Source organism: Halomonas sp. ISL-56, from assembly GCF_018612805.1.
In the GTDB taxonomy this organism is placed as follows: Bacteria; Pseudomonadota; Gammaproteobacteria; order Pseudomonadales; family Halomonadaceae; genus Vreelandella.
Window position 1 is genome coordinate 1 of record NZ_JAGGRO010000024.1, and the last position, 55,230, is coordinate 55,230.

Consider the following 55,230-nt stretch of genomic DNA (forward strand, 5'->3'; position numbering starts at 1 on the left):
TGCAGTACCGGAATCAGGCCTTGGCCGCTTAGTTGTTCACTGTCCAAGTTTATGGGGTCAGTTCAACAGGGTCAGCGGGCTTTTGCTAGATTCTTAAGTTCGTCGTTTGGTGGCTACGCCCTGATTTGAACAGGGGACCCCATCATTATGAGTGATGTGCTCTAACCAGCTGAGCTACGTAGCCTTTCAACGGGGGCGAATGATACTGATAACCCCGCCCTCCGTCAATATTTTATTACTACTTGTATGCAAGTTGGCGCTTATACATTAAAGCGGAAGTGCACTACATCGCCATCTTTAACAATGTATTCTTTGCCTTCTAGACGCCACTTTCCGGCATCTTTAGCGCCTTGCTCGCCATTTAATGATACAAAATCGTCATAGGCAACAACTTCGGCACGGATAAAGCCTTTTTGGAAGTCGGTGTGAATCACGCCAGCGGCTTCTGGGGCAGTTGCACCCTCTTTCACTGTCCAGGCACGTACTTCTTTAACGCCGGCGGTGAAGTAGGTTTGCAGGCCCAGCAGGGAGTAGCCCGCGCGAATGACGCGATCAAGGCCTGGTTCGTCCATGCCCATTTCGCTCAAAAACATCGAACGCTCTTCGTCATCCAACTCAGCGATCTCAGCTTCCAACTGATTGCACACGGGCACCACCAGTGCGCCTTCCTCGGCGGCGATTTCATTAACAATATCCAGATACGGATTGTTCTCGAAACCGTCTTCATTAACATTGGCAATATACATAGTCGGCTTTAGGGTCAAAAAGCCAAAGCTCTTCACCTGGCGCTGCTCTTCTTCGCTTAGGCCAAAGCTACGCAGCGGCAAGCCTTCAGCCACGTGGGGCTGGATACGGTCAAGAATCGCCTTGGTTGCCATAGCGTCTTTGTCGCCGCCTTTGACCGAGCGAACCAGGCGCTGGCTAGCTTTTTCGACGGTATCCAGGTCGGCCAATGCCAGTTCTAAATTGATTGTTTCGATATCGGCGCGGGGGTCGACTTGGTTAGCTACGTGGATAACGTTGTCGTTATCGAAGCAGCGCACCACATGGGCAATCGCTTGGGTTTCACGAATATTGGCTAGGAATTTATTGCCTAAGCCTTCGCCTTTGGATGCCCCGGCGACGAGGCCAGCAATGTCGACGAACTCCATGGTCGTCGGCAGTACTTTTTGCGGCTTGACGATTTCGGCGAGCTTATCTAGGCGCGGATCCGGCATCGGAACGATACCCACGTTCGGCTCAATGGTGCAGAAGGGGAAGTTCTCTGCATCGATGCCTGACTTCGTCAGTGCATTGAATAGTGTGGACTTGCCGACGTTAGGCAGGCCGACGATGCCGCAATTGAAACCCATAAAATGTTCCTGAGAATAAGGTGGTAGGGCGTGAAATAATCGCCATTCTACGAGATGTGCTAGCCGTCAGCTACTGGCGTCACTCGCCAGTTGTCGACGGAGGCTATTCTGGTTTAAGGCTGTGTAACTGGTTCATCGCTTTGGCCCAGTCGCCCGCTAGCGCTAAGGGTAGCGTGGCAACGCACTCATCAAGGGCACGAACGATGGCTTCTTGCTCGCTCTTGCCGGGTCGCCCCAGTACATAATTAGTCACTTGGCGCGCTTCGCCGGGGTGGCCAATACCGATCCGTAGACGGTGAAACTGTTTTTGATCGCCTAATGCACTGATGATGTCGCGCAGGCCATTATGGCCGCCGTGACCGCCGCCGGTTTTATAGCGTGCGTGGCCGGGGGGGAGGTCAAGTTCATCGTGGGCAACCAGTAAATTTTCGGGCGTCAGCTTGAAGAACTGAGCGAGGGCTGCCACTGCGGCGCCACTGCGGTTCATAAAGGTGGCGGGGTTGAGTAGGTGCAGCTCATGGTCGCCTAGTCGAACCTTAGCGTAGTGGCCGAAAAACTTCTTTTCCGGGCGCAGCTCTGCATGGGCGCTCTGCGCAATAGCATCAACCAACCAGAAGCCGGCATTATGGCGCGTGGCATCATACTCCGCTCCGGGGTTCCCTAATCCGATAATGGCTGTTACCTGGCTCATCTTCCCACCTCATACAGAATATCCAGAAGACGGGTGACGCCGCGCCAGCGACGGCCCTAAAAAAAATCAAGCGCCGAGGCGCTTGATTCTAACATCATGTCAGCGTTACGAGGGCCATGCAGACATGGCCCAAGGGAGGCTGGGGAGTTTACTCGGCGCTGGTGTCTTCTTCGCCTTCGCTTTCACCTTCTTCATCTTCTTCAGCACGTACTTTTACTTTAGTGATGCTAAGTACCGCATTGTCGTGCTCTTCACCGTGGGACAGGTCAACTGAGGTGACGCCAGCCGGTAGGGTAAGGTCAGACAGGTGCAGCGTAGTGCCTAGCTCAACGTCAGCGATGTCGACTTCAAGGTAGTCAGGCAGGTCTTTCGGCAGGCAGCTGATCGCAACTTCGTTGGCCAGTACGTGCAGTTCACCACCTTGATCTTTGATACCGACACACTTCTCTTCGCCCGTCACGTGCAGCGGCACGTTCATGGTGATTTCGTGAGTCGCATCAACGCGCAGGAAGTCGGCGTGGGTCAGCAGCGGCTTGAAGGGGTGACGCTGCAGGTCACGAACAACGACTTGCTCTTCTTTGCCTTCAATCATCAGTTTGATGACCGAGGAGAAGAAAGACTCGTCTTCAATCGCTTTGTAGAACGCGGTTTTTTCGACAGAGATAGACTGCGCGCCTTTTTCGCCACCGTATACAACGGCCGGCACTTGCTGGTTCGCACGACGCAGGCGGCGGCTCGCACCTTTCCCCAGGTCGTTACGAACGCTGGCTTTCAGGATAAAATCAGACATGGAATTGCCTCTTAGTTTAAGTAAGGAAGACGTCGCCGACCGCGACCAGACGACGACGTTTCCGTGGCCCCAAAAGGGGGCTGTATCGTCAGCGAATTAGTGGAACATCGCGCTGACAGATTCTTCATTGCTGACCCGGCGAATCGCTTCCGCAATCAGGCCTGCAACGCTCAACTGGCGAATTTTGCCGCTACGACGGGCAACGTCAGATAGCGGGATGGTGTCGGTCACCACCACTTCATCCAGTACGGAGTTGGTAATGTTATCTACCGCGGGGCCGGATAAAATCGGGTGTGTCGCATAGGCCACTACGCGCTTGGCACCGTGCTCTTTTAGCGCTTCACCGGCTTTGCACAGAGTGCCTGCAGTATCAATCATATCGTCGACAACGACACAGGTACGCCCTTCAATCTCGCCGATGATGTGCATCACCTGGGCTTGATTAGCCTGAGGACGACGCTTATCGATAATGGCGAGATCGGCATTCAACTGTTTGGCGATAGCACGGGCGCGAACAACGCCGCCTACATCAGGAGACACGACGACCAGGTCGCTGTAATTCTGACGTTCGATATCATCCAGCAAAATGGGGGAGCCGTAGACGTTGTCGACCGGGACATCAAAGAAGCCTTGGATCTGATCAGCGTGTAGATCCATGGTCATCACGCGATCAACGCCTGCTTTAACCATCATATCCGCCACTACTTTGGCGGAAATCGGTACCCGTGCGGAGCGCACGCGGCGATCCTGGCGGGCATAGCCAAAGTAGGGCAGTACTGCCGTAATGCGAGTTGCTGAGGCACGACGCAGGGCGTCAACCATCAGAATCAACTCCATCAAATTGTCATTCGTCGGTGCACAGGTGGATTGCAGGATGAAAACATCCTTACCGCGCACGTTCTCATTGATCTCGACTGCGATTTCGCCATCGCTGAATTGACCCACCGTAGCGTTACCCATACGGCTGTCTAAGCTCTCGGCAATTTTTTGAGCGAGTGCGGGATTGGCATTCCCGGCGAAAACCATCAATTTTGACACGCGCAGCCACCTTTGCAGTGTTGGGGATCAGGGAAGAAAACGCAGATCATACTTAGGGCATAGTTGAAAATTAAATTGGCTGGGGTACCAGGATTCGAACCTGGGAATGCCGATACCAAAAACCGGTGCCTTACCACTTGGCGATACCCCAACAATGGCCCTTCGTTAGCCGGGCGCTTTCAACTGCCCAGAGCGGGGCTATAAATAGCCCAGAGCATCATGTAGGGGAGAGGTGTTGAGCCCGCGTGCAACCCATGTCGGCCAATGTTGCCCCGCTAATTGCGCAGTTGCCTGTGCCGCTTGCTGTGTTTCAAAGGCAGCAAACAAACAAGCCCCTGTGCCGGTCAACCGACTAGGTGCGTGCTGTGCGAGCCAGTTAAGGGCTTCCGCAATTGGCGGATAGCGTTCCTTTACGACGGCTTCACAGTCGTTGCGCCACTCCGGCGCTCCCCCCTGCAGTGCGCGCGCCATAGTAATGGGGCGACTGTCACGTGTCAATTGTGGGTCTTGGAACACGGCAGGGGTTGAGACACTTATGCCCGGATGAATAATCACAAACCATGGCGTATCAAGCGCTACCGCAGTGAGCTGCTCGCCAACCCCTTCGGCCCAGGCGCTATGGCCGTGTACAAAAACCGGCACATCGGCCCCAAGCTGAAGCCCCAGGCGGGCTAATTCTTCAAGCGGTAGATTGAGTTGCCAAAGGTGGTTAAGCCCTACTAACGTGGTCGCGGCGTTGGAGCTACCGCCACCTAAACCACCTCCCATAGGCAGCTGCTTTTCAATCGTAAGCGTAGCCCCTAGAGGTGTGTTGCTATGGACTTGCAATAACCGTGCGGCACGTACGATTAAATTGTCATCGTGGTTAACGCCGCTCACCACGCTTGTTAGCAAAATCTCCCCGTCATCGCGGGGAGTGAGCGTCAGGTGATCGCAGAGATCGATAAACTGAAATAGCGTTTGCAGTGAGTGGTAGCCGTCTGCACGACGGCCCACGATATGCAGCATGCGGTTAAGTTTGGCCGGTGCGGGAAGCGTTAATGGGGCGTTCATTTAAACGATGACCCTTACTCGCTTGCTTGCCACTGGTTAACGACCAGCGTAATGCGAACGTCGTCGTAGTTCATGATCATACGGCGTGGTAGCCACAGATTGTCGACTTTTTCCCAGTCGCGATAGTTAATTTCCCATCCGTCTTGCTCAAGATGACTCGGAAAGCCGAGTTCATCGGTTTCTAGCTGGTAGCTACCGTGTTCGCCGGGTAAGCCACGCACCCAGTCGGGCATGGCGCTGACCGGTAGCGCCCAGCCTAGTTGCTCTTCCATTAGTGCTTCTGGTGTTTCTGCTTCAAAACGGCCATCGCTATTGGAGAGCGAAAAGCGCCCTTCGCGGCCTTCAAGCACGTTGCGCCCACCACCAAACGGCCCACTAATCAGCATGCGAAAATAATAGGGGGTTTGGTTCCAGTCTAGGTTGGCGCTGACATTCTCTTGAGGAGTGCGTAATCCCGCTTTGCCGACTAACGTCCAGGTATCGAAAGACTCTACCTCAGCCTGCTGGCGTTCCCACTGACCTGCCTGGCGGCCACTCTCATCCATAGGAGCCTGAGAGGCACACCCGGCGAGCAGGAGTAGCGCGAGCCCGGCAAGCCAGAGGCGTGAAGAGTGGCGTGTTAATGGCCAGCGGGGCGAAAGGGACGTCAGTGTCAACATAAACAGGCTCCATGTTAGATGATTATGGCGCTAGGGTAACATGATTGGTGCGCATAATTAGGTGGTTCGCTGGGTTTAGGGTGCCTCTTGCGGCGTTAGTTCAGGGCTTATTTAAGGACTTAGATCAGGATAACGCTCAAGCAGCTCATCGATGAGCGGATGCTGGCTTGTTCTCTGCATGATTTGCAGGATCAGTCGGCGTGCTTCTTCATCGCGCCCCAGCGCTTTCAGCACTTCGGCGAGATGCGCGGCAACCTCCTGATCCGGTAGCTGTGAGTAGGCACTTTCAAGCCAGGGTAGCGCTTCTTCAGGCTGTCCCATTCGGAAGTAAACCCAGCCCATGCTGTCAAGTACGGCGGGATTGTCCGGGTCTGCCTCGTAAGCGCGCTCAATGAGCGCAAAGGCTTCTTGTAAACGTCCTGGCAAGTTAAGGTCGGCCAGCGTGTAGCCCAGCGCATTGAGGGCTTCGGCATTATTCGGGTCGGTACGCAGTATCTGGCGTAGATCCTGCTCCATACCCGTAATGTCGCCCGCTTCCCAACGACGCATGGCGCGCATATAAAGTAGCGATGCGTCATCAGGCGTACGGCTAATTTCACGGTCTAATAGTGCATTCGCGTCTGCGGGCTGGTTCATGTCGTCCAGCAACTGGACTTCGAGCATTACTAATTCGCTAAAGTAATTGTCAAAGCGCATCCGCTCAATGCGCAGAAAGGCGCGAGCATCAAGCAAGCGATCTTCCTCAATCAGCATCTGCGCCGCCGCTGAGCGAGCGGGCAAAAATTCATTGCCTTCGCTGACTTGGCGATAATAAAGCAATGCATTATCGATATCGCCTTGGGTTTGAGTGATAGCGCCGAGTAGGTAATAGGCAAGATTCGGCACCTCGGGTTGGCCTATTAGCGGCTGTAGCAAGCGTTGCGCGGGTTCGGGGTGCCCCTCCTCCAGGTAGAGTTGGGCCAGCGATAAGCGCAGATCCTGATTGCCGCCATGGCTTGCGAGTAGTGCATCGGTTTGAATTTCTGCGGCACTTATATTGTTAAGGCGAATTTCTGCCTGAGCCAGCAGCAGGATAAAACGTACGTCGTCAGGCGCCAGCTCTAGCCCTTGTTGAGCCGAGCGCTGAGCGGTCGGATAATCCTCAACCTCCAGTGCCAAGCGCGCTTTCACTAGCCATAATGCAGCGGATTCGGGGTCAAGTACTTCGACTTGATCAAGCCGCCGCTGAGCAAGTGTGGTATCACCAAGGGTGGCCTCGATCAGGGCTGTGCCTAGCAGTACATCGCTATGGTGCGGCAATTGCTCAGCATTAGGGCGGGCTAAGTGCTCTCGCAACTGCTGGGCAATTAACCGCAGTGGCGCCTCTTCAGCCACCGCGACCTCTGCAAATGCGGTCACATCGCCATGGCCGCCTGCTTCAACAATATCCAGGCGCTGCTCAAGGCTGTCGAGCCAATCGCCGCGCTGTAGAGAGAAAGCCGCCAGCAGACGATTGGGTGCTTCTGCCTGGGGGGCAAGTTCTCGCCAGCGAAGCGCCGAAGCCTCTATTAATGAGGCTTCATTGCCAAAGCGGGCCGCGAAGGTGGCACGCTCGGCAAGTGCTGGCTCGCGATAGCGCTTAGCTGCTTCCAGGTAGCCCTGGCTTGCGTAGCGATAGTCGCCACGCTGGCCGGCAAGCTCGGCGCCGAGCAGCGTGCTTAACCCAGCGGCATCCAGCCCACGGGTGATCGGCGGCGCATTACGCATCGGATCATCGGCCCAGGTGCCGAGGGGGCCATCTTGTTGGCTAGGTGTAGATTGACAGCCGCTCAGCAGCAGTGCCGCAGAGGCGGCCACCGGTAGTAGTATCGAATGCCGTAACATAGAGCTCACTAATGAGAAGCCTGAACAGGTAGAGCCCATTAATACAGGGCTCGATAATGAAAAGCGAGGTCGCATGCGTCTCTCGATTAAGTGGCCGAATGCCCAGCATAGCGGCTTGCCTGCCTGCGGCAAAGTGGTGTGGGCCAGATCATAGCCTGCTGTGATAGAATGTTCCTCCTTGAAAAAGTGGTCAGCAAGCTTTATGCCTACTTTCGACAGCTGATTGTAGGCTGTGCTGAAACCACACCAAAGACTTGTTTTAGCAAGCCCTAATTGACGGTGCGGCCGCTTATCATAACGGCGGCTGACAAAAAGTCCGACACACTAGCGAAGACGCATAACGCATGACGCTTCTTGCCCTGGGAATAAATCATCGTACCGCCAGCGTGGCCGTGCGTGAGCAGGTGGCTTTTACGCCAACGCAGCTTGAAACTGCGTTGGCTGAATTGCGTAATCTGCCACAAATCAGTGAAGCGGCGGTGCTCTCTACCTGCAACCGCACGGAACTTTACTGTGTCACGGATGCGGCTGGCGAGCAGGCGGTACTCAATTGGCTCGGACGCTTTCATAACTTACGCGTCGACGAGCTAACGCGCTGTGCCTACCACTATTTAGACAACGATGCGGCGCGCCATTTAATGCGCGTAGCGGTTGGCCTTGACTCTATGGTGCTGGGCGAGCCGCAGATATTGGGTCAGTTGAAGGATGCCTATCAGCAAGCGCGCCAATCCAAGGGCTTGGGCGGCGAGCTTGAACGGCTGTTCCAGCACACCTTCGCGGTGGCCAAGCAAGTGCGCACCGAAACCGGCATCGGTAAAAATCCCGTTTCAGTGGCTTACGCCGCCGTCAGCATGGCCAGCCGTATTTTTGATGATTTTAGCCGTTCACGCGCGCTGCTAATCGGCGCCGGTGAAACCATCGAATTAGTTGCGCGCCATTTGCACGAAGCGGGCGTTCGCCAGCTTACCGTCGCCAACCGCACCCGTGAGCGCGCTGAACTGGTGGCAGGCCCCTTGGGGGGAACGGCGATTACCCTGCAAGAGATTCCTGACGCGCTTGAACATGCCGATATTGTGATTTCTTCCACCGCCGCCCCACTGCCCATACTTGGCAAAGGTATGGTCGAGCGCGCGCTAAAAAAACGCCGCCATCGGCCAGTATTTATGGTCGATATTGCCGTGCCTCGGGATATTGAGCCCGAAGTGGGCGAATTAGCGGATGTGTTTCTCTACACCGTGGACGATTTGGAAGAGGTCATCCAGGAAAATCGTCGTCACCGCCAGGTTGCCGCTGATCAAGCCGAGTCGTTGATTGAGCACGGGGTGGGTAGCTGGCAGCACGAGCGACGTATTCGTAACGGCGGCGAGTTGATACGCGACTATCGCCAGCATGGTGAAGCGCTGCGCGATCTCTCCCGTGACCAAGCGCTAGAGCGGTTGGCGCGGGGTGAAGACCCCGCTAAGGTCATTGAGCGCTTGGCCCATCAATTGACCAACCGTTTGCTCCACCAGCCGACCCAGGCTATACGCGATGCGGCCTCAGAAGAGCATCACGACTTACTGAATGCCGCCCCTCGGCTGCTATTGCCTATAAAACCTGCATTCGAGACCACGCCTGCGCCCACGGTTAACCGCCAGAAGGATGATACGCCCGCATGAAAGAGACTCTGCACCAACGCTTAGACAGCTTTACCGAACGCTTTGAAGAGCTGTCGATGCTGCTGTCGGATCCCGACGTGATCAATAACCAGCAACGCTTTCGCGACTATTCACGTGAATATGCCGAGTTAGAAGAGCTGGTGGCGGCCTGGCAGCGCTATCGTGATATTGAAACCAATATGCACGAAGCTGAGCAGCTTAGCCGCGATAGCGACGCTGATATGCGTGAGTTGGCGGAGATGGAGCTTAGTGAAGGGCGTGAACGGTTAGCCGAGTTGGATATCGAGCTGAAACGCTTGCTAGTACCGAAAGACCCTGACGATGGCCGCGGAGTATTTCTGGAAGTGCGCGCCGGTACCGGCGGCGACGAGGCGGCTATTTTTGCCGGTGATCTGTTTCGCATGTACTCACGCTATGCCGAAAAACGCGGTTGGCGGGTCGAAGTGGTTAGCGCCAGCCATGGCGAGCAGGGCGGCTACAAAGAGATTATTTCCCGCGTTAAAGGCGATGGCGTATACGCCCAGCTAAAATTTGAATCCGGCGCCCATCGCGTGCAGCGCGTCCCTGCGACCGAATCCCAGGGCCGCATTCATACTTCTGCTTGCACCGTAGCGGTAATGCCTGAAGTCGATGATGTGGGTGATATCGATATCAATCCTTCGGATTTGCGCGTGGATACCTACCGCTCCAGCGGTGCCGGTGGTCAGCACGTTAACACTACAGACTCTGCGATCCGCATTACTCACCTGCCCACCGGCGTGGTGGTGGAGTGCCAGGAGGAACGCAGCCAGCATAAAAACCGTGCCAAAGCGATGTCGCTGCTGGCCGCGAAGTTGAAGCGCAACGCCGTCGATAGCCAGCGTCAGACCCAGGCGGATGCGCGCCGTTCGCTAGTTGGCTCGGGTGATCGCAGTGAGCGCATCCGTACCTATAATTTCCCCCAGGGGCGGATTACCGACCACCGCATTAATTTGACGCTTTATAAGCTTAACGAGGTGGTTAGCGGTGAGCAGTTGGATGACGTGATTAGCCCACTGATTCATGAGTATCAAGCGGAGCAACTTTCAGCCCTTCAGGACGTTTAATGACCCTTGATGCGCTGCTCAAACAGGCTGCCCAGCGCTTGCAGAAGGCGGGTTCCAGCTCACCACGTATCGACGCTGAAGTGCTGTTATGTCACGTACTCGGACGCGACCGCACCTGGCTCTACACTTGGGGGGATAAAACGTGCCCCTTATGGGAGCAGGCCCGTTTTGATGCGCTAATAGCGGCGCGTGCCCAAGGCGCACCGGTCGCCTACCTCACCGGCGAACGCGAATTTTGGGGGCTGCGCTTAGCTACCTCACACAATACATTAATTCCCCGGCCCGATACTGAAACCCTCGTAGAGCTGGCGCTAAGCCGAGCGGCGCTGCCCTCGGGCCGCCTGCTCGATCTTGGCACCGGTACTGGCGCCATTGCCTTGGCGTTCGCCAGCGAGCAGCCTGGCTGGCAAATCGTTGGTGTGGATCTGCGCTTTGAAGCGGTGACCTTGGCAACTAGTAATGCGGAAGCCCTGGCGATCACTAATGCCCAGTTTTTGCAAAGCAATTGGTTCGGCGCTTTGGAAACGTTTGATGAGGCAGATAAACGTTTCGATATTATTGTTAGTAACCCGCCTTACATTGCCGCCGATGATCCCCATTTAAGCGAAGGTGATGTGCGTTTTGAACCTCGCTCAGCGCTGGTTGCTGATGCCGAAGGTATGGCCGACCTGCTGCATCTGGTGCACTCTGCGCCGCACTATTTAACCGCGTCAGGCTGGTTGTTGCTTGAGCATGGCTACCGCCAAGCTGATAAGGTGCGCGCAGCGCTTAAAAGCGCTGGCTATCAAAGCGTTGAAAGTATTCGTGACCTGGGAGGGCATGAACGGGTTACCCTGGGACACCTTTAATAACTGCCTGATTCATCAGTATTGGATCCTGCCATGAAACCAAAAAATAGAACGCTGGACCGTATCGACCTCAAAATCCTGCGCTGTTTGCAGGAGAATGCGCGTATTTCATACGTCGATTTAGCCGCTGAAGTAGGCTTATCCACAACCCCTTGTCTTGAACGCGTTAAGCGTCTGGAGAAAGCGGGTATTATTCGTGGCTACCAAGCCATTCTTGACCCACGGGCTTTAAAAGCCAATTTATTAGTTTTTGTCGAGATCAGCTTGGAAACACAATCGCCAGCGGTATTTGATGAGTTTCGTCGTGCTGTCGAAAAGCTGCCGCAGATTCAGGAGTGCCACCTTGTCTCGGGACAGTTTGACTATATTTTGAAGTGTCGTATCCCTGAGATGGCTGCTTACCGCCAGCTATTGGGTGATGTGGTGTTAACGTTGCCTGGTGTTAAAGAATCGAAAAGCTACGTGGTGATGGAAGAAGTGAAAGAGAGCTTCAATTTACACATCCCCGCCTACGAGGAATTTGAGGATAAGTAAGCCGATGATGGATGACCAGGCGCTGCTGCGCTATAGCCGTCAGATCATGCTGCCCGAGGTGGATATCGAGGGCCAAGAGCGCCTGCTATCTGCCCATGCAGTGATTATTGGTGCAGGCGGTTTGGGCTCTCCGGCAGCGCTTTATTTAGCTGCGGCTGGGGTGGGGCGCATCACGATCGCCGATGCCGATCACGTCGAACTTTCCAATCTTCAACGTCAAATTGCCCACCAACACGCCAGTATTGGCTTAAATAAGGCGCACTCTGCCCAGGTCAGCATGCAAGCGCTCAACCCACACTGTCACGTGGTTGCGTTAGACCAACATGTCGAGGGCGAAGCCCTTGAACGCTTAGTCGCTTCGGCGGATGTGGTGCTGGATTGTACGGATCGTTTCTCAAGCCGCTATGCGGTGAATGCGGCGTCACAAAAAGCCGAGGTGCCGCTTGTGTCTGGGGCGGCCATTCGCTTTTCAGGTCAGTTGGCGGTGTTTGATCCCCGCGACGCGGCTTGCCCCTGCTACGCCTGCCTCTATCCACCCGACGATAGCCGCGACGAAGCGCTTAGTTGCGCAGAAAGCGGGGTAATGGCGCCACTGGTAGGCTTAATCGGCTGCTTTCAAGCGGTAGAAGCCTTTAAACTGCTGAGTGGCGCAGGTGCTGCCCACCAGGGGCTATCTACGTTCGATGGCTTAAGTGGCCAATGGCGGCGCTTTCAAGTACCCCGCGATCCCGCTTGCCCAGTGTGCGCTCAGCGCCGCTAGCCCCTTAATCGTTAGCTTTCGCTTCTGTTTTGTCGTGTTCCGCGGCGTTCGCGCTAGCGGTTGCATGTTTATCGACCGATGCTTTACGCGAGTTAGCCACGGAGGCGTTGTTCAATGCGGAGGTTTTTGTAACGCCGCCGATGGCATCGCCAAAGGCGCTTTTCAATACCTCATTGTCAGGATCCATATCGATACTGCCGTGGAAAACGCTGCCATCTTCCAACACTAGGCAAGGGGCAACAATAGTGCCTGAGACCTGGGCGCCTTTGTGAATAGTCGCGCGGTGAAGTACCACTAAATTGCCTATCACTTCACCGGATACATGCAGCGTATGGGCAAATACATCGCCGTTGATATAGCCATTGGCACCTAGGGTAACGGTGTGCTGTTTGCAGGTGATAATACCGCTTACGCGTCCCTCTACCGTTAAATCTTCATCGCTATTAATGTCTCCCTCAACTTGCGTATGCGCCCCAATCACGGAAAGGCTTGGTCGCGCACTGCTGGTCGGGGTTCCTTGTGTGGCTGATGAGCGTGTATCAGGTGGTATTAGCGTTGAGGTTTTATTTTCAGGTGGGGCATTCTTGGCTTTGTTAAACATAGGGTGACTCCTAGTAAATGACGCCAGTGCGCCTTTGGGGTGCGAAGTAGTGAGCACTAAATACCTTAATCGGCTTATGAGCGTCTTAAAGCCAGGAGTTAAGCCAAGTGAATGGGCTTATTCACGCCGCCGCAATATAGCAGAGCGAGTATAACGTTAGCTGGGGTAACCACATCTAAAGCGGCAGGAAGCGGTATGGGCATTCAAGTATGGTTTATTGTGCTGGGCGTTGGCGTAATGACGCTGATCGTATGGGACGGCAAGCGCCGTAAACTAAAACAGCGTTCTTTAATCGTGGCCGATATAACGCGCAAAGTACCTGCTTTGGATACCGTTCCCAACCCAGTATCACCCTATGAAGCGATGTCGCCACCTGAAACAGATGCCACCACTGTGGCGTCTCCCGCCATAGAGCGCATACCTGGTGGTAGCCGAATTGGGTCAGCCACCCATATTTTAGGCAAGGTAATCGCCGATGAGCCGGTGGTCATTAAGGGGCGTTTGGAGGGTACCCTCATTGCGCCCAATCATCCCGTCTCTGTGACTGCCTCTGGCCATGTAGCGTCTTATATTGAGGGGAGTTGTGTCGATATTGACGGGTATATGGTCGGTACGCTTAAAGCCAACACTAAGGCCACGCTACTAACGCGAGCGCGCTTACAGGGGGTGGTCGAAGCTCCTCGCTTAGAGTGTATGGCGGGGGCTTGGCTTCAGGTAGATGTGGCCCAGGCTGCCAGTCGCCAAAGCGCTGCCATGGTGTCTTAGGTATCTTAAAGGCTGTGGGCGGTTACTTATCACATTATACGTTAGCCCAACGTCTGGATTCGCGCTTCGGTGCTTCAGTTTTTGCTAGCTTGGCCGATATCTTATTGAATAAATTATAAATATTAAGGAATTAACAGAATGAAGCACCTCTCTATTAAATGGAGCCTGACTGCTGCATTAGCCCTACTGGTGCTTATGATTGGCTTGATCAGCGGCCTCGGGTTTTATTCCAGTCATAATAGCTCGCAAGCGCTGGAAGAATTGGCTGCCACCAACGTACGACTCGTTAACTTAGCCAACCGCACACAGGTGCACGCGCTTAGGGCGCAAACGTTTTTAGACCGATCGGCGAGTTTCAGCACCCAGGGTAACCCAGAGAAAGGGCAGGAAAGTCTTGCCATGGCAGCAGAGGCGGTGGCTGAGGCAGAGGCGCGCTTTAATGAGTTTAGTGCCGTGCCAATCAATCCTGAAGGTACGCTGGCACCCCACCGTGATGCGATTATCAGCGCTTACAATGCTTTTGTGACGGAGGGCATTTCGCCACTATTAGAAGCCGCCCCTTTTCAAATTCAGCGCAGGCAAGAGGAACTGGGGACATTAAGCGCTGAATTGGATCAAGCAATGAGTGGTTTTATCGCGTATACCGAAGAGCGTGGCGCGAACGTCCTCCAACAGCTCAATCGTTTGGCGACTATTATTGGTGCCATTGCTATTACCCTTTTAGTGATTTCATTGGTGGCAGTGGTGGTGATTCGGTGGGCAATGATGCGTAGCGTAGTAAGGCCACTTCGACGTGCCAGTGAACACTTTGCGCGGATTGCCGATGGTGATCTGACAGGCCAGATTGAGGATCGCGGGCGTAACGAAATTGGTCAGTTGTTCAGTGGACTATCGGCGATGCAGGAGAAGCTAAAACAACTGGTTGTTGCGTTGAGAGGCAGCAGCGAGCGGGTTTTCAGCGGGGCTGGTGATATCTCTGCGGGAAGTCAGGATCTCTCTTCGCGCACTGAGCAGCAGGCCTCCGCGCTTCAGCAAACCGCTTCCAGCATGGAGGAGATGTCGACGACGGTAGCTAAAAACGCTGAAACGGCCCAAGAGGCGGATCAGCTTTCGGTTGCGGCGTCACGGTCAGCGGAGTCAGGTGGCGAAGAGGTAGAGCGCACGGTGCAACTTATGCGTGAGATTGCGGCCAGTGCGAGCCAGGTAAACGATATTATTGGCGTGATTGACTCCATTGCCTTCCAAACCAATATATTAGCACTCAATGCGTCAGTCGAAGCAGCCCGCGCAGGCGAGCAAGGCCGCGGCTTCGCCGTTGTGGCCAGCGAGGTGCGTACATTAGCGACGCGAAGTGCTGACTCCGCCAAAGAGATTCGTAGTTTGATTGAGCAGACCACCACGAAAATTAACGGTGGCGCTGAACAAGCGGAGCGCAGCGGGCAGACGATTCACCAAACGGTGGATGCGATTCGCCAAGTCACTACTCTAATGAGCGAAATTTCAACCGCTACGCGTGAGCAGAACAGTGGTATTGAGCAAATTAATGCTGCCCTTACCGAAATGGACTCGGTGACCCAGCAAAACGCTGCGCTTGTGCAACAAACCAGCACGGCCGCTAGTTCTTTAGAAGAGCAGGCCCGCGAGCTGGCCGATATGATGGCTACCTTTCGCATTGATGAGAGTGCTGTCAGCGCTATTGCGATGACGCATAAGGGAAAGGCCCTAGGGCAAGCAGTAGACCCACGCATTGAGTCAGCGCCACGCCAACAGATGAAGCAGAGCCAATCAGAAACCGTCGATGAATGGAATGAGTTCTAGGTCTTAAATCACTAAAAGCCGCCGATGATAAGTGTACTTATTGCCGGCGGCTGTTTGCCGCTATAACGTGGCCGCTAATAGGCGGTTCAGCTTACGCACGGGCTGAAACGCGCAGTCGTACATAATCTGCCGTCCAGTTGCCTTGTTCATCGCGCAGACTGTGTCCCAGCAGCGTTAAAGTGTTTTCAAGTACTGCTTCGCTCACATCTTCGTCGAGCCCATGCAGGAAAGGGCTGGCAAAGGTTTCCAGCCACCCCAGCATGCCGGTAGGCAAGGGAGTAGGGCGTGGGATCAGCTCAATGCTTTCTACTTTGAAACCGACTGTTTCCAGCAAATGGCCGTACTCGTGGGTGGTTGGAAAGTACCAGGGGTGGCGGCCGCGGGCGCTAATGCCCCGAAACTGCAGGGCGGCAATCAGCGCGGTGCAAATAGCGGCGACATTGCCATGGCCACCGAACTCAGCCACAAAACGGCCTCCCGGCTTTAATGCACGCTTAACGCCTGCTAGTACCGCCTGGGGGTCTAGCATCCAATGCAGCGCTGCATTGCTAAATACTGCATCAAATTCATGGTCAAAAGGCAGTTGATGCCCGTCAACGACACGCGCGGTAATCCCGCGTTGGCGTGCGGCGTTCACCATCGCTTCTGAAGCGTCTACACCGAGCACGTCAGCGCCAAGTTGCACAAGGCGCTCGGTCAACGAGCCGTCGCCGCAGCCAAGATCCAAAATGCGTTCGCCGGGCTGAGGCGCTAACAGCTTGACCACTTCGCTGCCTAGCTTAGGTACAAAATTAGCATTCTGGGCGTAGTCGCTGGCATTCCACTCTTGCCCAGGTGCATTTTGAGGGGTATTGGTCATATCGGCTTCCTGGCGTCGTTATTATTCCATCAAGTGTCAGTTATCAACGTATAGCCTTAGCAGTATAGCTTGCTGATGCCTAACTTATTAGATAGACAATGAAAATCTAATAAATGACTCGCTATCGCTGATAACTTAGATATCGGCTTTGGTAGGCAACTTTTGATAGCGTCCTAGCAAAAAAAGCTAGAATGACATTTTCATCCGCTGGCAGGGGGGGGGAATGAGCCAATCTAAACCGTGCTATAGCGTCAATTCCCCCGTCGGGGTGATTGCCGATACCCATGGGTTGCTGCGTGATGAGGCACTTTGTCTCCTGGAGGGGTGTGAACTCATTCTGCACTTGGGGGATGTGGGCAGCAAAGAAGCGGATAAAGCGATTTTGCAGCGTTTGGAGACAGTGGCCCCAGTGCACTGCGTAAAGGGCAATATAGATAGGGCGGCGTGGGCGACGAGTTTGCCGATACATCAGGACATTATTGTGAACGAAAAACACCTGCACCTTGTTCACCGCTTAGAAGATTTCGACCCAAAGACTCCTTGCGTGGCTGTCCTGCATGGCCATTCCCATAAGCCCCGCAATCAACATCAGGACGGAAAGCTGTTCTTCAATCCTGGAGCAGCGGGAAAGCGCCGATTCAAACTGCCTATTACGCTAGGCAAATTATGGATAGATAAACGTGGCGTGCGCGGCGCGATCATGCATTTGCTCTAGCCTGTTTTGAAAGCGATCAGCCACTCCTGTCATCTTGTACAAATCTGTTACCCTATTCGTTTGTTGTTTCAGATAAGCGTTATGCAGATAAGCGAGGTTCCATGAACGACGTTATTGAGTTACTGAAATCCCACCGTTCGATCCGTAAATTTAACGATCGACCGATTCCGCGTGAGTTGCTGTTGGAGCTTATTCAAGCCGGTCAAGGAGCGGCTACGTCCAGCCATGTTCAGGCATATACCGTTATCCATGTGAAAAATCAGGCGAACCGTGAGCAGATAGCAGAGCTGGCCGGCGGTCAGGGTTACATTGCTAGCTGTGCCGATTTTTTGGTTTTCTGTGCTGATATGAAGCGTCCGACAGAGGCTTCTGAGCGCACTGGCGCAAACGTTGTTCGAGGAATGACCGAGCAACTGTTGGTGGCGACCGTCGATACGGCGCTAATGGCGCAAAATGTGGCGGTGGCAGCGGAATCTGAAGGGCTGGGAATCTGCTATATCGGCGGTATCCGCAATAATCCTCAACAGATTAGCGATCTGCTACGTTTACCCAAGCACGTGTACCCGGTGTTTGGTATGTGCCTCGGCTATCCAGACCAAGAACCTGAAGTAAAGCCACGCTTGCCCGTGGAGGCGGTTCTTAAAGAAGACTACTACACTGAAGACGTCGAGCAGGTAGAGGCCTTCGATACAACTATGCAGACTTACTATCAGGCTCGCAGCAGCAGTAACAAAGACACCGACTGGTCCCGCAATCTTAAGCCTTTGTTTGATAGCAAGCTACGCCCTCATATGCGTGACTTTTTGATCAAGCGCGGCTTTGAAATGAAATAGTCTTGAGATGACCTAGCTTTGACATGACCTAGCTTTGAGATGAAGTAAGGGGCGCTGGACACTTTTTTAATAGGATTTTTGGAAAAGAGAACGTTCAGTCGGTTATGGGTTCTCTTTTCTCGCTTTCAGGAGCTTCACCGTATGCGCGTATTTTCAAATCCCGTCGGTTCGGGCTCTCTCTGGTTCGACAACCTTGCAACTGCAGACGGGGTTCCCGTCGCCTATGACCCTCAGGCCCGTGCCTTTGTGCCAATGCCGCCTTTCTGCATCAATCGTGACATTATTGGCTGCAACTGGATTGCCCCTAAAGAGGGTGCTTTTTGCCGCGCTTGTGCCATGACAGCACTGGCGCCAGACCCTAACCTTCCCAACGCTATTCCTAACTGGGCCCAAACGGAAGCGGCTAAGCGCTGGGTTTTGGATAATCTTGGCCGTTGGCACTGGTTCCGACCCGAAGATCCAGGCGCCCCGCCGGTTTTCCATCTGCTTGCCGAAGGCCCCACACCTGTGCCGATGGGGCACATTGAGGGCGTAGTGACCATCAGTGTGGCCGAGGTAGACCCCGTGCTGGTTACCACGCGTCGGGAAGCGTTAGAAGAGCCTTACCGCACGATGATTGGCCATATGCGCCACGAAATTTCACACATGCTGTGGTGGCGGCTTAGTTTGCGCGAAGATTTTTTGAATGCCTTTCGTGAGATGTTTGGCGACGAGCGTCAGGATTATCAGGCCGCGCTACAGCATCACTACCAAGCCGGTCCGCCGCCTGATTGGAAAGAGCGCTATTTAACCACCTACGCCTCAGCACATCCCCACGAAGATTGGGCCGAAACTGCCGCGCACCTGCTGCATTTAACCGATATTGCCGATAGTTTTGCGGCATCAGACCTCTCTTCGCCGGAGCTGCCTAGCCCGCAGTGGGATCCATATGCAGAGCCAGACGCGGAGCGTTTAATATACGTGGCTGCGGCGCTTACCGTAGGGGTTAACCACGTTAACCGCTCGATGGGCTTGCCGGATCTTTACCCTTTTGTGCTGTCAGAGACGGCCCGCCGTAAGCTTGCGTTTGTCCATGATTGGCTGCGTCGCGGCGCTCAGGGGTTATAAACTGTGGTAAACGTTGATACGGCAATAGTGAAGAATTGTCGTGATCATCTATACTGGACTCCAAGGCTATAATCGCAAGTCGATAACCGATAACAATAAAACCGATGGCGCCGCAGGCCATCGGTTAACCCGCATGGAGACTGCATATGACCCTTGATCGCGCTTACTACCTGTTAGCTGCTTTCTACAGTTTAATGGTAATTATGGGGGTAATTGCCATATTGGCTGGTGGGGGGACTCTACTTGCTCCCGTGCATTTGCTGTTGGGGGCATTAGCAGTGGTTGGGCTTTGGGGATACATCTTGAAGCGCAGATTTATGAATCCACGCATGTGGCGGCCCTTGGCCTGTGTGCTTGCTGTGGGCATTGTCGTTCAGTTATTCATCATGCTGACAACACCGCTTTCGAGCGTTTTATTAACCTGGATGCTGACCAGTAGCATTTTTTCCGTCATGTTGGTCATTATGCTCTACCGCTATGGAGACCGAGACCAACCTCTTTGGGCGTCCGATGAAGAGCGCACAGCTGCTCGACAACTCGACGTTTTACTGAGCGATAACTCTCCCATAACGGCCATCAAACGTGACGGTAGTCGTGAGAATAGCGTAAAGGTTTTTAAATCAAATGAAGGTTATAAGGCAAGCGTGACACGGCGCTCGCAAGAAGGCCAAGAGCGCTTTGAAGAGCGCTTCCAATATCCCGAGACGCTAGTGTTTTTCTTAGAGAAATTCACTAGTGTAACGATTAATGATTTTAATAAGCCTACATCGATTTAGATTAGAGATGCATGTAATGGTTGTTGGCTTGGTTTTTAATTATATTCTGTTTTGTGCGTTTTTTCGGAGCTTGTTTGAATTGCAAGCTCTTTTTCTATATGAGCATAGAATGGTATTAATTGTTGAGGTAAACTTTCAACAGCAATTTTTTGATCGATATAATATGCTGCTCGATTTCCACAATAATTTATAATATTGCCTACTTGTTGGAAATGAAGGCCGGATGCTTTAAGCAATCTATTAAATCTTGGTTCTAACATGGCAAAAACATGTCTTCTATGCGCTAAGCCAACGAGTGCAGTAGCAGCGAGAAATAAACTTAAACTAATAATTGATTGGTTTTTGGTATCATGGTTTATATCTCTTTTTTTTATATGCAATTCTTTGCTGTCGACAGGTGATTTTTTTTTATTTCTAAATAATGGGTGTACTGCGAGTCTAGAAACTTCGCAGATAGTATTTTTGGCCATTTTTTCCGGATGAAAATCAGAGCTGGTTAAACTACCCAAGCAGTACTCTTCTAGAGGCAATGTTTGTGGAAAACTCTTAATAGTCTGGTCTATAACGACCACCCTTAAACATCCAACATCGATTCCACTCTCTCGATGTTGAAGAAGGCATAGTATTGAGTGTTGGTCATAAGAGTCTTTTTCTAACGTGGAACTTATTTTGTCTCCGATGTTATAATTTAGCTCTTCATTGAAAACTTGATGGCGTAATAAAAAAGCACGTTGCTTTTCATCTGGTGAGTGGGCAATGATAAAGTTAAAATTTTTAAAGAAATGATATGGGTCTATGCTTAGTTTTGGCAATAGTATTGTTGGCTCTGAGATTTTTGTTTTTTTTGTTGACATGAAGATATTCTCTTTTTTTAGTGTTTTTAATATGTGGATGTGACTAGTTTTCGGAGTTTTGATGGCTTTCCTAAATAAAATCCTTGACCATAAGTTATCCCATAAGATTTTATTATTGGCAATAGGGCTTCCTGATCAACGTACTCGGCAATTGTTTGCTTGCCAAAACCTTTAGCAATGTCAGCAATCGCGCGAACAATGACTCGGCTGTCTGGGCTGATTAGCATGCTGCGAATAAAAGAACCATCAATTTTGATATAATCGACGGGTAACTGCCCTAGGTAATGGAAACTGCTGAAGCCCACCCCAAAGTCGTCCAGAGCGGTGCGGCAACCAAGGTCGCGTACTGCTTGTAGTACGCCGCGTGCGGTAGAAAAATCAGTAACCGCCGCTGTTTCTGTTACTTCCAATATTAGGTGGTGAGGGTCAGCTCCGCTGGCAGTCAGCTCGTCTGCCAAATACTGCTTCAAGCCTCCGTCGTGAAGGGACTGGCCGGAAAGGTTCACCGCAAGGGTGATACCTCGATCCTGCAGTTGGCTAAGTGCTTTTAAGCTGTGCCGCAATACCCAACGGTCGATTAAGATAATCTGTCCGCTCTGCTCGGCAACTGGAATAAAGTGTGCAGGATCAATTAGGCTCCCATCTGCGTCGCGCATTCGCAGTAGCACCTCGTGGTGTTTTACGTCTTGGTCTGCCAGGCGCATGATGGGCTGCACCATTAGCTCGAAGCTATCCTCTTCAAGCGCATTGCGTATGCGTTCAACCCAGTAAACTCGTTCTTGCAACTCGTCTTTGGCATTTTCTAACTTGGAAAGTAGATGCCAATGCTGGAGACCATTCGCTTTAGCTTTGTACATAGCAACATCAGCGCTAGCCATAAGGTCAGCGGGTGTATTGCCATGGGTTGGAAACAGGGCAATGCCAATACTGGCCGTTACCCGATGCCGCCGCTCGCCGACAACGCAGCCGATGCCCTCTAGCAGTTGGGCAATATATTGCGCGGCACTGACGGCTTGATCGGCGTTGGTATTTTCTAATAGGAGGGAAAACTCGTCGCCACCAAGGCGGGCAATAACACCACGGCGGCCAAGGTTGTGGAGGAGTGTGTCGGCAACTTCGCGGAGTAATTTGTCGCCCACATGGTGCCCGCTCAGCTCGTTAACCTCTTTGAACTGGTCTAAATCCAGCAGCAGTACCGCCCCTTTTTTCTTCGATGGGCGTTCAAGCGCAATTTGCAGTGCATGCTGGAAATAGCGCCGGTTGTAAAGCTCCGTCAGCGGGTCGCGCTCAGCCAACCAAGTTAACCGCGCTTCGGCAGCCTTGCGATCGGTAATATCGAGCCCGACTGATATGCGGGATACCTGCCCCTCGCTACCTGTCTGTAAAGGTGCATGATACCAAGCAATAGTATGAAGGCGGTGGTCGGGCGTACGTAGTGTTTTTTCCTCTTGCTGAGGATGGGAAAACGTATTCACTGTGCTAGGGACTCCCGCCTCGAAGACATCAACAAAATGTCGCCCAAGTAGCGAAGCCTCATTGAGCCCTAGTATCAGCTGAGCATACTCATTGACTAGGCTGATCCGTCCAGTGCAGTCTTGGGCAATGATAAACACCTGGGCTGTGTCCAGCAGGCCACTGATGAAATCACGCTCTTTGGCTAGCTCTTCAATACGCTCAGCTAGCTGATGGCCGCGCTCCTGAATTTCACCTTCTAGCATTTCAAGTTGGCGCGACAGCTCGAGTGTGGTGCTCTCAAGAACATCTATCTCGTCGGGAATGCGACGGCGGTGGCTGGGAATGGCGGAACGTATATCGCTAAACTTCCCGTCGGCCAGGTCAGGAAGCAATCCGGCGACTCTACGTAGCCTAGCCATTGGGCCAAGCAATATAATTAATAGCAGTAGTTCAGCGGCAATCCAGCCGAGCACGCCAACGAACAGCAGCTTGCGAGTATCCTGGTTAATTGCCTGAATTTGCTCGGTAATATCTGATATCAGCAGAAAGTATCCGATATTGCTAAGTTCGTTATCCTCTTCCATGCGCACTGCGCTGAGTTCTAAGTGCCTGCCGCTATATTCAAGACTTAGTGGTGCTTCCATCAAGCGACGTACAGGGGCCGTATCTGCCGCTCGCTGCAAAGGTACTAAACTTTGTTCTTCGCTTGTGAGTGCCAGCAATTGGCCATTCCACGCTTGCAGCTGCCTTGTTGCCGTTACCTGGCTGTCTTCAGCGGGCCCGGTAACAAGTAGCGCGACTTCGCTGCCAGAGACTTCTTTGGCTTGCCGAGTGACATCAGCTAACGAGCGAGATAGCACGACCATACCGACGCTTTCTCCCCTCACCAGTACCGGCACGGCAGCAAATTGCTGGCAGCTAGTTGAGCAGCGAAGCGCTGCAAGTGGTTGTTCGGTGTTGATAACCTGGCTTACCCAGTTCCGTATGGGAAGCTGTGCTTGCGAGTTTCCGGCGCCCCAACTGCCCAATACTTGACCGCGCGTATTGATGATTAGAATCTCATCAATTCCCGCCTCGAGCTGAAGTGCGGGCCACTGGGAGTCCAGCGCTCGCTCGACATCGGCTGTGCTACCCGCTTGTAAGGGTAGGCCCAGGCTTGCTGAGGCGGCAGTTAAGCCAGCTAACTGGCGTAAATTTTCCGATGAACGGAGTAACGCTAAACGGATTTCTCGCTGCTGGCGTTCGTGGTGCTGAGTCCGACTTTCCTGAAACTGACGAGTTAAGTTGTCGTGTCCTAGCCAAGTAAAAAGTGTTACCAACGCTAAAAGCAGGAGGCTGCTTAAGGCGATAACCCGCCAAGTTAGGCTAAGACGCTGAGGCATTCGAAAAAGGGTAGGTGTTTTCATTACGGTAACGTCCTAGCCAGGATCGAGGAGGGCCTCAAAAGCGCAGCGATAATTGTAATAACCACATGTTCCATCTTCGGCTGGTCGCTGATGAATCTGGATTATCCTGAGTAGGTAGCCAACCAGTGCCGTCCACATGGTGATATTCACCTGCTAGCATTACTTGAGGGTGCGGTGTCCACTGCAGACCAAATGTTAGATCATCTGCAAATTGAGAGTGAGCAGGCCCCAGACCATTTGCTTCAAAAGAGTTTCCTGATCGGTCTTCATTATTATTGGTTAAGCTGTCATATCTAATAAGCCAGCTCCACTTCTGATTAATCATACGCTGGTATTGCAGGTACCAGCTTTGCCCTGTGATTTCAAAGCTTCTGGGAATATTATTCCCTTGAAGAGTTTGCTTCCTAAGTGCAAATTCAGCAGTAAGGCTCCACAGCTCTTGATTATATTGTATTGATACAATCCAAGGTTGAAAGTCAAAAGTGCCTGCTCCTTCAGGAAAACTGGTATCTAATTTGACATCAGCCGCGCTGATGGCAGTAACAAAATTGCTATTTTCATGCTCGTATAAAAGCTGAGCTATTACCGAATAGTCGCCTGAAGAGATACTTGGTCTACCATTACCAGCAAAAAGCTGTCTTGCTAGATCTGAGCCTGTTTGCGGAAGTCCTAACCCACTTCGAATGCGTAGCGAGCCAGTAGGGATCCGTTCGTCTAAATATATACTGAATCCGTCTGCAGCAATGCCAATTGACCGTGTGCGATCAAAATAAATAGATTGAGGCAGCAGTATGCTAGGGCGTGTAAATGCCACATCACGGGTTTGGTTATAAAATCCAAAAGGGTTTTTGAACCTTCCTAACTGAATACCAAAGGTTCGTTCTTGGTCTGAAATCACTTGATAATCAATTAGGCCATAATCCAGCTTAGGTTCAGCATCGGTGCTATCGCCTCCAGCTCGACGACTGAGTATCTGAGCAGCAACAAGCACATCCTGGTGAGGGCGTAAGGAGGCGTTGAGACCTATTTCGGTGAATTCGAAGCTACCTTCATTTTGGTTACTGTGACCAAAGAAATTGTTTTCGTCAGTGACCACTAGTGCCTGGCTAAGAAATCCGTGCACTTGCAGAGTATCAAGAACGTGCTCACCGCTTTGGGCATGAGCAGATAAAACCATCACAACGGTGCCCAGCAGCGTGGCAAGGGCTCGACATTCATTCCATCGAAATAACTTGAACGCTATCATCCAGATACTCCCTTTCAAGATAGCCAATAGCACCGGGTGTCGTGGCGACCTGCTCGTGCATTTCTGCCTGATCGCTTACTCGGTCAGGGGCTTGCCCGGTACCTGAGAAGACCATGCGATCCCAGGCTAGCTGAAGCTGGTGCGGGTAAACCGCCAACTGTTCTTTGGCAAAGCGAGCATGTACGGGGTGGCTATTACTTAAGACGAAGACCCTGACTGCTTGGCCATCCGGCCAGGTGCGTTGGCGCATCGCGAAAATCGCACGGGTGGTATCCCTATTTAGTAAGCGGGTAGCGACATCAGGATGAGCCACTAAATATAGTGGTGCTTCCCTAGCGATGGCATTTGTTGCTGCGAAAGTGATACCCACCAGCAAAATAAGGGTAGTCACTGCCAGTAAGGCCAATCGCAATGGAGAACCGCTTATAACGAGTGATGGCATTAGTGGCGGCTTACTGGTTGATTGATGAACGCCAGGTTCACGCACGATGCAGTTCTGCCCTGCATATTAAATGTGTATGAATTGATGACGTGTTCTCCCTCGCAGCACTAGCAAAACTGTTTTTATATTCAGCTCTAATGGTATGACTGAAAGATACGCATCCAGAAATGACTGTGCCATATCGATACGGCACATTACCAAACACTACATCAATTCAAAAAAAATAACAGGAAGTTATGTCAACGAACAGTGAGTATTAGGTTATGACTATTCCATTTCCATAGGCGTGTACATAATAGCCAATCGCCTATGTAACATTGCGATTGCCCTCCCTCTTGAAAAGGATCGTCCATCATGTTCACCGGCCTAAGTGCTTTTCCGCTAACCCCCATGAACGAACAGAATATTAAGGAGCGCGAGTTTACCCGCTTAGTGGAACATTTAGCTGGGGCAGGGGTGGACTCCATAGGCGTGTTGGGCTCGACGGGTAGCTACGCTTATTTAAGCAGCGATGAGCGCGCCCGTGTTACCCAGCTTAGCGTTGAAAGCGCAGGTAGCGTGCCTGTTGTTGTGGGTATTGGTGCGCTACGTACCCGCGATGTGTTGGCTAATGCAGAAAGCGCCCAGCAAGCAGGCGCAAGCGGGGTGTTGCTAGCACCGGTGTCCTACCAAAGACTCACTGATGATGAGGTTTTCAGTCTATACGCTACGGTCTGCCAATCGCTGAGTGTGCCGCTGTGCGTATACGATAACCCTGGTACTACCCATTTTGAATTCAGCGATGAGTTGCATGGGCGTATCGCCCAACTGTCGCAGGTTCGCTCTATAAAGATTCCGCCGGTTAAGGACGATATTGCATGCGCAAGTGAGCGGGTTGCACGGCTGCGCAAGTTAATTCCCGGTGATGTCACCATCGGCATCAGTGGCGACTCAGCGGCAGCCACTGGTCTAAATGCGGGTTGCGATGCCTGGTATTCCGTGATCGCTGGGGTATACCCTCAAGCAGCACTGTCGATAACCCGGGCCGCTCAGGCAGGGGATGCTCAACAGGCCAAAGAACTTTCAGACGCTCTTGAGCCGCTATGGGCACTCTACCGTAAATACGGCGGTAGCCTGCGAGTGGTGGCCACCATTGCAGAAATGACTGGAAAAGTGAGCCAGCCCTGCCTGCCTCAGCCGTTAAAAACGCTACAAGGTGATGACAGGAGAATAGTCGAGCAAGTACTTGAACAGCTTGGCCTAGAATCTGAAGGTAAGGATTAATACTGTGCAATAAAAACGCCCGGCCATTACCGGGCGTAATCACTACAATTAAGGGTGCTTACTCAACGAGTTCAAGCAGACGATCAGGGAAGTTGGTAAACAGGCCATTTGCACCCATTTCCATCAAACGCTTCATGTCATCGGTTTCATTGACGGTGTAAATGTGTACCGGCAGACCGTTTTCATTCGCCTGACGGATAAAATCGGCGTCGATGACTTCTTGGCCTTCGTAAATATAGTTGGTGCCGATTCCCGACGCATATTGCGCCACCGCGCGGAAGTCTTCATCAGTAATCTCTGCTGGGCCCGGTGTCACGCCAGTCCACTCCACCAGGCGCGACTCGTCCTCTTCGCTGGGGTAATACCAAACCAGTTGAACCAGCGGAATGTCGTCGTTAAGTTGCTGCACTTTTAACAGGCTGCCCTGTTCGAAAGACTGCACTAATACGTGGCCATTCTCGACCATGTCGTACTCTTCCAGTTTTTCTACCAGGGCTTCTTCCAAACCTGGGTTTAGCTGTGGAGACTTGGTTTCAATGTAGTAGCGGGTATCGTTACCGAAGCGCTCGAATAGCTCATCCAGCGTGAGGATTTTTGCCCCTGCAAAGTCATCGTCTGCTTTATCGGCGTTGGCCTCATTAAACCAAGTGCCTGTATCCAGTGCTTTTAGCTCCTCCAGGGTGTAGTCACTAATCTGGCCTTCACCATTGCTGGTGCGATCAATGGCGTCGTCATGGAACACCACCAATTCACCATCAGCGGTGATTTGGGCGTCCAGCTCTAAGTAATCAACCCCCCATTCATGGGCCAGCTCATAGGCTGCCATGGTGCTTTCCGGCGCGTGGCCGCTAGCCCCTCGGTGAGCAATCACTTGGAATGATTCAAGATCCTTTAGCTGCTGCTCCAGCGGTGAAGTTTCTGCCAGCGCAGTGGACGTGGCAGCACCAGATAAAAGACCCAGAGATATTGAAGTAATCAGTAAACGGCGTTGCATGGAAATACCTTTTGTTGAATGCCTGTTTAAGAACCCTACACGGAGTGAGTGATGAAAGACAAGCAGAGAGGGGGCGCTAAACATCGCCAGGATCAAACCGTCAGGCTGGAAACCTTCATGCCGAATCGCTCGTTCTGGATGGAGGAAAACGCCATCATTGACTCGCAAATAGATAGCTAGCGCCCAGTATCTGCTAGGCTCTGAAAAAGATAAGTGTATTTAAACGTCGGCGTTTAGATAAACCAACGATGGCATTAGACCCATGATCCATACTGAACATCATCGATCTCACCGTAACGGATGGTTGCGTGCCGCGGTACTAGGTGCCAATGACGGCATTGTGTCCACCAGCAGCTTGATACTGGGCGTTGCGGCAGCTAGTACCACACAAAGCGATATTATGCTGGCGGGTATTGCGGGCCTGGTAGCCGGTGCCATGTCGATGGCCGCAGGGGAGTACGTCTCGGTAAGTTCGCAATCGGATACCGAAAACGCCGATCTAGATATCGAACGTAAAGCATTGATGGAACACTTCGAGCTAGAGCAAGAAGAGCTCGCTGCCATCTACGAAGCCCGTGGGGTTGAACCAGCGTTGGCACGCCAAGTCGCGGTGCAATTGATGGCCAGCGACGCCTTAGGCGCCCATGCGCGAGATGAGATCGGCATCACCGACACCGGTCAAGCGCGTCCACTCCAAGCAGCACTCTCGTCGGCGGCTACGTTTACTATCGGCGCACTGCTACCACTACTAATCGCTTGGTGGGCGCCATCTTCACTGCTGGTGCCACTGGTAGCACTGTTTTCTCTGCTTTTTTTAGCTTTGTTGGGCGCTATAGCTGCCCGAGTGGGGGGCGCGCCAATGCTAAAAGCTGCGGCAAGAGTGATGTTCTGGGGCACGCTCGCCATGGCCTTAACATCCGCTATAGGGCATGTGTTTGGCGTGATGGCTTAAATACCTGAACCGCTGTAGGAACAACACACTGAAGGGTTGAATTCCAACTAAGTGCCTGCACTCATAGAAGGGTAAGTAATTCACAAGGAGACGTTATGACAACGTTAGTGATTGGCGCGAACGGACAGATTGGCAAACAATTTTGCGAACTGGCGCAGCAAGCGGGCACGCCCATCAAGGCGATGATCCGCAGTGAAGAGCAGGCAGCGTGGTTTAACGAGCATGGCATAGACACCGTGATTGCTGATTTAGAGGGTGAGTTTGAACACGCCTTTGAAGGCTGCGATCAAGTGGTCTTTACAGCGGGGTCAGGCCCCCACACCGGGCCGGATAAAACCCTGATGATTGATCTTTTCGGTGCCATTCGGACTGCCGATATCGCCAAGCAGAAAGGCCTCTCCCGCTACATCATGATTAGCGCCATGCGGGCGGAACAGCCATTGGACGCGCCCGAGAAAATGCGCCCCTACATGGCAGCGAAATTTGCCGCCGATGCCCATCTGCGCAACAGCGGCGTCCCCTATGTCATTCTCAAACCTGGGCGCTTGACCGACGAAGCCGCCAGTCAGCAGTTTGCTAGCTCGTTTGATGAAGCTGGCGATAATCAAATCTCCCGCGCCAATGTTGCGCACGCATTACTGCACACGGTGCAAAGCTCGAACGTGACTAATCAGGAATACCTGCTGCTGAATGGCAAGCGCTCAATTGACGAGATTATTCAGTAATACTCCCTTAACGGCGGCCGTGATCGTCTACGCATTAACCCCCTTCATGCCTTCTGGAGTGTAACGTTCACCGGTCACCGGAAGGTGCTCGGTGGCCGCTTCAAGCTGTTGCAGCTCATCGGCGGTTAGGTTGATGGTCGCGGCTGCCGCATTCTCATCAAGGTAGCGCAGCCGCTTAGTGCCGGGAATCGGCACGATGTTATCGCCTTTGGATAGCAGCCAAGCTATCGACAGCTGCGCCGGGGTGCAGCCTTTATGGGTGGCCATTTCGCCGATTACGTCGGCGATCCGGCGGTTGGCATGCATCGCCTGTTCAGAAAAGCGCGGCAGGTTAGGGCGAAAATCACCTTCGCCAAAGTCGGCATTCTCGTGAAGTTTTCCGGTCAAAAAGCCACGGCCCAGCGGCGAATAAGGCACAAAGCCGATGCCGAGTTCCTTGCAGGTGGGCAGCACCGTTTGCTCTACGTCCCGCGTCCAGAGTGAGTATTCGGTTTGTACCGCTGTTACCGGGTGCACCGCGTGTGCTCGGCGCAAAGTGTCAGCGCTGACCTCGCAGAGACCAATGTGGGCAATTTTCCCCTCTTTCACCAACTGCGCTAGGGCCTCCATCGTCTCCTCAATTGGCGTGTCCGGGTTAACGCGGTGGACGTAGTAGAGATCAATCTGCTCGACGTTCAACCGTCGAAGCGATGCCTCGCAGGCTTGTTGGGCGTAGTGGGCGCTGCTATCCAGGCGACGTTGATATTCTCCAGGGTTGCGCACAATGCCAAACTTGGTGGCGATACGAACCTTGGGTTTGTGACTGGCGAGAAAGCGGGCAATCAACTCCTCGTTATGATGCGGCCCGTACATATCCGCCGTGTCGAAAAAGTCGATACCCAACTCTACTGCTTGTGCTAATACTCGCAGCGACTCGCTGTCATCCCGAGGGCCGTAGAACTCGCTCATCCCCATGCAGCCTAAGCCGATAGCGGAAACGGTTAGATCGCTGCCTAGTGTTCGTTTTTGCATGATGTTTCTCCAGAAGTGACTCGTTCTTGAGTGGCGCAGTAACAGCGTGGCACTATCCAATAATGAAAAAAATGAACGAGTTTGGTAAGCCGATTTCCGATTATGAAAAACACATGCCGCGGGGTTGGGTATGGGACGATACGCGCACCTTTCTGGCAGTGGCGCGCCACGGCACGCTGAGTAGTGCCGCCGCTGAGCTGAACCTGGGCATCGCCACGCTCTCCCGGCGTATCGAACGGCTGGAAAACGCTTTAAAGCTGCCCCTGTTTGTTCGCCAGCAATCGGGCTATCAGCTTACAGAGGAAGGGGCGGGGTTGATTGAGAAAGCCGAGGCTTTAGAGGCTGCGGCTGCGGCGTTTACCAGTGGGGTTTCCAGTGCTGCGCAATTGAGCGGCAGAGTGCGTTTAGCTACCGCTGAAAACCTCGCCACGGCGCTGATTCTGCCCGCGTTGCCGCAATTTTATGCGCAGTACCCCGGCATCACGCTTGAACTGGTGACCGATATCACTACCGTCAACCTGCATCGCCGTGACGCCGATTTAGCGCTTAGAATGGTCAAACCCGAGCGGGGCAATGTCACCCTTCGCCGCTTGGGCTCGCTGGGTTTCGGGCTTTACGCGAGCCCCGGCTATGTAGCGCAGCGCGAGTCTCACCATGATGCGGGCGATTTCGACACGGATGCCTTTATCACCTGGGGTGAAACGCAAGCGCACTTGCCCGCCGCCCAGTGGATTGAACGGGTTCTACGAGGGCGCGAACCTGCGCTAACCACGACCTCTATGGCGACTCAATTAGCCGCGGCCAAGGCCGGGTTGGGCATAGCGGTACTGCCGCATTTTTTGGCCAGAGAGGCTGGTTTGGTTGGTGTTGTCGCGGATATTGGTCTAGATCAGCCCATTTATCTCGTTATCCAGACGGATCTCACCCAATCAGCCCGTATCCGGGCCGTGGCGGACTTTCTGGCTGCGCTGTTGGCGAGTAACCGCGAGCGCTTGAGTGGGTGATATATCGAAGCGGCTATTAAAATCGCAGGTGTGAGTTGTTATCGTCATGTTATTAGCTCCCTTTTAAGCCATTCCGCCAGTGGCTCGCTGCGGCGGCTGTTGGTGTTTTTGGGTGACCATAGACAAAGCCTCGCGTGGGTTTCGATACTTCCCCAGGGGGCAATAAGTCGTCCGCTCTTAAGGTCATCCTCCACCAACAACGTGGGCGCTATCGCCACACCCAAGCCCGCCACTGCCGCTTCCATTAAGTAGTAGAGATGATCAAATCCTTGGCCTTTGCTAAGTGCCTTTTCAAGTTGCGCCAACTCAAGCCCTTGTGCGTTAGCCCACTGGGGCCAAGCCTGAGGGCGTGATGCAGTAAGTAATAGCGTGTTAGCAAAAAGTGTTTCTGGTCTGGCAGGGTCGAATTGTGCCGTTAACTGTGGGCTTGCCACCGCGCAGATCTCTTCCGTCATTAGCTCAATCACTTCCACATCTTCAGGCCAGGGCGGTTCGGAAAACGCCAGCGTGGCGCTGGCATCCGTTTGCTTGCCGGGCTGCTCGCTTTCGCTCACGACCACTTTCAGCTTTAGCTGGGGTAACTCGCGGTGCATGCGATCTAACCGGGGAATTAGCCAGCGGGCTAAAAGACTGCCAGGGCAGGCGAGAGTGAAGGGTGCTTCCTCTACATCACGCTTGAGCGCTGCGCAACTATCCTTCAAGCGGGAAAATGCCTCACCCACACCGCTTTGTAGCTGCTCACCGTGTGGGGTTAGCGCAATGCCCCTACCCACTTTTACGAAAAGCGCCACGCCAAAATGCTCATCCAGGCTTTTTAGCTGGCGGCTTACGGCGCCGTGAGTAACGCTTAGCTCTTCTGCCGCGGCAGTCACGCTGCCCAGCCGGGCAGTAGCTTCAAAGGCGCGCAAGGCGCTAAGCGGTGGCATGCTGTTCTGCATTGAATGTCCGGGTTTATAGTTGATTAAAACTCACAGATAGCTGACATCTTATCGATTTTTATCCCAGCCTGCTTGCGCTACTTTCACTGCATTGTTTTCACTGTAATGTTTGATAACGCATTCAGAGGTCGTAATGAATCAACCTGTAGACTTAACCAATAGCCTGCCCGACGCCAATGGCCTGTTTGGTCGCTTCGGCGGTCGTTTCGTTGCCGAAACGCTGATGCCACTGATTTTAGAGCTGCAAGACGAATACGCCACCGCCAAAAACGATCCAGAGTTCCAGCGCCAGCTAGCCTACTTCCAAGGCGACTACGTGGGGCGGCCCAGCCCGCTCTACTTTGCCGAGCGCCTGACCGAGCACTTTGGCGGGGCGAGTATTTACCTCAAACGTGAAGAGCTGAACCACACCGGCGCCCACAAAATTAATAACTGCATCGGTCAGGTATTGCTGGCCAAGCAGATGGGTAAAAAGCGCATTATCGCGGAAACCGGCGCGGGCATGCACGGCGTGGCCACTGCCACGGTGGCGGCACGTTTTGGTCTGCCCTGCGTGATCTATATGGGTACCACCGATATCGAGCGTCAGCAGACAAACGTATTCCGCATGAAGCTGCTGGGCGCAGAGATTATCCCTGTCACCTCCGGCACAGGCACGCTCAAAGACGCCATGAACGAAGCACTGCGCGACTGGGTCACCAACGTCGATGATACTTTCTACATTATCGGCACCGTGGCCGGACCGCATCCATACCCCGCGATGGTGCGCGACTTTCAAGCCGTGATCGGTCACGAAACACGCAGCCAAATGCTCGAAAAGCACGGTCGCCTGCCAGATTCATTGGTGGCCTGCGTAGGCGGTGGCTCTAATGCCATTGGGCTATTTCATCCCTTTCTTGATGATTTAGACGTTCAGATGATTGGCGTCGAGGCCGGTGGCAAAGGCGTAAAAAGTGGCCTGCACGCGGCGAGCCTAAACGGTGGTACGCCGGGTGTATTGCACGGCAACCGCACTTACCTGTTGCAAAACGAGGACGGCCAGATTACCGACGCCCACTCAATTTCAGCGGGGCTAGATTATCCCGGCATTGGGCCAGAACACGCATGGTTGCATGAGCAGAAGCGGGTCGAGTACGTTTCCGCCACCGATGACGAAGCGCTGGAAGCGTTTCAGGTCTGCTGTCGCCAAGAGGGTATTATCCCCGCCCTGGAAACCGCCCACGCGTTGGCGGAAGTCGCTAAGCGTGCGCCTACGCTTCCCCGTGAGCACCTAATGGTGGTCAACCTAAGCGGTCGCGGCGACAAAGATATGATGAGCGTTGCCCATCATCTCGGCGATAAGTTCGGAGTGAAACAGCTATGAGCGCAATCCTGGAGACTGTCATGAGTAACATCTCACGTCTGGAAAATTGCTTTGCCGAACTCAAGCAACAAAACCGCCCAGCGCTGGTCAGCTACCTGACCGCCGGTGATCCAGATGCCGAGACTTCCCGGCGCCTGCTGCATGGGCTACCAAACGCAGGGGTGGATATCATCGAGCTAGGCATGCCGTTCAGCGACCCTATGGCCGATGGCCCCGCTATTCAGAAAGCCGCGCTGCGTGCCCTGAAAAATGGCCAAACCCAAGCCAAAACCCTGGAAATGGTGCGTAGCTTCCGTGAAGAAAACAGCACTACTCCGATTGTGCTGATGGGCTACTACAACCCTATTTTCTGCTACGGCGTTGAGCGTTTTCTAGCGGATGCCGCCAATGCCGGGGTTGATGGTCTGATCGTAGTGGATCTCCCCCCAGAGCACGATGAAGAGCTCTGCCAACCAGCAGCACAACACGGTATCGACTTTATCCGCTTAGCGACACCGACGACCGATGCCAAACGCCTGCCGAAAGTGTTGGCTAACGCCTCCGGGTTTATCTACTACGTCTCCGTGGCGGGTGTTACCGGTGGCAATGCGCCGACGCCAGCAAGGTTGGAAAGCGCTGTCGCTGGACTTCGCGAACATACTGAATTGCCTATTGCGGTCGGCTTCGGTATTCGCACCGCCGAGCAAGCAGCCACCATCGGCCGCTATAGCGATGCAGTCGTCGTCGGCTCCGCGCTAGTTGACTGTATTGAACACGCCAACACTTCTGATGAAGCTGTTGCGCGAGTGCACGGCCTAGTGAGCGAACTGGCCGAAAGCGTAAGGGCGTCTCGTGAAGTACGCGAGCCGCAAGCCTGCTGATTAAGCATAATAAAAAGTGATAAGTTACGAGAGCAGGCCAAAGCGTCTGCTCTTTGTTTATCCAACCTGCTATTAGCTATAATGGGCGGTAGTTCGCGACTGTTTAGACTGCCAGCGAATCTTTTTAACGTTAACTGGATAGTTTATGGCAGAAGTGAACAAAATATTTGTATGCGAGGCGTGCTGAAATGAAACCCAGAGGCACAAGTGGCACCACTATCGCACTAGCTCAGTTACCGGTTGTAAAAGGCGCAGTGACCGAAAATCTTGAGACGCACCTTACCTATATTCAGCAAGCTGCCGCGCGAGGGGCTGATGTAGTGGTGTTCCCAGAGCTTTCGCTGACCGGCTACGAGCTTGAGCTGTTAGAACAGCTAGCGATGCCGAAAGATTCAGAGGTATTCAGCACGCTTTCCGATGCCGCAGCGGCGGGTAATATAGTCGTTATAGCTGGCTGCCCGCTCGTTAGCGAAGGCAGAAAACCGCAGATAGGAGCTGTTATCTGCTTCCCCACTGGCGAGCGAGAATTTTATGCAAAGCAGTACTTACACGAAGGAGAAGACGTTTACTGTTCGACAGGCAGCGAAAGTTATCTATTCACGGTTAATGGCATTCGAATCGCCTTGGCGATCTGCGCAGACTTTGCCAATCCTGCCCATGCAGAAATGGCTGCCGACCAGCTAGCAGACGTTTATATTGCCAGCGCGCTAATCTCTGAAACAGGGTATGAGGCCGATGCGAATCTACTCGCTTCAATGGCGAAGCACCATCAGTTCCTAGTGCTGCTCGCTAATCACATCTCCAGCACAGGCGGCTGGCAAACCTGCGGCAACAGCGGCGGTTGGAGTGCAGATGGTGAGCTAACCATTGCTGCTAATGGTGCAAAGCCTAGCCTAGTGCTATGCAGCATCCATCAAAGAACGCTAAGTGGCAGGGTAGAGGATGTGGAGTCTCGCTTGTGTGCTCCCGTCGCCCCAGGCATTATCACGGCTCGTACTGTCGGCTGATCTTTCCCATAGCATACGCTTAGGCGCGCGATACAAGCATATTTACTGCAGGCAGCAACCATCCAATATTTTATAAAACAGAGAGAAACAATGGGAAAGCTCTTTTCACTAATCGTACTGTTAGCGCTTGGCTATGCAGGAATCTACTTCTATTATGGCGTTGTCGTTGAACGGGAAGTTCAGCAGCAGTTGGATGACCGTGGCCTCTCTGCAGTCAGCGTGGATAACATTGAGTATGAGCTACTGGCTCCCGTCAGCACTTCTGCAGAAATAGCGGTAACGGTCACTTATCGCGGCTCTCAGGCGACGCTGGATTTGATAGTGCAGGGCCACCCCTTATTCTCTGACGAAGTAAGTGTCGAATTTGATGGTCTGCAAGCACTACGTTTAGGCATCGGCTTCGGCCAATAGATAACGCATCTGTCGTCTGAAGAAAAACAACTAAGGAGCCTGGCGATGAACCAGCATGAAAAGCTCAACTACGTCGAATTCGCCGCGAAAGATTTAGCCGCAACAAAGGCTTTTTTCTCGGCGGCGTTTGGTTGGGAGTTTGTCGATTACGGCCCGGAATACACCGCGTTTTCAAATCAGGGGTTGGATGGAGGCTTCTACCAAGCGGATACCTGTAACCAAACCTCAAAAGGCGGTGCACTGCTGGTTTTCTATAGTGCTGACATTGACACAACGTTCAACAAGGTTGAAAAGAGCGGCGGCGAGGTCATTCGGCCCATTTTCGAGTTTCCTGGTGGCTGCCGTTTTCACTTTCGGGAGCCCAGCGGCAACGAGTTTGCGGTTTGGTCGGAGTTACGACCCTAATCAAGCAACCAGGTTAGGTAGCCATAGAAGTGAGCGGCACCCACACATGCTCATAGCCAATCGAAAGTGCCACGGCGACCAGCAACCCGACCATTACCCAATTGAAGCGCTTAACGATGTTGGCGTTTTCAATACGCTGGCCTACCAAGCTGCCGATCAGGATATAACTGCCGGGCGCGCCAGCGGCCAACACCGCCAGTCCTAATGCCCAAATCACTAAGCTAACCCCCTCAATACCCGCTGCAGGAAATTGCAGTGTGGTAATCGGCAGGGTAGCGACAATGGCCTTGGGATTAAGCAATTGCATCACCAGCCCATCACGATAATTGACTAGTCGTGGGGTATTATCTGGCGTGCTTATATCAATACTGGATCGGGCAATTTTGCTCGCGAGATAAACAATATAGCCACAGCCCAAGGCGCTCACCACGATCAGTGCTTCATCATTGATCCATGCAGTTCCTACCCAGCCCAATACCAATAAGTAGATCAGCATCGAAGTACCCACTCCCAGGCAAAAGCCTAACGACTTTTGGGCCTGGCCATTAATGCCAACGTTCAAACCAAGCAGATTCACAGGCCCAGGCGAATACATGGCGCCTAGGGCATAGGCGACGATTGCTAACATGGTGAAACCTCTATTTTGACTGTTCTTGAGTTAGAAGGGGGGGCACCTAGCGCGCGATATCGCGCTGGTACTGATGGGGCGTCATGCCGTAAATGCGCTTAAAGCGGCGATTGAAATGGCTAAGATCGGCAAACCCATAGCGCAAAGCGACTTCCGTCAGGGAAGCGCCTAGGTCTAGCGCCGCACGGGCCGCATTGATTCGGCAATTAATCACATACTGATGCGGCGTAATGCCGTAATGCTGCCGAAACAGGCGTAAGAAGTGGTACTTGGAGATATGCGCAGCTTGGCTGATGTCATCAAGGGAGATATCCGAATCCAAGTGGGCGTGGATATACTCTTTCGCCAAGCCCAGCAGCGCATCGGGCCGAGCGGAAATCAGGTTGGGTTGAGAAACCCCACCGAGTTGCACAGTGCGCTCGATCACCTGATAAAGCGCGTTCTCCTGATCGATACAGCTACCAGAGTGAGAAGTAACTAAGCGCGCCAGTTCCAAAATGGCATTGCGTAGATGAACGTCCTGAATAAGGGTGTTATTTGAGCGAAAGTCAGCCGTGTGCTCTTGCCCCAGAGCATCAGCAAACAGGGCATTAACCTGCTCGGGATGCGCATACACCATCAGGTAATCCAGTGAGCGTTCTCCGCCCGGTTGGCCGTCGTGAACCTCTTCTGGATTGAACAAAATAACGTTGCCCGGTGGGCTGCGGTGAAACTGCCCGCCGCTGAAGAAATCTTGACGCCCCGCCAGCGTTACGCCGAAGGCATACTCCTCGTGGGCGTGGCGGTCGTAGCTGAAATCCTCAATAGCTGCATGAAGCACCGTTAGCGTTGGCACGTGCTGGCTCTTGATAAATTGAAACCGGCTTGCGTTACTCATGCCGCCCCTCCTGATTAGTCACACCGCCTAGCTTATGCCAGCCCTGCCTGTTAATGCTTGTACATAATTGCTAATCGGCAGTGGGGTATGCATGGAGTTTTGGTGAAGAGAGAGAGCGGCGACGTTGAGCCATGAGATAGAAACATCCCCGAGCACTGATGTGAACGGGGATGCCGATCAAACATTTAACGTGGGCCTGATGCGTTAGTGAACAGTGTCTAGCAACATAGGTTTGATAGGTTAAATAGGTTAGCGTTGCTCATCGCTATATTCTGACCAGGCCGTGTGATCGATATCCAGGTCATTGAATTTATTGGAATCAAACACCGGGCGTTTAATACCTTGAGCAAGCTGCTCGCGAAAATCCTTCAGCAGGCGTAGGCACGTGGGTAGCAGCATCATAATGGCCACCAGGTTAACTAAGGCCAGTAGCCCCATCATCGGGTCTGAGAAGAAGAACACCGATGTTGCCCCTGGCGCAATGGCGCCCAGAAAAACGATGCCGATAATCACCACGCGCAGCACTTGAATGGCCATCGGGTTTTCGGTCATCACGGCCACGGCATTTTCGCCAAGGTAGTAGTTATAGATGATCGAGCTGAACGAAAACAGCAGCACCATCAAAGACAGCAGATACTGCGTCCAATCACCCAGATGATAGGCCAATGACTGTTGTGTTAGCACAACACCGTCGATATCACTGGCGCCAGGGATATAAACACCTCCCAGCAGAATCACAAACGCCGTGCATGAGCAGATAAGCATGGTATCGATAAAGACTGAGAACGATTGCGTGATTCCTTGGCTAATGGGGTGACGCACATCAGCGGCAGCGGCAACGTTTGGCGCTGACCCCAGGCCGGCTTCGTTAGAAAACAGCCCGCGCCGAATACCCTGCGCAATCGCAGCCCCCATACCACCGCCTACCGCTTCCTCGAAACCAAACGCATTAGCAACAATAGTGGCAATGACGCCGGGAATTTCAGTGATGTTCATCACAATGATGATCAGTGCCATCAGGATGTAACCCATTGCCATAATCGGCACCACCGCTTCGGAAACCTTGGCAATGCGTCGAATGCCACCAAACACGATCAAGCCTGTTGCACCGGCCAGCAGCGTACCGGTGACATAGCGGCTGACGCCCAGGCTGCTCTCGATTGACCCCGCCACGGTATTGCCCTGAAAAGCATTAAAACCAAGGCCAAAAGCAGCTAGCAAACACACTGCATAAAAGACCGCGAGCCATTTGTACTCAGCGCCTAAGCCGTAAATAATCGAATTGGCGGGGCCGCCTCTGAAGGTGCCATCGGCCTGGCGACGTTTGAAAAGCTGCGCGAGTGAAGATTCCACCAAGCTTGTGGCCATGCCCACCAAGGCAATCGCCCACATCCAGAACACCGCCCCTGGGCCACCGAGGGTAATCGCCACAGCAACCCCCGCAATATTGCCGCCGCCCACACGCCCACCCACAGAGAGCATCAAGGCAGCGCGGGCGCTCACACTATTTGGGTCAGACGACTCACTTTTAGCTGACAGAACGCGGAACATACGCGTGAAGAACCTAAATTGAACAAATCCGGTCATTAAGGTAATGAACAGCCCAAAGACGACCAGCAGGGGTATCAGTGCCCATCCCCAGGTTAGGTCTTCCAGTACACCAAAGAAATTTTCGATAAAAGCCATAGTCTCTTACTCCGCCTAGTTAGGTGAGATATTGGTGAGGTTCGGCGTCAATTCTGAAAATCATCGCGTATTTTTTTATATGACTAATTCGAGTGACTAGATTGAGCATATGGACATTTTTGCGAGGAAAGCAAAATTTTTTAGGTTGAACAGCTACATGAGGCGAAGACGATTTTCAGGCATATTTCCAAATCCATGATCATCAGGGGTATACAGCCGCCTATTCCCTGATCAGCTCAGTGCCTGGCTGGCAAGGACATACCGCAACGACACTTTTATCGCTGCATGAACTCCAGCCAACGACGCTCAGCTTCCTCTCCTGCAGAGGAGGCCCACCATTCGTACGACATCAACACCTGACGCTTGGCATTTTCGGGAAAGCTTGGTAGCTCCTTGGCACGCTCATCGGGAATCTTGCCCGTATCGAAGGCAGCCGGATTGCCGGGGCCGTAATCGATATGTAGCGGCAGATTGGCTTGGTACTCGGGGGCAATCGCCGCGTTGATAAACTCGACGGCCGTTTCCTGATTGATCGCACCTTCAATAATGCACAGGTGCGTGTTTTGCAGCACACCATCGTTATAGGTGAACGCCGCGCTGGCGCCTTCATTAATGATCGCGCTGACGCGACCATTCCACATCATCAGCATGTCGACCTCGCCGTCGTAGAGCAGCTGCGCTGACTGCCCACCAGACGTCCACCAGGTGGTGATGTGCGGTTTGATCTCCTCAAGCTTGGCGAAGGCACGGTCAACGTCCAGCGGGTAAAGCTCTTCTCGCGGCACCCCATCGGCCATTAGGGCGGCTTCAAGCGTCCCTAGTGAATGGTTACGTAGGGCACGGTTGCCGGGGAACTCCTCGACATTCCAGAAATCCTCCCAGCTTTGGGGCGGATTACCATCGAAGGCCTCGGGGTCGTAGGCCAGTACGCTGGAATAGAACTCATAGGCCACGGAGTAGGGCGTCTTGTATTCATCGGGCATTGAGTCGGCGTTGGGGATCTGGCTGAAGTCGAGTTCCGCGATCAGCCCCTGGTTGCCGCCCCGCAAGCAGTTCAATGGCGGGGTGTCGACCACGTCCCATACCGCCTGGCCGGTGGTGCCTTGCACTTTAATCATCGGCCAGGCGTTGGGGGCGCTCTCTTGATTAATGGTGATGCCGAGCGCCTCGGCAACTGGGTCGAGTATGGCGACCGTCTGTGCTTCCTGGTACGCCCCTCCCTGGGATACGAAGGTAATTTGGTCGTCTGCCAAACTATCATCAGCACTGACGCTACCTACCAAAACTACTGAGAAAACAAACAAGTATTTCATGCGGCCAGTATCTTTCATCTTGTTATCTCCACCAGTTGGCTTCTTCAGTTATCAGGGCCTTGGCCGTATAGGTGCAATGTAGATTGCCGCAGCGGATGAAGCGATCACTTTCAAGAACATAGTCGTCAATTAACGCTTCCGCACACCCACCGCAATTGCCACCAAGTGGCTATGCCATCTAGTTCACTCACGCAACAAAGCCGCTAAGCGATGCAGCCAAGCAGGTACGCGAGTGGATAATTGCAGAAACGCAGAATGACGTTGCGAATGTGGCGAAGCAGCATCCAGAGTTGAAGCTTGATTTGCTTTTGGCGAGAAGATTCAGATGCTTAAGAGCTAAAAGGGCAGTTGATATATGGCATGCCTATAAGAGCTTTAGAGCTAATTGCTAGCCGTGAAAGTAAGATTATTCACTCGCTTCATCAATCCAATCTTGAAGAACGTAAAATCCATATAAAATGGCTGACACGCACGCTGCGTTTAATGAAAAGGAGAAGGGCGTTGAATCACTACGGAACACTCCTGTTTTTCTGCGGAAAGATGGGGGCCGGGAAAAGCACCCTATCAGCAAAAGTCGCTCAACAGCGAGGAGCTGTACTTATTTCAGAAGATGCATGGTTAGAGGCCCTTTACCCTGGAGAAATCGAGAATTTTAACGACTACCTCAACTACTCTTCGCGCCTTAAGCCAATACTCAGAGAGCACGTTAAGCAGGTTCTTATGACAGGGGCATCAGTTGTCTTAGACATGCCCGCCAATACCCGAAAACAGCGAGACTGGTTCAAGGGGATATACACAGAACACGAAATACCCCACGAGCTCTATTACCTGACGGTTGGTGACGCAGGCTGCTTAAAGCAACTGAAAGAAAGACAGAAGCAGCAACCTGGGCGGGCACATTTCGATACCGAAGAGGTGTTTAAAATGGTGACTAGCTATTTTGAACCACCCTCAGACTCTGAGGGGTTTAACGTAGTGATTGTCGAGCCTGAAATTACATAAAAGCACTAACAGATACTTTTTCATATTCAGCTGGTGCCTCTCAAATAACGATAGGGGGCGATTTGATCGGCAGACGCGGGAGGATTTGTGCATCAGTTAGCAGCCAAGTGGATAGTAGAAGTACTGAGAGATAGCAATATCCCTTTTCAAATCTGCGGAGGACTCGCCGCAAAGGGGTATGGCGCTGAGCGTGAACTGAACGATATTGATCTGTTTGTCCCTGGCGAGCATTTTCAAAAAGTGGTGCAGGCGGGCCAGTCGTTCATATCCAAGCCCGCCAAGCACTACTGCGAGGAGGGCTGGGATTTAACCTACGTCCAGTTCAAGTATGAAGGCATCAAGGTGGAGGTTGGCAGCGCTGATGGTGCGCAAATATTTGATGTAGCCAGCCAAGCCTGGGTGCCGCTGAAGATAGCGTTTGACCGCTATGTAACAGTCACTTTGCTGGGTCTGGCGCTTCCTGTGATGTTGAAGGAAGACTTGATCCGCTATAAGACTGTGCTCTCACGGCCGGTCGATATCGACGATATTCGCGCTATGCGTGAACGTTCAGGATAATAGTCCGCCTTAGATACTCCGGTTTAATCTAACGGCCACCCAGTGAGAACCACCTGATGCACTACCGCACCATGACTATCAAAGACTATGAAGCTGCCATTGCCTTGTGGGGCGAAAGTGAAGGTGTGCGGCTGCGCGATGCCGATTCACGAGAAGGCATCGAGAAATACCTACTGCGCAACCCCGGTCTGAGCTTTGTGGCAGAAGTGGAAAAAGGAGTAGAAGGAAAACTGGTGGGCACAATAATGGCGGGCCACCCACGATGGCAAGCGCGGCTATGTTCAACACTTGTCGGTATCGGACGCCCATCGCCGGTTAGGCATCGCCACACGGCTGGTCAGCCTATGCCTGGAAGCGCTGAAAAATGAAGGCATTCTGAAATCGCATCTGATGATTTTGGCCGAGAACGAAACCGCCAGACAATTCTGGGCTAATCAGGGGTGGGCATGCCGATCAGATATTCAGCTCTATTCGTTTATCAATGGAGATGATCAGAACGTTTAGTGGTGTTCATGCTTTATGGGTTTTGATTGAAGCACCTAAGCCTAGCACCGGGTCGGGTGGTATGTGATCAAAAAAGATATTGGCGATTTATGAACTAAAAACTCAATGTTTTTAGGCGTGAGCCGATAACACTCTATGGTTGGTAGCAAGATGCGCTCTGTCTGAGCGCTTGCGGTTACCGAAATTGCTTCCACCTTCCCAATGCAAAGCGCTGCGGGCTCCACGAGATATTCCCATGCTACTTCTGAATCGAAGCGTGAAACTGCGCCTTGCCGTGAGTTTAAGCGCATGCATCCTGATGTTAATCGTTGTCGGTACTATCGGTCTCTATAGTCTCAGTAAAACCAACGATGCCCTCAATCGAACCTATGAGGGAAACGTGCTCACATTGGGTAATCTTACTCAGATCAACCAAGCACTGGTTGGTAACCGAGTGAAAGTGACGGCTGAACAGCGCGATCGAAATCCGGCATCTGCCATAACCACGCAGCAGGAGGTCGCAGAGAACGATGCCATTATCGACGCCGCTTGGGATGATTACTTTCCTGATCGTGTGAACGGTGATAATGAGCGCAAAATCGCTGGAGACTTCATAGCAGCGTTGGCCAGCCTGCGCGCCGGTATCGACGAGATTAACGCAGCAATGATTGGCAACGATTTTGACGGTGCGAGAGTCATTGCCACCACCACGCTACGTGCTGAATACCCCAAAGTGCTAACGGCGATCCAGGAACTCATCGACCTTAACAGCATGCAAGCCGCCGCCAATAACCAACAGTCCTCAAGCGACTATGTTTGGACGCGCAACTTCGTTGTTGGCGTTATGGTGGCAGCGGTCATCTTCGGCATTCTGCTCGCGATATGGTTGATTCGTGGAATAATGACACCGTTGCTCAAGGCGCAAGAACTTGCCAACGCCATGGCTCAAGGCAGGCTTGATAACGACATAGATGTTACCTCCAAGGATGAGTTCGGTGTGATGCTCAGGGCATTAAAGAGCATGGAAACCAAGTTCTCGCAGGTGGTCATGTCCGTTCGAAATAACGCCGAGTCCGTGAACGTGGCCGCTGACGAAATCGTGCTAGGGACCGACGATTTGAGCCGCCGTACTCAAGAGCAAGCCTCCAATATCGAAGAAACAGCGGCGTCAATGGACGAAATCACCTCGACCGTGCGTCAGAATGCAGACAATGCTGCCGAAGCAGACAAGCTCGTGCACGAGGTCAGCCAGCAAGCCAATGCAGGCGGTGAGGTCGCTGCTCAAGCTGTCACAGCGATGGAGGGAATCAATGCCTCGAGCCGCAAGATTGCCGGCATCGTGGGCTTGATCGATGAAATCGCCTTCCAGACTAACCTGCTGGCGCTGAATGCGTCGGTGGAAGCCGCTCGCGCAGGCGAGCAAGGTCGCGGCTTTGCGGTTGTGGCGAACGAAGTGCGTAACCTGGCAGGTCGCAGTGCTGACGCCGCTAAAGACATCAAAAAGCTCGTCGAGGATAGTATCGGCCAAGTCGATAACGGCTCAAGCCTGGTTAACAGAGCGGGCAAGTCGCTGGAAGATATCGTGCACGGCGTTCAGCGTGTCACGGTGTTGATGGGTGAGATTGCCACCGCCAGCCGAGAGCAGTCCCAGGGTATCGAGCAGGTCAACACGGCCGTCTCACAGATGGACAGTGTCACCCAGCAGAATGCGAGCCTGGTTGAAGAGTCCAGTGCGGCAGGGCGTTCACTGCAAAGCCAAGCGGAAGCATTGTTGACGGAAGTCTCGTTCTTTAAGGGAACCACTACGGGCCTTAGCCAGCGTGCACTGCCCGCTACGCAGCAGCCAAGCAACAGCCTGCCAAAGGCCACTAAACGCCCACCCACGCATGTGATCGGTGGCAAGAAAGATACCGAGGAATGGGCGTCGTTCTAAACGCCTGAAGCACTAACAAAGCGCCCGGGCAGGGCGCTTTTTTTTGCCATGTTAAGCGGTCAATGCTGAAAGGGCGGGCAAAAAAACAAACCGAAGCCCGTGCTTATCACCCAAAGCAGGTTTTTATATTCAAAATAAGAATATGAAATCATTCTTTTATGCTTTTTAGCAAGTTAAGAATGCCCTAAAATAGCGCCCTTTCTGAGTCAGGCTGCTGGGCGCTTGCTGCCTCGTTAGGCCAACGATAGGGATGCACCATGAGTAAGCAAGCAAGGGATCAAGACCTTTATCAAGGCAGTGACCAAGTCCAATATCAAGAACGTGCGCACTTTAAACGCAGTATGGATACGCGCCATTTGGTGATGCTGTCATTGGGTGGGGTAATTGGCACCGGGTTGTTCTTGAGTTCTGGTTATACCGTGCAACAGGCCGGGCCTATCGGTGCTGTTTTGGCCTACCTGGTAGGCGGCATCGTCGCTTGGTTAGTGATGATGTGCCTGGGTGAGCTGGCCGTGCATATGCCGGAGTCGGGCGCTTTCAGCGCCCATGCCAGCCGTTATATCGGCCCCGGCACCGGCTACATGGTGGCCTGGATGTACTGGCTTACCTGGACGGTGGCGCTAGGCTCAGAGTTCACCGCCGCAGCGGTGTTTATGGGCCGCTGGTTTCCCGATATCCCCGGCTGGTACTGGAGTGGGCTGTTTGCGGCAATCGTCTTTGGCGTCAATGCGTTTACCACGCGCTTCTTTGCCGAGTCTGAATTCTGGCTTTCATTGATCAAGGTGATCGCGGTGGTGGTGTTTGTGCTGGTGGGCGCGGTGGCGATCATTGGCTGGGTGCCGCTGCATGACGCCGCTGGTGCGCAGGTTGCCTCGCCAGGCCTTTCGGCGTTATGGGGAGAAGGCGCCATGCCGCCCAGCCTGCTGGCCATTGGCACTACCTTACTGGCGGTAATGTTTGCCTTTTCTGGCACCGAGCTGATTGGGATTGCCGCTGGGGAAACCGTCGATCCGGGCCGCAATGTGCCCAAAGCCATTCGCGCGACACTGTGGCGGTTGATCCTGTTTTTTGTCGGCACCATCGTCGTGATTGCGGCGCTGTTACCTCAGGATCAGGCCGGGCTCAGTCAAAGCCCCTTTGTGGCCGTATTCCAGCGCCTTGGCGTACCGGGTGCCGCCGATATTATGAACTTTGTGATCATCACTGCGTTGCTCTCAGCAGCGAATTCTGGACTTTATGCCTCTTCGCGCATGCTGTGGACGCTCTCTGATCAGGGCACTTTGCCGAAGTCATTGAGCCGACTCAACAAGCGCGGCATCCCGATGAATGCCGTATTACTGAGCATGGTGGGTGGCCTAGGCGCGCTGTTTTCCAGCGTTTATGCGCCTGAAACCGTCTATCTGGTATTGGTCTCGATTTCCGGTTTAGCCGTGGTGGTGGTCTGGATGGCCATTGCGCTCAGCCAGTTCAACTTCCGCCGCCATTACCTGCGTGGAGGAGGGCAGTTGAAGGATCTGGTCTATCGTACGCCGTTCTACCCCTGGGTACCGCTCACTGCATTTGCAGCCTGCTTGGCGGCGTGCATTGGCATCGCCTTTGACCCGCAGCAACGTGTCGCGCTCTATTTCGGTGTGCCTTTTATTGGCCTGTGCTACCTGGTGCACTTTGCGCGCCACCGTGCGGCCTCCCAACGTTCTGAATATTCGCCCAACGCCATTGAGGAAAAGACCGTATGAGTGCGCCTATGAATGAGTTGAATCCGATCAAAGCTCTCTTGGTGCAAGTGCCCTTTATGGTCATCGACGGTGCCTTGGCCACCGAGCTTGAAGCGCTAGGCTGTGATCTTAATGATGCGCTCTGGTCGGCGCGCCTGCTGGCCCAGGCACCGGAGAAGATCCGTCAGGTTCACCAGGCCTACTTTGCGGCCGGAGCCGACTGCGCGATTACCGCCAGCTACCAAGCCACGGTGCCAGGGTTTATGCAGGCAGGGCTGACGGCAGAAGAGGCGCGGGCGTTAATTCAGCTATCGGTCACGCTGGCCCAGCAGGCGCGGGATGCGGTTTGGCAGCCGGGGCAAATTGACCGGCCTAAGCCATTGATAGCCGCATCCGTCGGCCCGTATGGCGCCTACCTAGCCGACGGCAGTGAGTACCGTGGCGGCTATGATCTGGATCGTACCGGGCTGGTGGCGTTTCACCGCGAGCGGTTTGAGCTGCTGCTGGCCGCAGGTGCTGATCTATTGGCCGTCGAAACGTTACCTTCCCTTGAAGAGGCGCTAGCGATCACCGATCTGCTGGCCGAGCACCCAGGTGCCCAGGCCTGGATCACTTTCTCAGCAAAGGATGGCCAACATATTAGCGATGGAACGCCTATCGCAGAATGTGCCGCCGCTCTGGCCAACTGCCCAGGAGTGGCGGCGATTGGTGTGAACTGCACGGCGCTTGCTCACATCGAATCATTGATTCAGGAAATCCGTCGTGAGTGTGATCTGCCGATATTGGTGTATCCCAATTCAGGGGAAGTCTACGACCCAGTGACCAAAACCTGGCACTCCGCTACATGCGACCATAACGTTACCGGCCCTTCGGGCTTGGAGCAAGGGGTTGAGCAGTGGCTGGCAGCAGGTGCATCAGGCATTGGCGGCTGCTGCCGAACATCACCAAGCGACATTCAATCGCTGGCGGAGTGGCGGCGTTCTCGCTAGCCGAGGGCAGCAAGAATCTCTATGAGACGCTAAAGTGATCGCCGTATTCGCTGCCTAGGTGCCAAGGTGGGGCGCCCTATCCAAAACATCAAAGTGATCCTGCCCAGTAACGGTCGGCACTAGAGATTTACTCAACACTAGCGCTGGCCTGAGCTTTGTGGCAAAAGTAGAAGGCAAGCTTGAGGGAACAATTATGGCGGGCCACGATGGCAAGCGTGGTTATGTTCAGCGCTTGTCGGTGGTGTACTCGCATCGTCGAAGGGGCATAGCAACAGAGCAGGTAAACCTTTGCCTAGAAGCCCTTAAAAACGATGGAATACTAAAATCGCACCTGATGATTCTTCCCCAGAACAAAGCCGCCCAGAAGTTCTGGGCAAGCCAGGGTTGGGCGTACCGATCTGACGTTTTGCTCTACTCGTTTGTTAGCGGGGATAATTTAAATATTTAGGCCAGGACGGTCATGTTCTTGCCGACCCCCTATTGTTATTTGTACTATTGAAGTCCTTTTCACGCTAAGTAAAGGTAGTTGTCCAATGAGCCATTGATGCCCGCCGTTGCAATAACGGCCAGTCTCCATTAGCCCCTGACCCAGGGGGAGTACTTGGCATCTATGGAATCACCTATGACCACTACCCATCTCACCTTAAAGGGTGTCTCCTACGTTTTGCCGGATGGCAGGACGCTCTTTACCGATCTTTATGAACAGTTCGACACACGCCCCACGGGGCTGGTGGGCCGCAATGGGGTCGGCAAAACAGTCTTAGCCCAAATTCTCGCGGGCTTGTTGCAACCTGCCAGCGGCCACTGTCAGCGCCCCGACAACGTGCATTACCTTGCCCAGCAAGTTGCCCAACTAAAGGAGGCGTCTGTTGCTGATCTCGCGAATGTGCGAGCAACATTGGATGCGCTGGCGCGAATTGAAACTGGCAGCACGGCACCAGAGGATTTTGAGGCAGTCGATGATCGTTGGGATTTGCCCCAGCGGTTTCGCCATGAGCTTGATCGCAATGGCTTGGGCTATCTTGAAGCCACTACCCCGGCCAGCACACTGAGCGGTGGGGAAGCCATGCGGATTGCCCTAATGGGCGCCATGCTCTCGGATGCCAATTTCCTGATTCTTGATGAGCCAAGCAACCATCTCGACCGACCCAACCGTCAAGCACTTATTGAACAGCTGCAGCGCTGGCCGCGTGGACTGATCGTGGTCAGCCATGACCGCCAACTGCTAGAGTCCATGGAGCGCATTGTGGAGCTTTCACCCTCAGGGCTACACAGTTACGGTGGCAACTACACCTTCTATGCCGAAGCGAAAGCTCACGAGCAGCAAACTGCGATTGACCAACTCAATCAACATAAGCTGGAGCGCCAACGCCAGGAACGGGCAATGCGCAAGCAGCGTGAACGACAGGAGAAACGGCAAGCCCGCGGTAACCGGCAGGGCAAGGAAGCCAATCAGACCAAGGTAATACTGGATGGCCAGAAAGAGCGAAGCGAAAACTCCACCGGCGCGCTGCGCCAAAAGCAGGCGGCCAGCCGTGAACAACTTAACCAGCGCGTGCGGGAAGCCGCAAAGCAGGTTGAAGACGCAGCGCACTTCACCCTGCATGAAATACCCGTTAATCAAGTCGCCAAGCGCTGTTTGGCAGAATTGGAAAGGGTAGAGCTACCGTTTGTTAAGGGTGCCACTCGTCGCATTAGCCTAATACTGAGAGGGCCGCAGCGCATCGGTATCATCGGCCCCAACGGCTGTGGTAAATCTACGCTGCTTCGCGTGCTAGCGGGCCAGATGGAGCCATTAGCCGGAACCTGCAAGGTGACCCCAGAAAGTGCTTATCTCGACCAGCGATTGGAAAATCTTGAGCCCGAAAAGAGCGTGCTCGAACAGCTGCAACTGGCTAACCGTTCAATGACAGAAGGTGAGCTGCGCATGCTACTGGCCCAACTAGGCCTGGACACGCATAAGATCACCACGCCCAGCGGTCGACTAAGTGGAGGTGAACGCCTAAAAGGAGCACTGGCTTGCATCCTCTACGCAGACTCGCCCCCGCAACTGCTACTACTCGACGAGCCCAATAATCACCTCGACCTGCCATCCGCACAAGCACTGGAAGCCCTGCTGCGCAGTTACCAGGGTGCGTTAGTGGTGGTATCCCACGACGACGCCTTTCTGAAAAATCTAGCGCTAACAGACCGCTTACTGGCAACTGAGCAGGGCTGGTTCCTGGAGCCGGTTTGAAGTGTTATCAGGCGAAAGAGCCGGGCAACACAGTATAAGAATCAATGGGCAGTACCGCCTTTGTTTTAAGTGGACTGAGGCTGGGCCTGATGAGGTCGAATTAGTCGATTATCACTAACAGGAGACTAAAAGGAGAAAGCTATGATTCGTGTACCCACACATCGCGAACCGACACACCCCGGCGAAATGTTACTGGAAGAGTTTTTGCAGCCCATGGACATTACCCAGCGTGAGTTGGCCGCTGCTATCCACGTTCCTTACCAGCGGATCAATGAACTGGTGAATAAAAAGCGGGATGTTACGCCCGGCACGGCACTAAGGCTGGCACGGTTTTTTGGTGTTTCAGCAGACTTTTGGCTGAACTTACAGATGCGCTGGGATCTCTTTAAAGCAGAGCAGTTAGAGCATGAGGATCTCTCTAGTATCCAGCATTGGCAGAAGATGGCGTAGCCCTAAGCATCATGGCATGCTTAGGTGGATGCTGGATATTATCGGCAGCTTTATGCTTGGCTGGAGCCTGCTGATCGCCATGACACTATTAGGGCTACTGATGACCGTCCAACGCAAAGGAGACGTTAATGAAAGCCATCGTGTTTGACGTGTTCGGCACTATTGTTGATTGGCGTTCCAGTTTGATTAATCAATTCAGGGCATTAGAGAAGGAGTTGGGAATTGAGCTGCCCAGTGAAGCGCTGACGGATCAATGGCGTCAGCATTATGCGCCGTCGATGGATCGGGTGCGTAAGGGCGAAATCCCATGGACGGGGTTGGATGATCTGCACCGGGAAAGCCTGGTCAAACTACTCAAGCAACATGGGGTGACGCTAGACGAGGCGACCATTGATCGCGTTAATCACTTTTGGCACCAGTTAGATCCCTGGCCGGATGTTCAGCTTGGCCTCCAACAATTGAAAGAGCATTACATCATCGCAACCCTGACCAATGGCAATTTGTCGTTAATGGTGGACGTTGCCCGCTATGCCAAACTGCCATGGGATATGGTGTTTTGCGCTGAGTTATTCCAGCACTATAAGCCTGACCCAGAGGTCTATTTAGGCGCTTGCCACTTGCTGCGCCTGCCGCCTGAAGAGGTGATGCTATGCGCAGCGCACAATTACGACCTGGGGGCTGCCCGTGCATTGGGAATGAAAACGGCGTTTATACCCCGCCGTACAGAATATGGCCCGGAGCAGCGCAAGGATTTAGCAGCAGAGCAAGCCTGGGATGTGGTGGCTGAGGATCTCGTTGAGTTGAGCGAGAGTCTAATAGAGTGAGCCAATATCCAAAGACCTCAATGTTGTACTAGCACACGCTACGTTATTTGCAGAGCGGATTCGAGCCCAAGGTGGTTAACGAAGGGGGTGAAGTTGCGATCTAGCCTTGTTTTCTATACGGCAAGGCCGTATATTTAGATGATGTTATTCATCGAAACTTCTACGTTCACCAAGCTGCTACCAAGCTACCTCACGGATGAGGAGTACCGTGGGCTGCAAACGTATTTGTTGCAGAAACCGGATGCAGGCGACCTCATCAAAGGCTCCGGTGGTGTTCGTAAAGTTCGCTGGTCATCAACAGGTTCGGGAAAGAGCGGCGGTATCAGAGCTGTCTATTATTGGAAGAAATCTGACCACGAGATATGGATGCTCACGCTGTACAGTAAAACGGAGCGCGCCAGTATTCCTGGGCACATGCTCAAGCAGATAGCGGAGGCAATCAAAAATGGTTGATAGAAACCTTGGAGCAGAGATTCTCGACGGGATTAATGAGATTAAACAGTTCAAGAAAGGCAGAGTTGCGCTGCGAACTAATGAGTTAGCAGCGCCTTCACCCCCCAAAATGATTCGGTTGAAACTGAAGCTCTCTCAATCAGCTTTTGCGGGGCTGCTGGGGGTAAGCATACGTACGCTTCAGGACTGGGAGCAAGGTCGAAGAGAGCCACAGGGCCCGGCGGTTGCTCTTTTGCGTATTGCTGAGCAACGCCCGGAAGTCTTTGGTCAACTTCGCTGATCAGACAGCCATCCACCTTATGACGCAGTAAGCTGAGGCTCATCCGCCCCCACCGCGTCACGCAACGTTTCAGCGAAGCTTGCCAGGGCGGGTGTCCAGGTCTCGGGTTCGAAGGCGGCAAAGTAAGTATCGACATTGGCGATGGACGAGGGCAGTTCCAGGGTGTGAATCCCGAACCGGTGTTGGTGGGCTTCGACTGTTCCGCGGGGTAACACCGTGTACCCCATTCCAGCCGCGACACAGCCTAGCATCGCGTCCAGTGAACCAAACTCGAATATCCGTCCGGCATTCACGCCGTGGGAGGCCAGCAATAGCTCGATACGTTGGCGGTAGCTACACCCTTGGCGAAACGCCAGGAAGGCCGACGTCAGCAGCTCCTGAGAAGAGGGCATCGTCGTCATCGGCGTTGAACCCACCAGCACAAGCTGCTCGCTGAAAGCCTTGAGCAAGTGATAGCGGCTATGCTCAAGTCGCCCGGCCACAAAGACACAGTCCACCTGCCCGTCTAGCAACCACTCGACCAGTTCCGCCGTTGGCCCGGTTTTGATCTGGATATCAACGTCAGGCTGCGCTGCGTGGTACGCCGCCAGTATCGGCGGAAGGCGTATAGCTGTGGTGGTTTCCATGGCGCCAATACGTAGTCGGCCACACGCCTTCTCCTGGCCCTTGAAGAGCGATACCGCTTCATCGTGGGCCGTCAACATGCGTTCAGCGTACTCCACCAATGCCAAACCAGCGCTCGTAGGGCGAACGCGGCCCGCACGCTGAATAAGCTGCACGCCTAGCTCATCCTCAAGTTTCTTGATATGAGCCGTTACGTTGGATTGCACCGTGTGCAGTTGATTTGCCGCCGCCACGAAACTGCCCGTTTCGGCTACAGCCATAAACAGCCGCAGCGATTTAAGTTGCATGGCCCACCTCCCCGTCGATAATCGTCAAGCTGTGGCTATCTCAAAAAAAGATAGTAGCGATCATTACTAGTCGTTTCTAGTAAACGCTCCTCCGCGCGTAGTCTTTCCCTGTACAAACGAGCTGCCAATCCTGCTCGAGGCAGCACGAAAGGGGCATGACATGATTAACAGCAAAGACCTACCGGCCTTGATGACAGGGATAATGGCAACCTTGGCGGGCATTGGCATTGCGCGCTTCGCCTACACGCCGCTACTGCCTGCGATTATTCAGGAAGGCTGGTTCACCGCCAGCCAAGGTGCTTATCTCGGGGCCGCTAACCTGCTGGGCTACTTTGTCGGCGCGCTCTCCGCCCACGCCTTGAGTGAGCGCTTTTCTCCTAGGCTGGTAATCGGCACAAGTTTCGCGGCTATCGCCCTTAGCTTTATGCTTTGCGCTGGCGCGGGCAGTTTTGCTTGGTTCTTCTTCTGGCGATTAGTCTCCGGCATTGCCGGGGCCATTTTAATGGTGGTTGGCCCATCGCTAGCGTTGGCGGCCACTCCGCCTGAAAGGCGAGCTAGCGTTGGTGCCATGGTGTTTACTGGTATTGGTTTGGGCGCGCTGCTTTCAGCTTTCATCGTGCCTGTGCTTCTTGAGTTAAGCCTAACGGTAACCTGGGGCACGCTGGGGTTGCTTTGCATCGCGGCTGGCCTTTTAGGCGACTGGGGTGTTAACCATTTACATGTAGCCCCACCTTTGGCAGCTAGCCCAACGGCCAATAGTCAGAAGGAAGTTGCGGGAGTAAAGCTAGTGGTGCTGCTGGTCATAGGCGCCTATGCCCTGGACGCGATTGGCTTTGTACCCCATACCGTGTTCTGGGTGGACTATCTCGCCAGGGAAAGCGCCCTGGGTAATCACGCAGCTTCCTTGCAGTGGGGCATCTTCGGTTTAGGCGCCGTATGTGGGCCGCTAATGGTGGGTGCCTTGGCGCATCGAGTGGGTTGGCATCGTGGCTTGGCGATCGCCTTTGTGGCGAAGGCTGCCGCTGTGTCGCTGCCGGTATTTTCGCTAGCGTTCCTTAGCCAATCGATATCCTCTTTCATGGTGGGAGCAATGATCCCCGGCATAGTCGCGTTGATCTCTGGCCGTCTTGCTGAATTAGTAGGCCCGACCGCCCACAAGAAGCTCTGGGGGAAAGCCACCGCCTCCTTTGCAGCCGCCCAGGCAGTAGCCGGCTATGCCATGTCGGCGCTTTATGGTACCTGGGGCACCTACGCGCCGCTATTTGCCATCAGCGGCTTTATGTTAGCGGTAGGCTTTTTATTGGTGCTGCTAAGCCGTGGCGTACAGCAGCGCCACGGGCACCTTTCGACTTAGCATTAACCCCAGCAATCTACATCACACCAAGGGAGGCAATAATGGAACTCTACCTCAACGCCACATCACCCTATGCGCGCCTGGCGCGAATCGTTTTACTGGAAAAAGGATTAGCGGAAAGCGTCACGCTAAAGTGGTGCGACCCCTGGGCAGACGATGCCGATCTATTGAAAGCCAACCCTGCCGGGCGTATTCCCGCGCTGATAACGGAGGAGGGCACTACGCTAAGCGAGTCACTGCTGATTGCCGTTTACCTGGATGGCGTAAGCCCTAACAAGCTGGTGATTCCTCAAGACCGTTTGGCTGAGGTGCTGCATCTGGCGGGGTTGGGCCAAAATCTGATGGATGCCGCGTTCAACACCGTGATTGCCAGAAAGCATTACGGCAACGAGATAGACGAGAGCGAGCTGGGGCAGCGGCGTTCGAGAGCCATACAGCGGTTACTGAAACAGTTGGACGGTGAGCTTGGCGAAAAGCAGCAGGTCTCAACCATTAACCTGGGTGAAATCGCCATTGCGGTGGCGCTTGATTATCTCGCCTTCAGGCTTCCAGAGGTGAACTGGAAAAAAGACTACCCACAGCTTCAGGTTTGGCACGCTGGCGTTACTGCGCGCGAGAGCTTTCAGCAGACGGCTTTCGGTTAGGGCTTGCTATCAGGAGAAGTGGGGTAAAGTTTGCTTAGTGCTGGCTGGATCTCAGCTCGCAACTTTTCCACTTCTTCAACCGGAAACTCTTCAATATCCGCGATCATTTGATCGTCCATTTCGGTGCGAGCAATCAGCTTACGGGCTGCGTTGCGTTTGCCTTCCAAAGTGCGCAACTCAGCTTCCTGGTGCGATCCACCAAGTATTGAAACTCCTGCAGTATGTAGAGAAGTACTCTCTGGATGACGCCTATCTGGGTACACCGCCCATTCGAAGTCAAACTTTGTTCCTAAGCATTAAAGAACAAGTCATATGGACAAATCATTCTTCGGTGCTAGTCTGAATACTAGAATATTAATAACACCATAATGACACGGCTCATACGCAGGGAACGCGCAGGGCCGCCGAACTCCGACTCACTTTACTCCCGCACGACCGTCTAGGGCGGGTGAGTAGCCACCCCCCCCCCCTGGAGCAGAGCAGAACCGAATGAATGGCGTACGGCTACGTTCATTACCTTAGGAAACAGCGAACAAAAATAGCAGATCAAGAATAACAAGAGGGAGTTGAAATCATGCCTACCCAACAACCGAGATATACCCCTGCTGTACTCAAAAAGCCTGCGAATTACGGCGTTCTGGAACAGCTGGCGGGAACTTGGGTTAACTATAACCCAGACAACAACAAGACCAGATGGGGGTTGCACACCACGTGCCTGCCTTCCCCAGGAACCAACTCCGAAACCATTCCCGG

The 55,230-nt window shown here is 53.3% G+C and carries 60 protein-coding genes, 2 tRNA genes and 1 pseudogene (1 of these 63 only partly in view); 39 read left to right on the top strand and 24 right to left on the bottom strand.

Going from position 1 to position 55,230, the window contains the following annotated elements:
* Positions 1-107: 107 nt before the first annotated feature.
* From J7J49_RS19445 to J7J49_RS19485, 9 genes are all read right to left on the bottom strand, one after another.
* Positions 108-184, bottom strand: a tRNA-Met gene (locus J7J49_RS19445).
* Positions 185-260: 76 nt separating this feature from the next.
* Positions 261-1,352, bottom strand: coding sequence for a redox-regulated ATPase YchF (gene ychF, locus J7J49_RS19450; protein ID WP_064234812.1), 1,092 nt, complete (start codon positions 1,350-1,352; stop codon positions 261-263).
* 103 nt (positions 1,353-1,455) lie between these two features.
* Positions 1,456-2,043 carry an aminoacyl-tRNA hydrolase gene (pth, locus tag J7J49_RS19455; RefSeq protein ID WP_215095019.1) on the bottom strand — a complete coding sequence of 196 codons (588 nt, stop codon included), beginning with the start codon at positions 2,041-2,043 and terminating at the stop codon, positions 1,456-1,458.
* Between the two features lie 148 nt (positions 2,044-2,191).
* Complete coding sequence (locus J7J49_RS19460; protein ID WP_064234810.1) at positions 2,192-2,833, bottom strand: 50S ribosomal protein L25/general stress protein Ctc; 642 nt, start codon at positions 2,831-2,833, stop codon at positions 2,192-2,194.
* Between the two features lie 96 nt (positions 2,834-2,929).
* Positions 2,930-3,871: a ribose-phosphate pyrophosphokinase gene (locus tag J7J49_RS19465; RefSeq protein WP_175540359.1), complete on the bottom strand. Its 942-nt coding sequence runs from the start codon at positions 3,869-3,871 to the stop codon at positions 2,930-2,932.
* Positions 3,872-3,947: 76 nt separating this feature from the next.
* A tRNA-Gln gene (locus J7J49_RS19470) sits at positions 3,948-4,022 on the bottom strand.
* 47 nt (positions 4,023-4,069) lie between these two features.
* Positions 4,070-4,924: a 4-(cytidine 5'-diphospho)-2-C-methyl-D-erythritol kinase gene (gene ispE / locus J7J49_RS19475; RefSeq protein ID WP_215095021.1), complete on the bottom strand. Its 855-nt coding sequence runs from the start codon at positions 4,922-4,924 to the stop codon at positions 4,070-4,072.
* A gap of 14 nt (positions 4,925-4,938) precedes the next feature.
* A complete protein-coding gene (gene lolB, locus J7J49_RS19480) occupies positions 4,939-5,583 on the bottom strand; it encodes a lipoprotein insertase outer membrane protein LolB (RefSeq protein ID WP_215095024.1) in 645 nt (214 codons plus the stop codon).
* A 111-nt stretch (positions 5,584-5,694) separates the two neighbouring features.
* Positions 5,695-7,446 (bottom strand): tetratricopeptide repeat protein, encoded by a 1,752-nt coding sequence (locus tag J7J49_RS19485; protein ID WP_251048414.1) that lies wholly within the window; start codon positions 7,444-7,446, stop codon positions 5,695-5,697.
* 344 nt (positions 7,447-7,790) lie between these two features.
* Between J7J49_RS19485 and hemA the strand changes: the two genes are divergently transcribed.
* From hemA to J7J49_RS19510, 5 genes are read left to right on the top strand one after another with little or no spacing between them, the layout of a single operon-like run.
* Positions 7,791-9,104, top strand: coding sequence for a glutamyl-tRNA reductase (gene hemA / locus J7J49_RS19490; RefSeq protein WP_007113446.1), 1,314 nt, complete (start codon positions 7,791-7,793; stop codon positions 9,102-9,104).
* Positions 9,101-10,189: a peptide chain release factor 1 gene (prfA, locus tag J7J49_RS19495; RefSeq protein WP_215095028.1), complete on the top strand. Its 1,089-nt coding sequence runs from the start codon at positions 9,101-9,103 to the stop codon at positions 10,187-10,189. Before hemA ends, prfA begins: the two co-directional genes overlap by 4 nt.
* On the top strand, positions 10,189-11,037 hold the full coding sequence (gene prmC, locus J7J49_RS19500; RefSeq protein WP_215095030.1) for a peptide chain release factor N(5)-glutamine methyltransferase: 849 nt from the start codon (positions 10,189-10,191) through the stop codon (positions 11,035-11,037). The genes prfA and prmC overlap by 1 nt, the downstream gene beginning before the upstream one ends.
* Positions 11,038-11,070: 33 nt before the next feature.
* Complete coding sequence (locus J7J49_RS19505; protein WP_064234803.1) at positions 11,071-11,571, top strand: Lrp/AsnC ligand binding domain-containing protein; 501 nt, start codon at positions 11,071-11,073, stop codon at positions 11,569-11,571.
* 4 nt (positions 11,572-11,575) lie between these two features.
* Positions 11,576-12,331, top strand: coding sequence for a HesA/MoeB/ThiF family protein (locus J7J49_RS19510; RefSeq protein ID WP_215095032.1), 756 nt, complete (start codon positions 11,576-11,578; stop codon positions 12,329-12,331).
* 4 nt (positions 12,332-12,335) lie between these two features.
* On the opposite strand, the gene J7J49_RS19515 is transcribed toward J7J49_RS19510, so the two are convergent.
* Entirely contained in the window at positions 12,336-12,932 is a 597-nt protein-coding gene (locus J7J49_RS19515) for a bactofilin family protein (protein WP_215095034.1), read from the bottom strand.
* Between the two features lie 195 nt (positions 12,933-13,127).
* On the opposite strand from J7J49_RS19515, the gene J7J49_RS19520 reads away from it, so the two are divergent.
* Positions 13,128-13,697, top strand: a complete 570-nt coding sequence (locus J7J49_RS19520; RefSeq protein WP_251048415.1) for a bactofilin family protein — start codon at positions 13,128-13,130, stop codon at positions 13,695-13,697.
* A gap of 138 nt (positions 13,698-13,835) precedes the next feature.
* Entirely contained in the window at positions 13,836-15,515 is a 1,680-nt protein-coding gene (locus tag J7J49_RS19525; protein ID WP_215095038.1) for a methyl-accepting chemotaxis protein, read from the top strand.
* A 91-nt stretch (positions 15,516-15,606) separates the two neighbouring features.
* On the opposite strand, the gene J7J49_RS19530 is transcribed toward J7J49_RS19525, so the two are convergent.
* On the bottom strand, positions 15,607-16,374 hold the full coding sequence (locus J7J49_RS19530; protein WP_215095040.1) for a class I SAM-dependent methyltransferase: 768 nt from the start codon (positions 16,372-16,374) through the stop codon (positions 15,607-15,609).
* 223 nt (positions 16,375-16,597) lie between these two features.
* Here J7J49_RS19530 and J7J49_RS19535 point away from each other — a divergent pair, with 223 nt between their 5' ends.
* The 4 genes from J7J49_RS19535 to J7J49_RS19550 all read left to right on the top strand — a co-directional run bounded on the left by J7J49_RS19535 (position 16,598) and on the right by J7J49_RS19550 (position 19,805).
* The gene (locus J7J49_RS19535; protein WP_215095041.1) at positions 16,598-17,089 is read left to right on the top strand and encodes a metallophosphoesterase family protein; all 492 of its coding nucleotides are present in this window, start codon (positions 16,598-16,600) and stop codon (positions 17,087-17,089) included.
* Positions 17,090-17,190: 101 nt separating this feature from the next.
* Positions 17,191-17,922 carry an oxygen-insensitive NADPH nitroreductase gene (gene nfsA / locus J7J49_RS19540; RefSeq protein ID WP_215095043.1) on the top strand — a complete coding sequence of 244 codons (732 nt, stop codon included), beginning with the start codon at positions 17,191-17,193 and terminating at the stop codon, positions 17,920-17,922.
* Positions 17,923-18,063: 141 nt separating this feature from the next.
* Positions 18,064-19,029 carry a zinc-binding metallopeptidase family protein gene (locus J7J49_RS19545; protein ID WP_064234795.1) on the top strand — a complete coding sequence of 322 codons (966 nt, stop codon included), beginning with the start codon at positions 18,064-18,066 and terminating at the stop codon, positions 19,027-19,029.
* Between the two features lie 146 nt (positions 19,030-19,175).
* Complete coding sequence (locus tag J7J49_RS19550; protein WP_215095045.1) at positions 19,176-19,805, top strand: hypothetical protein; 630 nt, start codon at positions 19,176-19,178, stop codon at positions 19,803-19,805.
* 35 nt (positions 19,806-19,840) lie between these two features.
* Here J7J49_RS19550 and J7J49_RS19555 read toward each other — a convergent pair whose 3' ends face one another.
* Genes J7J49_RS19555 through J7J49_RS19570 form a run of 4 tightly spaced genes read right to left on the bottom strand, consistent with a single transcriptional unit; the run spans position 19,841 to position 25,208 of the window.
* Positions 19,841-20,659 (bottom strand): PEP-CTERM/exosortase system-associated acyltransferase, encoded by an 819-nt coding sequence (locus tag J7J49_RS19555; protein ID WP_215095047.1) that lies wholly within the window; start codon positions 20,657-20,659, stop codon positions 19,841-19,843.
* A gap of 26 nt (positions 20,660-20,685) precedes the next feature.
* Positions 20,686-23,520 (bottom strand): bifunctional diguanylate cyclase/phosphodiesterase, encoded by a 2,835-nt coding sequence (locus J7J49_RS19560; RefSeq protein WP_215095049.1) that lies wholly within the window; start codon positions 23,518-23,520, stop codon positions 20,686-20,688.
* A 34-nt stretch (positions 23,521-23,554) separates the two neighbouring features.
* Entirely contained in the window at positions 23,555-24,766 is a 1,212-nt protein-coding gene (locus tag J7J49_RS19565) for a hypothetical protein (RefSeq protein ID WP_215095051.1), read from the bottom strand.
* Positions 24,735-25,208 carry a hypothetical protein gene (locus J7J49_RS19570; RefSeq protein WP_205634188.1) on the bottom strand — a complete coding sequence of 158 codons (474 nt, stop codon included), beginning with the start codon at positions 25,206-25,208 and terminating at the stop codon, positions 24,735-24,737. Before J7J49_RS19570 ends, J7J49_RS19565 begins: the two co-directional genes overlap by 32 nt.
* A gap of 354 nt (positions 25,209-25,562) precedes the next feature.
* On the opposite strand from J7J49_RS19570, the gene J7J49_RS19575 reads away from it, so the two are divergent.
* Positions 25,563-26,471 carry a dihydrodipicolinate synthase family protein gene (locus J7J49_RS19575; RefSeq protein WP_215095052.1) on the top strand — a complete coding sequence of 303 codons (909 nt, stop codon included), beginning with the start codon at positions 25,563-25,565 and terminating at the stop codon, positions 26,469-26,471.
* 58 nt (positions 26,472-26,529) lie between these two features.
* On the opposite strand, the gene J7J49_RS19580 is transcribed toward J7J49_RS19575, so the two are convergent.
* Positions 26,530-27,465 (bottom strand): glycerophosphodiester phosphodiesterase, encoded by a 936-nt coding sequence (locus J7J49_RS19580; RefSeq protein WP_215095054.1) that lies wholly within the window; start codon positions 27,463-27,465, stop codon positions 26,530-26,532.
* 51 nt (positions 27,466-27,516) lie between these two features.
* Between J7J49_RS19580 and J7J49_RS22720 the strand changes: the two genes are divergently transcribed.
* From J7J49_RS22720 to J7J49_RS19590, 3 genes are all read left to right on the top strand, one after another.
* Positions 27,517-27,645, top strand: coding sequence for a hypothetical protein (locus tag J7J49_RS22720; protein WP_285222446.1), 129 nt, complete (start codon positions 27,517-27,519; stop codon positions 27,643-27,645).
* 82 nt (positions 27,646-27,727) lie between these two features.
* Positions 27,728-28,417 carry a VIT1/CCC1 transporter family protein gene (locus J7J49_RS19585; RefSeq protein WP_215095056.1) on the top strand — a complete coding sequence of 230 codons (690 nt, stop codon included), beginning with the start codon at positions 27,728-27,730 and terminating at the stop codon, positions 28,415-28,417.
* 95 nt (positions 28,418-28,512) lie between these two features.
* A complete protein-coding gene (locus J7J49_RS19590; protein ID WP_215095058.1) occupies positions 28,513-29,142 on the top strand; it encodes an SDR family oxidoreductase in 630 nt (209 codons plus the stop codon).
* 27 nt (positions 29,143-29,169) lie between these two features.
* Here the strand turns inward: J7J49_RS19590 and J7J49_RS19595 are convergent, their stop codons facing one another.
* Positions 29,170-30,153 (bottom strand): aldo/keto reductase, encoded by a 984-nt coding sequence (locus J7J49_RS19595; protein ID WP_215095060.1) that lies wholly within the window; start codon positions 30,151-30,153, stop codon positions 29,170-29,172.
* Between the two features lie 62 nt (positions 30,154-30,215).
* Here J7J49_RS19595 and J7J49_RS19600 point away from each other — a divergent pair, with 62 nt between their 5' ends.
* The gene (locus J7J49_RS19600; RefSeq protein ID WP_215095063.1) at positions 30,216-31,157 is read left to right on the top strand and encodes a LysR family transcriptional regulator; all 942 of its coding nucleotides are present in this window, start codon (positions 30,216-30,218) and stop codon (positions 31,155-31,157) included.
* A gap of 44 nt (positions 31,158-31,201) precedes the next feature.
* On the opposite strand, the gene J7J49_RS19605 is transcribed toward J7J49_RS19600, so the two are convergent.
* Entirely contained in the window at positions 31,202-32,095 is an 894-nt protein-coding gene (locus J7J49_RS19605; RefSeq protein WP_215095065.1) for a LysR family transcriptional regulator, read from the bottom strand.
* A 133-nt stretch (positions 32,096-32,228) separates the two neighbouring features.
* Here J7J49_RS19605 and trpB point away from each other — a divergent pair, with 133 nt between their 5' ends.
* The 5 genes from trpB to J7J49_RS19630 all read left to right on the top strand — a co-directional run bounded on the left by trpB (position 32,229) and on the right by J7J49_RS19630 (position 36,141).
* The gene (gene trpB / locus J7J49_RS19610) at positions 32,229-33,458 is read left to right on the top strand and encodes a tryptophan synthase subunit beta (protein ID WP_215095066.1); all 1,230 of its coding nucleotides are present in this window, start codon (positions 32,229-32,231) and stop codon (positions 33,456-33,458) included.
* 20 nt (positions 33,459-33,478) lie between these two features.
* Complete coding sequence (trpA, locus tag J7J49_RS19615; protein ID WP_215095068.1) at positions 33,479-34,318, top strand: tryptophan synthase subunit alpha; 840 nt, start codon at positions 33,479-33,481, stop codon at positions 34,316-34,318.
* A gap of 188 nt (positions 34,319-34,506) precedes the next feature.
* Positions 34,507-35,325 carry a carbon-nitrogen hydrolase family protein gene (locus J7J49_RS19620; RefSeq protein ID WP_215095070.1) on the top strand — a complete coding sequence of 273 codons (819 nt, stop codon included), beginning with the start codon at positions 34,507-34,509 and terminating at the stop codon, positions 35,323-35,325.
* Between the two features lie 90 nt (positions 35,326-35,415).
* Positions 35,416-35,736 (top strand): hypothetical protein, encoded by a 321-nt coding sequence (locus J7J49_RS19625; RefSeq protein WP_215095072.1) that lies wholly within the window; start codon positions 35,416-35,418, stop codon positions 35,734-35,736.
* A gap of 45 nt (positions 35,737-35,781) precedes the next feature.
* Entirely contained in the window at positions 35,782-36,141 is a 360-nt protein-coding gene (locus tag J7J49_RS19630) for a VOC family protein (protein WP_215095074.1), read from the top strand.
* Positions 36,142-36,154: 13 nt separating this feature from the next.
* Here J7J49_RS19630 and J7J49_RS19635 read toward each other — a convergent pair whose 3' ends face one another.
* The 4 genes from J7J49_RS19635 to J7J49_RS19650 form a co-directional block, all read right to left on the bottom strand.
* On the bottom strand, positions 36,155-36,769 hold the full coding sequence (locus J7J49_RS19635; RefSeq protein ID WP_215095076.1) for a LysE family translocator: 615 nt from the start codon (positions 36,767-36,769) through the stop codon (positions 36,155-36,157).
* 46 nt (positions 36,770-36,815) lie between these two features.
* Positions 36,816-37,646, bottom strand: coding sequence for a helix-turn-helix transcriptional regulator (locus J7J49_RS19640; protein ID WP_215095078.1), 831 nt, complete (start codon positions 37,644-37,646; stop codon positions 36,816-36,818).
* Positions 37,647-37,895: 249 nt separating this feature from the next.
* Positions 37,896-39,332 (bottom strand): alanine/glycine:cation symporter family protein, encoded by a 1,437-nt coding sequence (locus J7J49_RS19645; protein WP_064234776.1) that lies wholly within the window; start codon positions 39,330-39,332, stop codon positions 37,896-37,898.
* Between the two features lie 275 nt (positions 39,333-39,607).
* Positions 39,608-40,663 (bottom strand): ABC transporter substrate-binding protein, encoded by a 1,056-nt coding sequence (locus J7J49_RS19650; protein WP_251048416.1) that lies wholly within the window; start codon positions 40,661-40,663, stop codon positions 39,608-39,610.
* A gap of 483 nt (positions 40,664-41,146) precedes the next feature.
* Between J7J49_RS19650 and J7J49_RS19655 the strand changes: the two genes are divergently transcribed.
* From J7J49_RS19655 to J7J49_RS19720, 15 genes and pseudogenes are all read left to right on the top strand, one after another.
* A complete protein-coding gene (locus tag J7J49_RS19655) occupies positions 41,147-41,647 on the top strand; it encodes a P-loop nucleotide/nucleoside kinase family protein (protein ID WP_215095080.1) in 501 nt (166 codons plus the stop codon).
* 87 nt (positions 41,648-41,734) lie between these two features.
* Positions 41,735-42,205, top strand: coding sequence for a nucleotidyltransferase family protein (locus J7J49_RS19660; RefSeq protein WP_215095082.1), 471 nt, complete (start codon positions 41,735-41,737; stop codon positions 42,203-42,205).
* Positions 42,206-42,261: 56 nt separating this feature from the next.
* On the top strand, positions 42,262-42,573 hold the full coding sequence (locus tag J7J49_RS19665) for a GNAT family N-acetyltransferase (RefSeq protein WP_251048423.1): 312 nt from the start codon (positions 42,262-42,264) through the stop codon (positions 42,571-42,573).
* On the top strand, positions 42,494-42,709 hold the full coding sequence (locus J7J49_RS22600; protein WP_251048417.1) for a GNAT family N-acetyltransferase: 216 nt from the start codon (positions 42,494-42,496) through the stop codon (positions 42,707-42,709). Before J7J49_RS19665 ends, J7J49_RS22600 begins: the two co-directional genes overlap by 80 nt.
* A gap of 235 nt (positions 42,710-42,944) precedes the next feature.
* Complete coding sequence (locus tag J7J49_RS19670) at positions 42,945-44,621, top strand: methyl-accepting chemotaxis protein (protein ID WP_215095084.1); 1,677 nt, start codon at positions 42,945-42,947, stop codon at positions 44,619-44,621.
* A 257-nt stretch (positions 44,622-44,878) separates the two neighbouring features.
* On the top strand, positions 44,879-46,357 hold the full coding sequence (locus tag J7J49_RS19675) for an amino acid permease (protein ID WP_215095086.1): 1,479 nt from the start codon (positions 44,879-44,881) through the stop codon (positions 46,355-46,357).
* Positions 46,354-47,325, top strand: coding sequence for a homocysteine S-methyltransferase (mmuM, locus tag J7J49_RS19680; RefSeq protein WP_251048418.1), 972 nt, complete (start codon positions 46,354-46,356; stop codon positions 47,323-47,325). Before J7J49_RS19675 ends, mmuM begins: the two co-directional genes overlap by 4 nt.
* 145 nt (positions 47,326-47,470) lie before the next feature.
* Positions 47,471-47,773: pseudogene (locus J7J49_RS19685) on the top strand (GNAT family N-acetyltransferase); the annotation flags it as partial.
* Positions 47,774-47,947: 174 nt separating this feature from the next.
* Positions 47,948-49,561, top strand: coding sequence for an ABC-F family ATP-binding cassette domain-containing protein (locus J7J49_RS19690; protein ID WP_215095088.1), 1,614 nt, complete (start codon positions 47,948-47,950; stop codon positions 49,559-49,561).
* Between the two features lies 1 nt (position 49,562).
* The gene (locus J7J49_RS19695) at positions 49,563-49,679 is read left to right on the top strand and encodes a type II toxin-antitoxin system RelE/ParE family toxin (RefSeq protein WP_353048400.1); all 117 of its coding nucleotides are present in this window, start codon (positions 49,563-49,565) and stop codon (positions 49,677-49,679) included.
* Between the two features lie 23 nt (positions 49,680-49,702).
* Positions 49,703-50,011 carry a HigA family addiction module antitoxin gene (locus tag J7J49_RS19700; protein WP_215095090.1) on the top strand — a complete coding sequence of 103 codons (309 nt, stop codon included), beginning with the start codon at positions 49,703-49,705 and terminating at the stop codon, positions 50,009-50,011.
* 16 nt (positions 50,012-50,027) lie between these two features.
* Entirely contained in the window at positions 50,028-50,159 is a 132-nt protein-coding gene (locus J7J49_RS22725; RefSeq protein ID WP_285222447.1) for a hypothetical protein, read from the top strand.
* Positions 50,140-50,835: a haloacid dehalogenase type II gene (locus J7J49_RS19710; protein ID WP_215095092.1), complete on the top strand. Its 696-nt coding sequence runs from the start codon at positions 50,140-50,142 to the stop codon at positions 50,833-50,835. The genes J7J49_RS22725 and J7J49_RS19710 overlap by 20 nt, the downstream gene beginning before the upstream one ends.
* Positions 50,836-50,973: 138 nt before the next feature.
* Positions 50,974-51,288 (top strand): transcriptional regulator, encoded by a 315-nt coding sequence (locus J7J49_RS19715; protein ID WP_240488223.1) that lies wholly within the window; start codon positions 50,974-50,976, stop codon positions 51,286-51,288.
* Positions 51,281-51,568 carry a helix-turn-helix domain-containing protein gene (locus J7J49_RS19720; RefSeq protein WP_215095094.1) on the top strand — a complete coding sequence of 96 codons (288 nt, stop codon included), beginning with the start codon at positions 51,281-51,283 and terminating at the stop codon, positions 51,566-51,568. The genes J7J49_RS19715 and J7J49_RS19720 overlap by 8 nt, the downstream gene beginning before the upstream one ends.
* Positions 51,569-51,585: 17 nt before the next feature.
* On the opposite strand, the gene J7J49_RS19725 is transcribed toward J7J49_RS19720, so the two are convergent.
* A complete protein-coding gene (locus J7J49_RS19725; protein ID WP_215095096.1) occupies positions 51,586-52,479 on the bottom strand; it encodes a LysR family transcriptional regulator in 894 nt (297 codons plus the stop codon).
* 160 nt (positions 52,480-52,639) lie between these two features.
* On the opposite strand from J7J49_RS19725, the gene J7J49_RS19730 reads away from it, so the two are divergent.
* Both J7J49_RS19730 and J7J49_RS19735 read left to right on the top strand, forming a co-directional pair.
* A complete protein-coding gene (locus tag J7J49_RS19730; protein ID WP_215095098.1) occupies positions 52,640-53,833 on the top strand; it encodes a YbfB/YjiJ family MFS transporter in 1,194 nt (397 codons plus the stop codon).
* A gap of 41 nt (positions 53,834-53,874) precedes the next feature.
* A complete protein-coding gene (locus tag J7J49_RS19735) occupies positions 53,875-54,477 on the top strand; it encodes a glutathione S-transferase N-terminal domain-containing protein (protein ID WP_215095100.1) in 603 nt (200 codons plus the stop codon).
* Here J7J49_RS19735 and J7J49_RS19740 read toward each other — a convergent pair.
* The gene (locus J7J49_RS19740; protein ID WP_215095102.1) at positions 54,474-54,653 is read right to left on the bottom strand and encodes a hypothetical protein; all 180 of its coding nucleotides are present in this window, start codon (positions 54,651-54,653) and stop codon (positions 54,474-54,476) included. The two genes, J7J49_RS19735 and J7J49_RS19740, sit on opposite strands and share 4 nt — an antisense overlap.
* Positions 54,654-55,051: 398 nt before the next feature.
* Here J7J49_RS19740 and J7J49_RS19745 point away from each other — a divergent pair, with 398 nt between their 5' ends.
* Positions 55,052-55,230, top strand: the 5' portion of a protein-coding gene (locus tag J7J49_RS19745) for a peroxidase, FMP-type (RefSeq protein ID WP_215095104.1). 895 nt of this gene lie beyond the right edge of the window; the window shows 179 of its 1,074 coding nt (coding positions 1-179); it begins with the start codon at positions 55,052-55,054; the stop codon falls past the right edge of the window.

Bases quoted from the DNA above. Each gene is read 5' to 3' on its own strand.
- ychF (WP_064234812.1), bottom strand. From the start codon at position 1,352: ATGGGTTTCAATTGCGGCATCGTCGGCCTGCCTAACGTCGGCAAGTCC.
- pth (WP_215095019.1), bottom strand. From the start codon at position 2,043: ATGAGCCAGGTAACAGCCATTATCGGATTAGGGAACCCCGGAGCGGAG.
- J7J49_RS19460 (WP_064234810.1), bottom strand. From the start codon at position 2,833: ATGTCTGATTTTATCCTGAAAGCCAGCGTTCGTAACGACCTGGGGAAA.
- ispE (WP_215095021.1), bottom strand. From the start codon at position 4,924: ATGAACGCCCCATTAACGCTTCCCGCACCGGCCAAACTTAACCGCATG.
- lolB (WP_215095024.1), bottom strand. From the start codon at position 5,583: ATGTTGACACTGACGTCCCTTTCGCCCCGCTGGCCATTAACACGCCAC.
- J7J49_RS19485 (WP_251048414.1), bottom strand. From the start codon at position 7,446: ATGTTACGGCATTCGATACTACTACCGGTGGCCGCCTCTGCGGCACTG.
- hemA (WP_007113446.1), top strand. From the start codon at position 7,791: ATGACGCTTCTTGCCCTGGGAATAAATCATCGTACCGCCAGCGTGGCC.
- prfA (WP_215095028.1), top strand. From the start codon at position 9,101: ATGAAAGAGACTCTGCACCAACGCTTAGACAGCTTTACCGAACGCTTT.
- prmC (WP_215095030.1), top strand. From the start codon at position 10,189: ATGACCCTTGATGCGCTGCTCAAACAGGCTGCCCAGCGCTTGCAGAAG.
- J7J49_RS19505 (WP_064234803.1), top strand. From the start codon at position 11,071: ATGAAACCAAAAAATAGAACGCTGGACCGTATCGACCTCAAAATCCTG.
- J7J49_RS19510 (WP_215095032.1), top strand. From the start codon at position 11,576: ATGATGGATGACCAGGCGCTGCTGCGCTATAGCCGTCAGATCATGCTG.
- J7J49_RS19515 (WP_215095034.1), bottom strand. From the start codon at position 12,932: ATGTTTAACAAAGCCAAGAATGCCCCACCTGAAAATAAAACCTCAACG.
- J7J49_RS19520 (WP_251048415.1), top strand. From the start codon at position 13,128: ATGGGCATTCAAGTATGGTTTATTGTGCTGGGCGTTGGCGTAATGACG.
- J7J49_RS19525 (WP_215095038.1), top strand. From the start codon at position 13,836: ATGAAGCACCTCTCTATTAAATGGAGCCTGACTGCTGCATTAGCCCTA.
- J7J49_RS19530 (WP_215095040.1), bottom strand. From the start codon at position 16,374: ATGACCAATACCCCTCAAAATGCACCTGGGCAAGAGTGGAATGCCAGC.
- J7J49_RS19535 (WP_215095041.1), top strand. From the start codon at position 16,598: ATGAGCCAATCTAAACCGTGCTATAGCGTCAATTCCCCCGTCGGGGTG.
- nfsA (WP_215095043.1), top strand. From the start codon at position 17,191: ATGAACGACGTTATTGAGTTACTGAAATCCCACCGTTCGATCCGTAAA.
- J7J49_RS19545 (WP_064234795.1), top strand. From the start codon at position 18,064: ATGCGCGTATTTTCAAATCCCGTCGGTTCGGGCTCTCTCTGGTTCGAC.
- J7J49_RS19550 (WP_215095045.1), top strand. From the start codon at position 19,176: ATGACCCTTGATCGCGCTTACTACCTGTTAGCTGCTTTCTACAGTTTA.
- J7J49_RS19555 (WP_215095047.1), bottom strand. From the start codon at position 20,659: ATGTCAACAAAAAAAACAAAAATCTCAGAGCCAACAATACTATTGCCA.
- J7J49_RS19560 (WP_215095049.1), bottom strand. From the start codon at position 23,520: ATGAAAACACCTACCCTTTTTCGAATGCCTCAGCGTCTTAGCCTAACT.
- J7J49_RS19565 (WP_215095051.1), bottom strand. From the start codon at position 24,766: ATGATAGCGTTCAAGTTATTTCGATGGAATGAATGTCGAGCCCTTGCC.
- J7J49_RS19570 (WP_205634188.1), bottom strand. From the start codon at position 25,208: ATGCCATCACTCGTTATAAGCGGTTCTCCATTGCGATTGGCCTTACTG.
- J7J49_RS19575 (WP_215095052.1), top strand. From the start codon at position 25,563: ATGTTCACCGGCCTAAGTGCTTTTCCGCTAACCCCCATGAACGAACAG.
- J7J49_RS19580 (WP_215095054.1), bottom strand. From the start codon at position 27,465: ATGCAACGCCGTTTACTGATTACTTCAATATCTCTGGGTCTTTTATCT.
- J7J49_RS22720 (WP_285222446.1), top strand. From the start codon at position 27,517: ATGAAAGACAAGCAGAGAGGGGGCGCTAAACATCGCCAGGATCAAACC.
- J7J49_RS19585 (WP_215095056.1), top strand. From the start codon at position 27,728: ATGATCCATACTGAACATCATCGATCTCACCGTAACGGATGGTTGCGT.
- J7J49_RS19590 (WP_215095058.1), top strand. From the start codon at position 28,513: ATGACAACGTTAGTGATTGGCGCGAACGGACAGATTGGCAAACAATTT.
- J7J49_RS19595 (WP_215095060.1), bottom strand. From the start codon at position 30,153: ATGCAAAAACGAACACTAGGCAGCGATCTAACCGTTTCCGCTATCGGC.
- J7J49_RS19600 (WP_215095063.1), top strand. From the start codon at position 30,216: ATGAAAAAAATGAACGAGTTTGGTAAGCCGATTTCCGATTATGAAAAA.
- J7J49_RS19605 (WP_215095065.1), bottom strand. From the start codon at position 32,095: ATGCAGAACAGCATGCCACCGCTTAGCGCCTTGCGCGCCTTTGAAGCT.
- trpB (WP_215095066.1), top strand. From the start codon at position 32,229: ATGAATCAACCTGTAGACTTAACCAATAGCCTGCCCGACGCCAATGGC.
- trpA (WP_215095068.1), top strand. From the start codon at position 33,479: ATGAGTAACATCTCACGTCTGGAAAATTGCTTTGCCGAACTCAAGCAA.
- J7J49_RS19620 (WP_215095070.1), top strand. From the start codon at position 34,507: ATGAAACCCAGAGGCACAAGTGGCACCACTATCGCACTAGCTCAGTTA.
- J7J49_RS19625 (WP_215095072.1), top strand. From the start codon at position 35,416: ATGGGAAAGCTCTTTTCACTAATCGTACTGTTAGCGCTTGGCTATGCA.
- J7J49_RS19630 (WP_215095074.1), top strand. From the start codon at position 35,782: ATGAACCAGCATGAAAAGCTCAACTACGTCGAATTCGCCGCGAAAGAT.
- J7J49_RS19635 (WP_215095076.1), bottom strand. From the start codon at position 36,769: ATGTTAGCAATCGTCGCCTATGCCCTAGGCGCCATGTATTCGCCTGGG.
- J7J49_RS19640 (WP_215095078.1), bottom strand. From the start codon at position 37,646: ATGAGTAACGCAAGCCGGTTTCAATTTATCAAGAGCCAGCACGTGCCA.
- J7J49_RS19645 (WP_064234776.1), bottom strand. From the start codon at position 39,332: ATGGCTTTTATCGAAAATTTCTTTGGTGTACTGGAAGACCTAACCTGG.
- J7J49_RS19650 (WP_251048416.1), bottom strand. From the start codon at position 40,663: ATGAAAGATACTGGCCGCATGAAATACTTGTTTGTTTTCTCAGTAGTT.
- J7J49_RS19665 (WP_251048423.1), top strand. From the start codon at position 42,262: ATGCACTACCGCACCATGACTATCAAAGACTATGAAGCTGCCATTGCC.
- J7J49_RS19670 (WP_215095084.1), top strand. From the start codon at position 42,945: ATGCTACTTCTGAATCGAAGCGTGAAACTGCGCCTTGCCGTGAGTTTA.
- J7J49_RS19675 (WP_215095086.1), top strand. From the start codon at position 44,879: ATGAGTAAGCAAGCAAGGGATCAAGACCTTTATCAAGGCAGTGACCAA.
- mmuM (WP_251048418.1), top strand. From the start codon at position 46,354: ATGAGTGCGCCTATGAATGAGTTGAATCCGATCAAAGCTCTCTTGGTG.
- J7J49_RS19690 (WP_215095088.1), top strand. From the start codon at position 47,948: ATGACCACTACCCATCTCACCTTAAAGGGTGTCTCCTACGTTTTGCCG.
- J7J49_RS19700 (WP_215095090.1), top strand. From the start codon at position 49,703: ATGATTCGTGTACCCACACATCGCGAACCGACACACCCCGGCGAAATG.
- J7J49_RS22725 (WP_285222447.1), top strand. From the start codon at position 50,028: ATGCTTAGGTGGATGCTGGATATTATCGGCAGCTTTATGCTTGGCTGG.
- J7J49_RS19710 (WP_215095092.1), top strand. From the start codon at position 50,140: ATGAAAGCCATCGTGTTTGACGTGTTCGGCACTATTGTTGATTGGCGT.
- J7J49_RS19715 (WP_240488223.1), top strand. From the start codon at position 50,974: ATGATGTTATTCATCGAAACTTCTACGTTCACCAAGCTGCTACCAAGC.
- J7J49_RS19720 (WP_215095094.1), top strand. From the start codon at position 51,281: ATGGTTGATAGAAACCTTGGAGCAGAGATTCTCGACGGGATTAATGAG.
- J7J49_RS19725 (WP_215095096.1), bottom strand. From the start codon at position 52,479: ATGCAACTTAAATCGCTGCGGCTGTTTATGGCTGTAGCCGAAACGGGC.
- J7J49_RS19730 (WP_215095098.1), top strand. From the start codon at position 52,640: ATGATTAACAGCAAAGACCTACCGGCCTTGATGACAGGGATAATGGCA.
- J7J49_RS19735 (WP_215095100.1), top strand. From the start codon at position 53,875: ATGGAACTCTACCTCAACGCCACATCACCCTATGCGCGCCTGGCGCGA.